Annotated in this window: 49 protein-coding genes, 9 pseudogenes and 2 riboswitches (2 of these 60 running past the window's edge); of the genes and pseudogenes, 38 read left to right on the top strand and 20 right to left on the bottom strand. The window is 60.6% G+C overall.

The genetic code is table 11. From position 1 onward, the window contains the following. The 5 genes and pseudogenes from ACFXS9_RS04515 to ACFXS9_RS04495 form a co-directional block, all read left to right on the top strand. On the top strand, nt 1–754 hold the 3' portion of the coding sequence (locus tag ACFXS9_RS04515) for a CaiB/BaiF CoA-transferase family protein (protein ID WP_057841627.1). 506 nt of this gene lie to the left of the window's left edge; 754 of the gene's 1260 nt are visible here — the last part of the coding sequence; its start codon lies beyond the left edge, outside the window; it ends in the stop codon at nt 752–754. A gap of 64 nt (nt 755–818) precedes the next feature. Continuing rightward, nucleotides 819–1646 carry a citryl-CoA lyase gene (locus tag ACFXS9_RS04510; RefSeq protein WP_392687272.1) on the top strand — a complete coding sequence of 276 codons (828 nt, stop codon included), beginning with the start codon at nt 819–821 and terminating at the stop codon, nt 1644–1646. Nucleotides 1647–2297: 651 nt separating this feature from the next. Next, the gene (locus ACFXS9_RS04505) at nt 2298–2456 is read left to right on the top strand and encodes a hypothetical protein (RefSeq protein WP_392685457.1); all 159 of its coding nucleotides are present in this window, start codon (nt 2298–2300) and stop codon (nt 2454–2456) included. A 184-nt stretch (nt 2457–2640) separates the two neighbouring features. Further along, a pseudogene (locus ACFXS9_RS04500) lies at nt 2641–3360 on the top strand (DDE-type integrase/transposase/recombinase); the annotation flags it as partial. Between the two features lie 4 nt (nt 3361–3364). After that, nucleotides 3365–3911 (top strand): annotated as a pseudogene (locus tag ACFXS9_RS04495) (IS66 family transposase zinc-finger binding domain-containing protein); the annotation flags it as partial. A gap of 128 nt (nt 3912–4039) precedes the next feature. Here ACFXS9_RS04495 and ACFXS9_RS04490 read toward each other — a convergent pair. Further along, complete coding sequence (locus tag ACFXS9_RS04490) at nt 4040–4351, bottom strand: recombinase family protein (protein ID WP_392687269.1); 312 nt, start codon at nt 4349–4351, stop codon at nt 4040–4042. A gap of 207 nt (nt 4352–4558) precedes the next feature. Here ACFXS9_RS04490 and ACFXS9_RS04485 point away from each other — a divergent pair, with 207 nt between their 5' ends. Together ACFXS9_RS04485 and ACFXS9_RS04480 are read left to right on the top strand one after the other, a co-directional pair. After that, entirely contained in the window at nt 4559–6799 is a 2241-nt protein-coding gene (locus ACFXS9_RS04485; RefSeq protein ID WP_392685454.1) for a hypothetical protein, read from the top strand. A 1422-nt stretch (nt 6800–8221) separates the two neighbouring features. Beyond that, nucleotides 8222–8917 (top strand): annotated as a pseudogene (locus tag ACFXS9_RS04480) (IS5 family transposase); the annotation flags it as partial. A gap of 135 nt (nt 8918–9052) precedes the next feature. Here ACFXS9_RS04480 and ACFXS9_RS04475 read toward each other — a convergent pair. The 4 genes from ACFXS9_RS04475 to ACFXS9_RS04460 all read right to left on the bottom strand — a co-directional run bounded on the left by ACFXS9_RS04475 (nt 9053) and on the right by ACFXS9_RS04460 (nt 12309). Then, nucleotides 9053–9637 (bottom strand): aminodeoxychorismate/anthranilate synthase component II, encoded by a 585-nt coding sequence (locus ACFXS9_RS04475; protein ID WP_057846708.1) that lies wholly within the window; start codon nt 9635–9637, stop codon nt 9053–9055. Next, nucleotides 9634–11025, bottom strand: coding sequence for an aminodeoxychorismate synthase component I (gene pabB, locus ACFXS9_RS04470; RefSeq protein WP_392687266.1), 1392 nt, complete (start codon nt 11023–11025; stop codon nt 9634–9636). Before pabB ends, ACFXS9_RS04475 begins: the two co-directional genes overlap by 4 nt. A 117-nt stretch (nt 11026–11142) precedes the next feature. Next, entirely contained in the window at nt 11143–11502 is a 360-nt protein-coding gene (locus tag ACFXS9_RS04465) for a Dabb family protein (protein ID WP_057846710.1), read from the bottom strand. A gap of 171 nt (nt 11503–11673) precedes the next feature. Next, nucleotides 11674–12309 carry a GntR family transcriptional regulator gene (locus ACFXS9_RS04460; protein ID WP_057846711.1) on the bottom strand — a complete coding sequence of 212 codons (636 nt, stop codon included), beginning with the start codon at nt 12307–12309 and terminating at the stop codon, nt 11674–11676. Between the two features lie 232 nt (nt 12310–12541). Here ACFXS9_RS04460 and bioB point away from each other — a divergent pair, with 232 nt between their 5' ends. From bioB to ACFXS9_RS04420, 8 genes and pseudogenes are all read left to right on the top strand, one after another. Then, nucleotides 12542–13537 carry a biotin synthase BioB gene (bioB, locus tag ACFXS9_RS04455; protein WP_057846712.1) on the top strand — a complete coding sequence of 332 codons (996 nt, stop codon included), beginning with the start codon at nt 12542–12544 and terminating at the stop codon, nt 13535–13537. Between the two features lie 50 nt (nt 13538–13587). Next, nucleotides 13588–13941, top strand: a complete 354-nt coding sequence (gene panD, locus ACFXS9_RS04450) for an aspartate 1-decarboxylase (RefSeq protein ID WP_057846713.1) — start codon at nt 13588–13590, stop codon at nt 13939–13941. Between the two features lie 81 nt (nt 13942–14022). After that, the gene (locus tag ACFXS9_RS04445) at nt 14023–15174 is read left to right on the top strand and encodes an 8-amino-7-oxononanoate synthase (RefSeq protein ID WP_392685449.1); all 1152 of its coding nucleotides are present in this window, start codon (nt 14023–14025) and stop codon (nt 15172–15174) included. Further along, nucleotides 15171–15803 carry a dethiobiotin synthase gene (bioD, locus tag ACFXS9_RS04440; protein ID WP_057846715.1) on the top strand — a complete coding sequence of 211 codons (633 nt, stop codon included), beginning with the start codon at nt 15171–15173 and terminating at the stop codon, nt 15801–15803. Before ACFXS9_RS04445 ends, bioD begins: the two co-directional genes overlap by 4 nt. After that, nucleotides 15800–17065: an adenosylmethionine--8-amino-7-oxononanoate transaminase gene (locus tag ACFXS9_RS04435; protein WP_057846716.1), complete on the top strand. Its 1266-nt coding sequence runs from the start codon at nt 15800–15802 to the stop codon at nt 17063–17065. The genes bioD and ACFXS9_RS04435 overlap by 4 nt, the downstream gene beginning before the upstream one ends. A 92-nt stretch (nt 17066–17157) precedes the next feature. Then, nucleotides 17158–17430, top strand: a pseudogene (locus ACFXS9_RS04430) (hypothetical protein); the annotation flags it as partial. Nucleotides 17431–17890: 460 nt separating this feature from the next. After that, nucleotides 17891–18091, top strand: coding sequence for a hypothetical protein (locus ACFXS9_RS04425; RefSeq protein ID WP_145963732.1), 201 nt, complete (start codon nt 17891–17893; stop codon nt 18089–18091). A 189-nt stretch (nt 18092–18280) separates the two neighbouring features. After that, nucleotides 18281–18710, top strand: a pseudogene (locus tag ACFXS9_RS04420) (3-methyl-2-oxobutanoate hydroxymethyltransferase); the annotation flags it as partial. A gap of 1030 nt (nt 18711–19740) precedes the next feature. Here ACFXS9_RS04420 and ACFXS9_RS04415 read toward each other — a convergent pair. Both ACFXS9_RS04415 and ACFXS9_RS04410 read right to left on the bottom strand, forming a co-directional pair. Beyond that, entirely contained in the window at nt 19741–20004 is a 264-nt protein-coding gene (locus tag ACFXS9_RS04415; RefSeq protein WP_145963731.1) for a hypothetical protein, read from the bottom strand. Further along, nucleotides 20001–20198, bottom strand: a complete 198-nt coding sequence (locus ACFXS9_RS04410) for a DUF6925 family protein (RefSeq protein ID WP_374226579.1) — start codon at nt 20196–20198, stop codon at nt 20001–20003. Before ACFXS9_RS04410 ends, ACFXS9_RS04415 begins: the two co-directional genes overlap by 4 nt. A 14-nt stretch (nt 20199–20212) precedes the next feature. Here ACFXS9_RS04410 and ACFXS9_RS04405 point away from each other — a divergent pair, with 14 nt between their 5' ends. From ACFXS9_RS04405 to ACFXS9_RS04395, 3 genes and pseudogenes are all read left to right on the top strand, one after another. After that, a complete protein-coding gene (locus ACFXS9_RS04405) occupies nt 20213–20431 on the top strand; it encodes a hypothetical protein (RefSeq protein ID WP_197427507.1) in 219 nt (72 codons plus the stop codon). A 160-nt stretch (nt 20432–20591) separates the two neighbouring features. After that, nucleotides 20592–20787: riboswitch (cobalamin riboswitch) on the top strand. A gap of 101 nt (nt 20788–20888) precedes the next feature. Then, nucleotides 20889–23203 (top strand): annotated as a pseudogene (gene metE / locus ACFXS9_RS04400) (5-methyltetrahydropteroyltriglutamate--homocysteine S-methyltransferase). A 151-nt stretch (nt 23204–23354) separates the two neighbouring features. Then, complete coding sequence (locus ACFXS9_RS04395) at nt 23355–23558, top strand: cold-shock protein (RefSeq protein ID WP_057846719.1); 204 nt, start codon at nt 23355–23357, stop codon at nt 23556–23558. Between the two features lie 525 nt (nt 23559–24083). Here ACFXS9_RS04395 and ACFXS9_RS04390 read toward each other — a convergent pair. From ACFXS9_RS04390 to fixL, 4 genes are all read right to left on the bottom strand, one after another. After that, nucleotides 24084–24773 carry a helix-turn-helix domain-containing protein gene (locus tag ACFXS9_RS04390; RefSeq protein ID WP_057846720.1) on the bottom strand — a complete coding sequence of 230 codons (690 nt, stop codon included), beginning with the start codon at nt 24771–24773 and terminating at the stop codon, nt 24084–24086. Nucleotides 24774–24889: 116 nt separating this feature from the next. After that, nucleotides 24890–25285: a response regulator gene (locus ACFXS9_RS04385; RefSeq protein ID WP_057846736.1), complete on the bottom strand. Its 396-nt coding sequence runs from the start codon at nt 25283–25285 to the stop codon at nt 24890–24892. A gap of 79 nt (nt 25286–25364) precedes the next feature. Then, on the bottom strand, nt 25365–25982 hold the full coding sequence (gene fixJ, locus ACFXS9_RS04380) for a response regulator FixJ (RefSeq protein WP_057846721.1): 618 nt from the start codon (nt 25980–25982) through the stop codon (nt 25365–25367). After that, nucleotides 25972–27507 carry a sensor protein FixL gene (fixL, locus tag ACFXS9_RS04375; RefSeq protein WP_392685439.1) on the bottom strand — a complete coding sequence of 512 codons (1536 nt, stop codon included), beginning with the start codon at nt 27505–27507 and terminating at the stop codon, nt 25972–25974. The genes fixJ and fixL overlap by 11 nt, the downstream gene beginning before the upstream one ends. A 187-nt stretch (nt 27508–27694) precedes the next feature. Between fixL and ACFXS9_RS04370 the strand changes: the two genes are divergently transcribed. The 11 genes and pseudogenes from ACFXS9_RS04370 (at nt 27695) to ACFXS9_RS04320 (ending at nt 38956) form a co-directional block, all read left to right on the top strand. Further along, nucleotides 27695–28135, top strand: coding sequence for an HPP family protein (locus ACFXS9_RS04370; RefSeq protein WP_057846722.1), 441 nt, complete (start codon nt 27695–27697; stop codon nt 28133–28135). Nucleotides 28136–29402: 1267 nt separating this feature from the next. Next, on the top strand, nt 29403–30122 hold the full coding sequence (locus ACFXS9_RS04365) for a cyclic nucleotide-binding domain-containing protein (RefSeq protein ID WP_392685435.1): 720 nt from the start codon (nt 29403–29405) through the stop codon (nt 30120–30122). Between the two features lie 403 nt (nt 30123–30525). Next, nucleotides 30526–32148 carry a cytochrome-c oxidase, cbb3-type subunit I gene (gene ccoN / locus ACFXS9_RS04360; RefSeq protein ID WP_392687262.1) on the top strand — a complete coding sequence of 541 codons (1623 nt, stop codon included), beginning with the start codon at nt 30526–30528 and terminating at the stop codon, nt 32146–32148. 11 nt (nt 32149–32159) lie between these two features. Continuing rightward, nucleotides 32160–32894, top strand: coding sequence for a cytochrome-c oxidase, cbb3-type subunit II (ccoO, locus tag ACFXS9_RS04355; protein ID WP_057846727.1), 735 nt, complete (start codon nt 32160–32162; stop codon nt 32892–32894). A gap of 11 nt (nt 32895–32905) precedes the next feature. Continuing rightward, nucleotides 32906–33070, top strand: coding sequence for a cbb3-type cytochrome c oxidase subunit 3 (locus ACFXS9_RS04350; protein ID WP_057846728.1), 165 nt, complete (start codon nt 32906–32908; stop codon nt 33068–33070). Between the two features lie 6 nt (nt 33071–33076). Then, a pseudogene (gene ccoP, locus ACFXS9_RS04345) lies at nt 33077–33945 on the top strand (cytochrome-c oxidase, cbb3-type subunit III). 78 nt (nt 33946–34023) lie between these two features. Next, nucleotides 34024–35487 (top strand): cytochrome c oxidase accessory protein CcoG, encoded by a 1464-nt coding sequence (ccoG, locus tag ACFXS9_RS04340; protein WP_392685432.1) that lies wholly within the window; start codon nt 34024–34026, stop codon nt 35485–35487. Further along, complete coding sequence (locus ACFXS9_RS04335; RefSeq protein WP_392685429.1) at nt 35484–36005, top strand: FixH family protein; 522 nt, start codon at nt 35484–35486, stop codon at nt 36003–36005. The genes ccoG and ACFXS9_RS04335 overlap by 4 nt, the downstream gene beginning before the upstream one ends. Before the next feature lie 11 nt (nt 36006–36016). Further along, nucleotides 36017–38209 (top strand): heavy metal translocating P-type ATPase, encoded by a 2193-nt coding sequence (locus tag ACFXS9_RS04330; RefSeq protein ID WP_392685426.1) that lies wholly within the window; start codon nt 36017–36019, stop codon nt 38207–38209. Next, entirely contained in the window at nt 38209–38397 is a 189-nt protein-coding gene (ccoS, locus tag ACFXS9_RS04325; protein ID WP_057846733.1) for a cbb3-type cytochrome oxidase assembly protein CcoS, read from the top strand. The genes ACFXS9_RS04330 and ccoS overlap by 1 nt, the downstream gene beginning before the upstream one ends. A 151-nt stretch (nt 38398–38548) precedes the next feature. Further along, the gene (locus ACFXS9_RS04320; RefSeq protein ID WP_392685423.1) at nt 38549–38956 is read left to right on the top strand and encodes a DUF6455 family protein; all 408 of its coding nucleotides are present in this window, start codon (nt 38549–38551) and stop codon (nt 38954–38956) included. A 33-nt stretch (nt 38957–38989) separates the two neighbouring features. On the opposite strand, the pseudogene hemN reads toward ACFXS9_RS04320, so the two are convergent. Next, nucleotides 38990–40311 (bottom strand): annotated as a pseudogene (gene hemN / locus ACFXS9_RS04315) (oxygen-independent coproporphyrinogen III oxidase). A 476-nt stretch (nt 40312–40787) separates the two neighbouring features. Continuing rightward, nucleotides 40788–41003 carry a hypothetical protein gene (locus ACFXS9_RS04310; protein WP_063800170.1) on the bottom strand — a complete coding sequence of 72 codons (216 nt, stop codon included), beginning with the start codon at nt 41001–41003 and terminating at the stop codon, nt 40788–40790. 44 nt (nt 41004–41047) lie between these two features. Here ACFXS9_RS04310 and ACFXS9_RS04305 point away from each other — a divergent pair, with 44 nt between their 5' ends. Both ACFXS9_RS04305 and ACFXS9_RS04300 read left to right on the top strand, forming a co-directional pair. Then, the gene (locus tag ACFXS9_RS04305; RefSeq protein WP_063800169.1) at nt 41048–41269 is read left to right on the top strand and encodes a hypothetical protein; all 222 of its coding nucleotides are present in this window, start codon (nt 41048–41050) and stop codon (nt 41267–41269) included. Between the two features lie 417 nt (nt 41270–41686). Continuing rightward, complete coding sequence (locus ACFXS9_RS04300; protein WP_392685420.1) at nt 41687–41935, top strand: hypothetical protein; 249 nt, start codon at nt 41687–41689, stop codon at nt 41933–41935. A 9-nt stretch (nt 41936–41944) separates the two neighbouring features. Here the strand turns inward: ACFXS9_RS04300 and ACFXS9_RS04295 are convergent, their stop codons facing one another. Continuing rightward, nucleotides 41945–44674: a DUF5695 domain-containing protein gene (locus ACFXS9_RS04295; protein ID WP_392685417.1), complete on the bottom strand. Its 2730-nt coding sequence runs from the start codon at nt 44672–44674 to the stop codon at nt 41945–41947. A gap of 39 nt (nt 44675–44713) precedes the next feature. Here ACFXS9_RS04295 and ACFXS9_RS04290 point away from each other — a divergent pair, with 39 nt between their 5' ends. Then, the gene (locus ACFXS9_RS04290) at nt 44714–44980 is read left to right on the top strand and encodes an Arm DNA-binding domain-containing protein (RefSeq protein ID WP_245309378.1); all 267 of its coding nucleotides are present in this window, start codon (nt 44714–44716) and stop codon (nt 44978–44980) included. A gap of 228 nt (nt 44981–45208) precedes the next feature. Here ACFXS9_RS04290 and ACFXS9_RS04285 read toward each other — a convergent pair whose 3' ends face one another. Next, nucleotides 45209–45445 carry a hypothetical protein gene (locus ACFXS9_RS04285; RefSeq protein WP_392685414.1) on the bottom strand — a complete coding sequence of 79 codons (237 nt, stop codon included), beginning with the start codon at nt 45443–45445 and terminating at the stop codon, nt 45209–45211. A gap of 867 nt (nt 45446–46312) precedes the next feature. Between ACFXS9_RS04285 and ACFXS9_RS04280 the strand changes: the two are divergent. Together ACFXS9_RS04280 and ACFXS9_RS04275 are read left to right on the top strand one after the other, a co-directional pair. Further along, nucleotides 46313–46596 (top strand): annotated as a pseudogene (locus tag ACFXS9_RS04280) (helix-turn-helix domain-containing protein). A gap of 244 nt (nt 46597–46840) precedes the next feature. Next, nucleotides 46841–47263: a hypothetical protein gene (locus ACFXS9_RS04275; RefSeq protein WP_392685413.1), complete on the top strand. Its 423-nt coding sequence runs from the start codon at nt 46841–46843 to the stop codon at nt 47261–47263. A gap of 2138 nt (nt 47264–49401) precedes the next feature. Here ACFXS9_RS04275 and bluB read toward each other — a convergent pair. The 3 genes from bluB to cobU all read right to left on the bottom strand — a co-directional run bounded on the left by bluB (nt 49402) and on the right by cobU (nt 51399). After that, complete coding sequence (gene bluB / locus ACFXS9_RS04270; RefSeq protein ID WP_057846115.1) at nt 49402–50034, bottom strand: 5,6-dimethylbenzimidazole synthase; 633 nt, start codon at nt 50032–50034, stop codon at nt 49402–49404. Then, nucleotides 50034–50822, bottom strand: a complete 789-nt coding sequence (gene cobS / locus ACFXS9_RS04265; RefSeq protein ID WP_057846114.1) for an adenosylcobinamide-GDP ribazoletransferase — start codon at nt 50820–50822, stop codon at nt 50034–50036. Before cobS ends, bluB begins: the two co-directional genes overlap by 1 nt. 73 nt (nt 50823–50895) lie before the next feature. Further along, on the bottom strand, nt 50896–51399 hold the full coding sequence (gene cobU, locus ACFXS9_RS04260; protein ID WP_392685408.1) for a bifunctional adenosylcobinamide kinase/adenosylcobinamide-phosphate guanylyltransferase: 504 nt from the start codon (nt 51397–51399) through the stop codon (nt 50896–50898). Between the two features lie 130 nt (nt 51400–51529). On the opposite strand from cobU, the gene cbiB reads away from it, so the two are divergent. Both cbiB and cobD read left to right on the top strand, forming a co-directional pair. Further along, the gene (gene cbiB / locus ACFXS9_RS04255) at nt 51530–52471 is read left to right on the top strand and encodes an adenosylcobinamide-phosphate synthase CbiB (protein ID WP_392685406.1); all 942 of its coding nucleotides are present in this window, start codon (nt 51530–51532) and stop codon (nt 52469–52471) included. An 11-nt stretch (nt 52472–52482) separates the two neighbouring features. Next, nucleotides 52483–53451 carry a threonine-phosphate decarboxylase CobD gene (gene cobD, locus ACFXS9_RS04250; RefSeq protein WP_392685404.1) on the top strand — a complete coding sequence of 323 codons (969 nt, stop codon included), beginning with the start codon at nt 52483–52485 and terminating at the stop codon, nt 53449–53451. A 10-nt stretch (nt 53452–53461) separates the two neighbouring features. Here cobD and ACFXS9_RS04245 read toward each other — a convergent pair whose 3' ends face one another. Together ACFXS9_RS04245 and cobO are read right to left on the bottom strand one after the other, a co-directional pair. Next, on the bottom strand, nt 53462–54910 hold the full coding sequence (locus tag ACFXS9_RS04245) for a cobyric acid synthase (protein WP_392685401.1): 1449 nt from the start codon (nt 54908–54910) through the stop codon (nt 53462–53464). 25 nt (nt 54911–54935) lie between these two features. Next, on the bottom strand, nt 54936–55589 hold the full coding sequence (cobO, locus tag ACFXS9_RS04240; protein WP_392685398.1) for a cob(I)yrinic acid a,c-diamide adenosyltransferase: 654 nt from the start codon (nt 55587–55589) through the stop codon (nt 54936–54938). 39 nt (nt 55590–55628) lie between these two features. Further along, nucleotides 55629–55845, top strand: a riboswitch (cobalamin riboswitch). Between the two features lie 91 nt (nt 55846–55936). Between cobO and ACFXS9_RS04235 the strand changes: the two genes are divergently transcribed. Both ACFXS9_RS04235 and cobW read left to right on the top strand, forming a co-directional pair. Beyond that, on the top strand, nt 55937–56311 hold the full coding sequence (locus tag ACFXS9_RS04235) for a DUF1636 domain-containing protein (protein WP_057846109.1): 375 nt from the start codon (nt 55937–55939) through the stop codon (nt 56309–56311). Continuing rightward, nucleotides 56308–57013: the 5' portion of a cobalamin biosynthesis protein CobW gene (gene cobW, locus ACFXS9_RS04230; protein WP_057846108.1), read on the top strand. It continues 329 nt past the right edge of the window; only the first 706 of its 1035 coding nucleotides appear in the window; the start codon lies at nt 56308–56310; its stop codon lies beyond the right edge, outside the window. Before ACFXS9_RS04235 ends, cobW begins: the two co-directional genes overlap by 4 nt.

Here is a 57013-nt window from a genome sequence, read left to right as displayed (position 1 = left end):
GATCTCCGACACCATCGCCGGGCTAACGGCCGCCTTTGCCATCGCCGCCGCGCTCGTCGAGCAGCAGCAAACGGGCAGGGGCCGCTTCATCGACGTGTCGCTGCTCGAGGCGACAATCGCGGCCATGGGATGGGTGGTTTCCAATCACCTGAACGGCGGAGTCGACCCGCAGCCGATGGGGAACGAGAATTTCACGGCCGCACCCTCCGGCACGTTCCGCACCGCGACCGGCCCGCTGAATATAGCCGCAAACGAGCAGAAGCAGTACCGGACCCTTTGCGATCTGATCGGCCGGCCGGATCTGAAGACAGATCCGCGCTTCGCAAAGCGCGAAGCACGTAAATTGAACCGCGGGGTGCTTAGCGATGAGTTGAACGCAGCCTTGAGCTGCAGGCCTGCAGAGGAGTGGGAGGCGCTGTTGAACGCCGCCGGCGTTCCTGCCGGCTGCGTGCTGACCGTTCCGCAAGTTTTGCGCGAGCCGCAGTTGCTGGAGCGCGGCTTTGTCGAGATGCTGCCGCTCGATAGGGCTGGCGAACTGCCATTACGCGTTACGCGCCCTGGTTTTCGGCTGGACGAGGTGTTTCCTGTCCCGGCGCCTCCCCCGTCGCTCGGTGCGGACACGGAGCGATGGCTGGCTCGGCTCGGTTATACCTATCCGGAAATTAAGCACCTTATCGCCAGCGGTGCCGCCGGAACGCCACATCAAGGAGGAGCGCATTTTCCACGGGTCCGCCCGGCGACGGATGGAGCGTGACGGGCAGGGAGTTGCGCGCAAGCAAGCCTCGGCCGGACATAGGCTGACGAGATTGGAAAACAGAATGAGCGAAACGGAGCTGCGAGAGCAGGCCGCCTATTGGTGGCGGACCTCCATATGCGACATTGCCCCCGGGCGGATCACCTACCGCGGATACATGATCGACGAATTGATTGGTCATATCTCCTTCCCCGCGATGATCTGGTTGATGCTGCGCGGCGAGCTACCCACACCGGCGCAGGAGCGGCTGTTACAGGCTGCGCTGGTTGCATCGGTGGATCACGGCCCGCATGCACCTTCCATCGCCATCGCGCAGATGGCTGTCAGTTGTGGGCTGCCGCTCAACGGCGCGATGGCATCGGCGATCAACACGCTCGACGACGTGCATGGCGGAGCGGGGGAGCAGGCGATCGAACTCTATGACGAGGTCCTGCGACGCAGCGAGACCAAGGACCTCGATGAGGCTGCCGCTGAGGCGATTGACCATTTCACCGCCACGCGCAGCAAATATCTGCCGGGCTTCGGTCACCGGTTTCACCCCGTCGACCCGCGCGCTGAACCGCTGCTCGCACTGGTCGATGCCGCGATCAGTGATGGTGCCGTCACGGGTCGCTATGCCAGCGCTGCGCGCGCGATCGAGCGCGTCATGTGCGAGCGCAACGGCAAGCTCATCCCTATGAACATCGATGGAGCCACTGCAGTCATCTATGGGGAGCTGGGCTTTGCTGCACCCCTAGCCCGCGGCATCTTCTGCTTGTCACGCGCGGTAGGCATCCTGGCGCATGCATGGGAGCAGACCGGACGCAAGGACCGCAATAAAGGACCGATGCCCAAGCAGTTCGCCTACAAATACCAGGGGCAGCCAAGGCGCAGCCTAAAGGAAGCGCCATGATGTACCTTGAGGGACCGCCGCAGTTCATCGAAACGCGCGTCTTTTCGGCCATGCCCGCCAAATTGCGTCGGCCCGGAGTCCGCTCGGATTGGGCGGACGTCAACCGTGGAGGCAAGCCGGCTGACTGCTTCATCGAGGGCCGTCGTTCGACGCGTAGGGAAATCTCTATCTGATCGACATTTCCTTGGCCGCATCTTCAGGCTTGCACCCGGTGGCTCCTGGTCCTTGATCGTCAATAACGGTTGGCGGAATGGCCTGGCCGCATTCTCGCGTCCGACAACGTCTGGGGTGTGCCGTAAGATCGGCAGGTTTAGCTCATTCTTCGGGACGAGCGGTCCGGACGTGCTGGCAATGGACGCCGGACGCTGTTCGTAGCTCATGCATAGCTGGGCCACGTCTTCGTCCTGGCATCGAATGGCGAGTGCATCGCTCCGCATCAGTCCTGCGCTGGCTCGACGTGTACGAGCGTTGCCTTGGGTCAAGATGGCGCTTTGTTTATCACAGAATTAGCAACCGGTTTGGTACGTTCGGTATTGATCGCAGAGTTGGTGCCTTGTAAAGCCACGCTCAAAAAAGCGGCAGCTTCGGCAAGCTGCATCTTATCGTCATTTCGATCAGTTGTTTTTATCGAAGGAGAGCACGGGGCGACGCGTGATCAACCGCTGTATCGACCCGCCGATGCCGGGCTTTTTGCCGGACTCCCCGGCGCTCGGTTATCGGCAACACAGATACATGGCGCGAGATGATGCTGATACGCCTTGGCAGACCGCCATCGCCGCGCAACTGGCCACTGGTCACCAATATCCGTAACACCTCGTGGTCGCACTGACGCATCTGGCTCAAGCCGGAGAGCCGCTGCTTGCTGCCCGCCAAAGGTTCAGTGGGTGATCGCGGCACAGACGTCGCGTTGATGTAACTTGCTGCCATTCCGGCCAAGGTGTTTAGTCCCGAGCTTTGATGGTGCATTCTTATCGCACGATTCGAAGGATGCGCTATGGGACAAGTTTTACACGGCTGCGCCACCACGACGGAGGCAATCCGTCGAGCAATACAGAATAGTCAAGAGAGCCTGAGGGCGCTCGCCAGGCGCTATGGGATCAACCAAAAGACCGTCGCGAAGTGGAAGGAGCGCGAGACCGTCGCCGATCTCCCGACAGGCCCGAAGGAAGCCAAATCGACCGTGCTTTCCATCGAGGAGGAGGCGATCATCGTCGCTTTCCGGCGGCATACGCTATTGCCGCTCGATGATTGCCTCTATGCGCTCCAGCCGACCATCCCGCATCTGACGCGATCATGCCTGCATCGCTGTCTCCAGCGCCACGGCATCAGCCGATTGCCGGAGGTCGAAGGCAGCAAGCCTCCGAAGAAAAAGTTCAAGGCTTACCCGATCGGTTATTTCCACATCGACATTGCTGAGCTCCAGACCGCTGAAGGCAAGCTCTACCTCTACGTCGCCATCGATCGCACCAGCAAGTTCGCCTTCGTGCAACTGGTCAGGAAGACGGGAAGGACCTCCGCCGCGGCCTTCCTCGAAGCTCTGATTGCGGCTGTCCCCTACAAGATCCACACGGTTATCACCGACAATGGGATCCAGTTCACTTTCCCGCCGCGCTACGCAGACGGCCCGACGGCAAGATACGTGACACATATGTTCGATATGCGCTGCCAAGAGAATGGCATCGAACATCGGCTAACCAAGATCAAGCATCCCTGGCTTCATGAATTTGAAGTCGGATGATCTTCCTTCGGACCTCGCGAGAGCCCAGGCGGCGCTGCTGGTCGAGCGTGAAGCGCGGCAAAAGGGTCGAGGCTGAGCGTGATGCGGCCGTGGCTGAAGCCGCCAGCGCGAAGGCAAAGCTGTCCGACACCGAAGCGCTGATCGCTCATCTGCAGCTCAGGATCGAAAAGCTGAAACGCGAGTTGCATGGGTCGCGCTCCGAACGCACGGCGCGGCTGATCGAGCAGTTGAAAGATCTGGTGATGTCGGCGACCGAGGATGAGCTTGCAGCTCGGGCCGCGGCGGCGAAAACCCAAACCGTGCGCGCGTTCACGCGCAAGCGGCCGGTACGCAAGGCCTGGCCGGATGACATCGAACGCGAGCGCGTCGTCATCGATCCCCCCGGGCCGCGCGGCAAACAGTGTGGAAGTGCGTCAATCGGATTGCGCTCTATACCCCCGACCACCTGCGCCTGCTGTGGCGGGGCGCGGTTGTCGAAGCTGGGCGAGGATGTAACCAGGACATTGGAGGCGATCCCGCGCCGCTTCTGACTGGGCTGGGATGGGCGGCAGCTTCGGCAAGATTGTACTTTGGAAAAGAGCTGCGCAACATCGGTTCTGCTCGAATTCGGACGTGGGGCAAGAAAATGTTGTTTTGACCGACGTTCTGCGTCTGGTCAGGATTGGTGCATCACCGCTGGATCAGTAAGCTCTTCGGACTCGCATCTCCTTCCCGGAGAACAGGACGTGCGGCAGCCGAAGGTCTGCCAATCGATATTCGCCGGGTATTTTTGCCTCACCACAATCCACCAGTCCGTTTCAGGACGCGAGCATTCTCGTGGCGGCGCTCCGGTATTCGGGATGGTCTTTGCCAAGTCCCTATAGACAAAGCAGCCGGCATAGGGCGGAGTCTCAAGAATCGCCGTCACGGCCGATTCTGTCGCAGCCTGACAGCGCGGATCCTTATGGCGGTCACGGCGAGGCAGCACCAGGTCGCGGCGATGCACTGCAGCTGACTATCCTACATGACGCGGTCATCCCCGCTGCCTCCAGCAGCACGCCAGACCCCATGGAATTGCAACCGACGGTACCTGGGTTTTCTTGTGCATCCGGAAAAACGCCCTTCGTCAGCTACTCGTCAGCCAGCCTGTCTATCCAGACAGGCTGCGCATTCTCGCCCATATCGGAGATGGAATATGACGGGCATTGACCGACCTGGCAAATCGCACGTTGGGGCTGCAGGAGCCGACAGCACGTGGGGATCGAGCAGTTTGAGCCCGGAGCCCGGTCCCGCCCCCGGGCAAGGCAGGCAATCATTCGACTCCGTCGTGGAGCGGATGCGCTCCGGGCCCCAAGATAGAACGGCGCCGCTCGTGAGCCAGCCACCAACTTCGGGTGTGGCAGCCCCAAGAGGCGACGAGAACAAGGCAGCAAAGCGAAAAATGCGCAGCCTGCTTGAGGACCTTGATGCTTGTCGTAATGTGGCCACGCAAGCCCGGAACCCGTCGGAGGCGCAAGAGCTGATCGATCAAGTCGTCAAGGCAGGCTCAGCAGTTCTGGACTACTACGCGGGCCTGCCCCGAGATATGGCGCGTAGCATTCTGTCCGACAAGCAGGCTCGCCGACTCCGCGACGAGACGCTCGATGCGGCGGACGAATGCAACGCCGTGGCCACCTGGATTATCCACGACTTGGAGGCGAGCAGGAAGAAAGCAGCAGCCGTGCTCGACCAGATGCGCCAATCCAACGCGCCGCCCGGCCAACTGAGCCGAGCGGTTTCCGGCGTGGCGAAGCACTACCTGGCCTGCATGGAGTGGTGGGGAAAGAAGGCATTGCGCTCGGAACGGATGCAGTCCGTCTGCGCGGCCACTGCCAACTTGCCAAGCACCACGCCCGAGATGCGGAAGCCCGAAGAGGCCGCACTACGGCTGCATACCGGCTGGGCACTTTATACGAAGTGCATGTATCTGCAATCGCGGATCGCTCTCGCGCAGCTCATGATTGAGCCGCAGGCGAGCACGTTCGGACCAGCCGTGAGGGAAATCCTCATGGGTGAGAACGGGCGGGTGCGTCTGCTCGGAACCTTCATCGAGGATGTTTTTCCGGCATTCCTCTCGACGGCCGACGCGGTTCTAAACAGCAACGGAGCGGCACTCGACGCAGAGCACTGCACCGTTCTGGAAGGAGTCATGGAGCGGCTTTCGGAATTTGCGTTAGGGGTGAACGGCATCGTTGCCCGGCTAAGGGATGCCGGAACAGGTGCCGACCTTCCATTGGAACTGTTGGACCAGATCGTGGAAGGTGCATGGGTCACCGCGCACGAAGTCACGCGGCTTTTGGCAGTGCAGCCAAAGAGGCCAGTCCTGATTGAACCGCCTGCCCAGGCTGCGATACCGGAAAATACCGTCTTATTGGCTGAGGGCCACGCGGCGCGCAGGAAGGGGAAAGGCAAGCGCGCACCGGCCGCAGGCGAGAGGAGTTCAACTGCCGGGCTGCGCGAGCCGCAGCTCGCCAGGCCCGACGCTGCCACGGCCCCGACAGCCAAGGTTATCGTACTCTCGGATCTGGGTACGAAGAAACTCGCGAGTGCAGAGGAGGCACGCACGAGGGCGTCATCATCGGCGACCGGGCACCTGGAGATGTGGCAGGCTCCGCCCTCCAGGAACGCACTGACGGGATTACTCAAGCGATTGGACGAGCTGCTGCAGTTCGATCTGCCGGCTCAGCAAAGCGCCGTCTCGCAAGCGCGCCAGATGAAGCCCGAGGACGCCGACCACGTCGTGGATCTCGTCGTTAAGCGCCTGCAGACGCAGGCCGCCGAGATTGAGGCCTGTGTAGCCGCGCTGGAGGAGCCTCGCCGACGTGGCCTACTCACGCCTGCGCAAGTGCCCGAAGTGCACGAAAAAATAGTCCGGCTTAAGGCGATGTTGTCCGAGGTTCAGGGACAGACAAACTCATTGAACGCGCGAAAGGCGGCGATCACGATCGATTGCATGAAGACCTACGCGTTTCCGTCGCAGAAGTACCTTGAACAGTTGCGGGCGGCCGAGGAACTGGCGTCTGTGGATCCACCGCGCGCCTTGAAGGGCGAGCCAGGGACGCTGTTCGAGATCAAGCTGCAGCCCAAGGCGCTGCGTAGTGGTGCGATGCCAAGCCCGATGTGGGTGCACATCCATACGAAGCGGCCGGTACATGCGTGGCAGTTGGCGTCGCTGGGTGACGCCGACTTCGCCGCTTGCCACGTGAAGTCCAATGAACAGCGTGGCTACAATCGGCATTGGCAGAGCGCTCGAGCTGCGACGGGGCACGAGAACGTTGTGATTCACCGTGGCAAGCTTACGCCTGCGTTCTGTAAGTCGTTGTTGAGCATTGCCCCGTGGCACCCCCTTCCCGAGGCGGAGCACGCGTCGATGCAGTTCGCGCGCCTCGGGATGTAGTTACCTGAGTGTCTCGCGCCAGAGCGTCGCTGTGGTGACGCCATCAAGCAGACCGTTATCACCGAGAGGAAATCCTCGATGAGCTCGAAGCCGGCGCGGGCTCCCTCGAACAGATCGACAACGGGGGCCGACTGAAATTCGATCGGGAGCGTCATGACCCCGACTTCCTTCCGCTTGGCAGCTGAACTGTCAAATGCCGGCGATCGGCGGCACACCGCTCGGGGATTGGGACGCCCGGAGATAATTTAGCGCGGTAAGGACTCTCCTCCTGTCGTCGCTGTCGCCTATGAACTGCCGGACATCATCGTTGAGCGAAGCGTCATTGAGTCGACCGGCGATGGCCTGCTTGTTGTTATCAAAGAGCCAGCGGCCCAAGCCGAGAAGATAATCTACATGGCCCTTGGCGGTGCGCTCAGTGGCCGTCTTCTTGAGTGCGTCTCAAGCCCCAAATGAGGGGCGCATCCTCGGCATAAAGAGGCTGCCTTCTGCGACGGACGAAAACCCCACTTGATTGGAGCGGCTGCGGCACCGAAATGCCCGGCATCGCCTTACCGCCGCTACCTTGCGACTACTCGGGAGTAGTCCTCCCAGCGGCGGTTGCGTCATGGACATAGGTTCCGGTGGTGGCGCGCCGACTGGATCAGTGGGGGCTGCCTGCGAGGGTCTGAATTGGCAAATTCGCCCAGCTGGCGCCTAAAGGCCGCCGCATCTGCGGACGAGAACTCCGGTGTCCTCTCCTGCGGGTCCGCGTTGCCCGATTGTTGATGTAGTCGGTTAGTTAAAGGGAAATCCATCCGTTCTCACTTTCGAAAATTTAGGCCGATCCGAAGCTAGGCTCGGATCTGATGTGGAATTTCAGCCGGCAGACCGAGAACGATCAAGGCTTCAACTGCGAATCTGCTTCTGGACGTCGGACCTCAACAACAAACCACCGTACGTTCCCAAGGGGCCGCTTCCAAGCAGCTGAGCATCGGGCACTCCAATGTTCTTCCGGTGTCATCAGCCGTCTTTCGGGCGTCCGGAGACCACACTTTGCTATGGGGGAGCTGTCGAGAACCTGACGACCCAGCGCTCTTCAGCCGTCCGGCGTCAGGGCAGCATCATGCGCGCGCCTACGATCAAGCGGAGACCTTAGCGTGCCGCATTGACTACAACCGAGCGCGCAGTTGTAAGTCCGCAAAACACCTCAAAGGATCATGGTGCAGCTTTCTCGCGAGGAGCGCCACAAAACGGCTCGCCCGATCGATGGCCTTGCGGTCTCATTTGTTGATTCCGGGGGAGCGCACGGGATGATGCCTTTAGCTCGGCCGCTAATCGGACGCGGCGAGGGGCTCTCTAGGATTAGGTGCTGTGGACTTTTGGGGATTCCCTTGAGGCGGTAATCAGATTCAAGGCTGCTTTTTGGGGGACAGTCTTGGTGTGATGGACGGCTTGGTCTTGAGCGACGCGGCGTGGGATCGGATAGGGCCACTGATCATCGGCCGGCCCGATCAAAGGGGATCGACGAGACGCGACCACCGGATGTCGTGGAGGGCGTCCTTTGGATTGTGCGCACGGTGCTCCCTGGCGTGATCTTCCAGAGCTGTTTGGCGATTGGAACAGCGTTTTCCAGCCCTTCAGTCGCTGAACACCCAGGTTGTTTGGTGGCGCATCTTCGAGGCGATGTCCGCTAATCCGGACTTCGAATACCTGATCGTTGATTCCACCATCGTCCGAGCCCATCAGCACGCTGCCGCGGCTAAAAAAAGGGCCTGAAGATCGAGCCATCGGCCGTTCTCGCGATGGCCTGAGCACCAAGATCCACATGGTCGTTCGAGGCTTGGGATGCCCGCGCGGTTCACACTAACTGCGGGTCAGAACGATGATACACCGCAAGCCGCAGCCTTGATAGAGGGATTATCCGCCGAAGTCGTCATGGCTGACACGGCCTATGACGCGGACCACTTACGCCTAGCCAACGCCCGCCAAGAGCGGACTGTCATTCCCAACAACCGGTCACGGGGGCTCAAATATCCGCTCGACAAGCATCTCTACGCCCAGAAACATCGTGTGGAATGCGGCTTCAGCAAGCTCAAGCAGTTCCGACGCGTAGCAACCCGCCTCGAAAAACCGCCCGAAGCGATTGCGCCGTCGTCACTCTCCAGCCAAGTGTCCACACGACCCATCTGCTTAGTACCTATCAGACCCGCAGAAGCTGACGAATTCGCTTCCGTGCGTCCAGCTGGCAATTGTGCGACACGCTCTCCGATATCCTTACGATCTACGAGTCTCTGCGAGTCGCAAGAAGTTCATCAGTAGCAGCTGCCCTTGTTGAGTGAGTATCGATTCCGGGTGGAACTGCACGCCATAGGTCGGGTGAGAGCGATGTGCGAGGGCCATGATCTCGCCTTCGTCCGAACGCGCTGTCACTGCGAGTTGAGGTGCGCATGACCCGTCGAGCTCAACAACAAGCGAATGGTAGCGTCCAACGCAAAGTGGGGACGAAAGGTCCTTGAACAGTCCGCGACCGTCATGAGCTACGTATGAGGACCGGCCGTGCATGGGACGACGTGCACGCGCCACGCGTCCGCCGAACGCGCTCCCAATGCACTGGTGTCCGAGACAGATGCCCAGAATTGGGACGCGACCTGACAGTTCGCGGATGACGGCGGTCGAGATTCCGGCCTGAAGTGGTGTGCAGGGACCAGGGGAGAGGACCACGGCGCGCGGCTTGAGGCCGGCAAGGTCGCTGACGCTGACGGCGTCGTTCCGTATCACTGCCGTTGCTGCACCTAGCTTGCGGAAATAGCGGGCAATGTTGAAGACAAAAGAGTCGTAGTTGTCGATGATGACAATCAAAATGCACCACAGCTCCCAGCACGAAATGCGTCAAAGATTCGCTGCGCCTTGGCGAGCGTCTCCTCGTATTCGGCCTCTGGATCCGACATCGCCGTGATCCCGCTCCCTGCACAAAACACAGCCAAGTCATCGTCGAATGTGACCGTGCGGATCGCAATGTTCGTATCCATGTGCCCGTTGAAGCCGATAAAGCCGATCGCCCCGCAATAGACCTCTCGCGCCACCCGCTCGATCTCCGCAATAATTTCCATCGATCGCACCTTGGGCGCCCCGGTGATGGAGCCGCCGGGAAAGCACGCTCGCAGTAAGGTGACGGCGTCTTCATCTCCGGCAAGTTCACCCGTCACGGTCGACACGAGGTGGTGCACTGAGGCATAGGATTCCAGGGCACACAGCGCTGGAACCTCGACCGACTGCGGCGTGCAAACGCGTGACAGATCGTTGCGCAGGAGGTCGACGATCATCGTGTTCTCGGCACGGTCCTTTTCGGACGCGAGGAGGAGTTCAGCGCGGCGCCGGTCGTCCTTGGAATCAGCGGAGCGCGCGATCGTGCCCTTGATCGGGCGCGTTTCGACCTGCCGTCCATTAAGTTTGAGGAATCGTTCTGGCGAGCTCGAGGCAATAGTCAGCCTGCCATAGCGCAGGAGGGCCGCAAAGGGGGCCGGGTTCAACGACCGCAGCCGACAATAGAAAGCCAGCGGATCAAATGAGCTCGACAGGCGGGCGCTGAAGCGCTGCGCAATGTTCGCTTGGAAGATGTCGCCAGCCAGAATCAAGTCGATGACGCGCTGCACCGCCGCAATGTAGCCCTCACGGCTGAAGTTCGAATGCCATGCGCCCGCTGTGGCGAGGAGGTCATTCCGCGGCGCCCTTGGGCCGGCGAGCCGCGCTGCAAACTCATCGGCCCGACGGCGCGCACGCTCGCGCCGTCGTGCGAGATCCTGCTCCGGCCATCCGGTCGAGACGAGCCAGCATTTTTCGTCACGGCGGTCGAAGCTGATGACCACATCATAGAAATGCAGGATGGATTGCGGCAACCTCTGACCGGAAATTGCCGGCGCGGGCAGTCGCTCCAGTGTCCTGTTCAGATCATAAGCAAAGAAGCCAGCCGCACCACCCTGGAACGGCGGCAGATCGGGACGATGCTCTTCGCGGTACCTGGCGAGCAGGGTGCGAAGAGCTCGCCACGGATTGCCCGCAAGAGTCTCTCCGTTGCAACTCGCCTGTCCGTCCGCGACCATATAGGTGCTGAAGGGGTCGCAGGCCATATAGGAGTAGCGCCCGAGCAGCTGCGGTGCAGCGCTATCGAGGAACGTCAGGTGCGGTCGATGCGCGAGACAGCGCATCGCGGTGACAGGCTCAATCCACTGCAGTTCGCGGACGTGCATCGCCTTGTCACTCACCGACGATTGGCGTGCTGGTGAGACGCGCTCCGATTACGAATCCCCACCCCGACGAGAGCGATGCTCGTCTGGCCCGGCAAGGTCTTGAGATCGATTGCCAGGTTAACCCCCGCCGGTGGACCCGAAGCGCCCACTACCTTGGCTTACCGCTGCCGTCGAGGCGAACCGCGCATCTGTGGCTACATTATAGTCGGCCGCGAACCGCAGCTCCCGGAGGGATCGTACCCGCCTGACCGATTCCTGGTAGAGATCGTGCGCTTTGTATGCTGCGAGCTCCGTCTCGTTGTCGAACTCACCATAAACCACCACGTCGATCTCGTTGCCAAGCTGGTCGGTCTTGCGGTTGCGCGCAACCTCGAGCCGGCGTGCATGCGGGATTGTGGTGAGAAGCGAAAGGCCTTCGATGATTTGGTCGATATGGGCCTGATCTTTGGCGCTGAACAAGACGATGTGACGAATCATGGATGGCCTTAAGGAGTGATGTCGCAAGGAGGTCGCATAACTAGCTTAGGAACGAGCCCGCTGCAACGGCGGGCGGCCGCAAGCCGCCTCGCGCGGCAAGACGGTCGAAGGTTTGACGCTCTTACGCTTCGCCCGCGGTCGGCAACGCAACTCGCCAAATCTCATTCCTGGTCAGGACGCGGGAAGGGCCAGGCGCTCAATCGTTTGAATGTGGCGCGCGAGCAGACTACAGGCCTGGTCGGTGTTGCGCACTCGCAGGGCTTGCAGAATCAGGCGGTGATCCTGATTGGACCGCGGTCGCCAGCCGCTACTGCGCGCCACCGCGAACACGACTCGTGAATTGGCAAGCTGTAGTCCGTCGAGGCTCGCGAGCAGGCGCGGCATCGCGCAGGGCGCCACCAGCGCGTGGTGAAAGGCGCGGTTGGCCATTTCAAAGTCCTGAATCGTTTGGGCATTGTCTCCTTCAATCAGGGCAAGCTCGATCCGTGCCAAATGTCTAGAGGTGAGCTTTGGCGCCGCATTGCGCAGCGCGACCACTTCGAGCGCGGCACGCATCTCGGCGATCTCCTTCACCGAATTGGTATCGAGCGGAGCAACCCGCACACCGCGACGGGGCACGCCGACGACAAGCTGTTGGGCCTGAAGTTGCCGAAACGCCTCGCGCACCGGGACGTGGCTGGAGTTGAATTCTCGCGCGAAATGATCCTGCCGGAGTGGGGCGTCTGGTTGCAGCGCGCCGCTGATAATGCGCGCAGCGATTGCCGCTGCAATGCGACCCGCCATCGTCGTGTTCTCGCCGTCCTTCATAGATTATCTATCAAATTATGCGCCGGCCGTGCGCGACGACTCGGCCGTAGCAATCGGGAATGGCCTCTTTTTGCAGATTTTCTGCAATCCGGGCAGATTTCCGGGGCCTTTGAGCGTTGACACATCTTTATGTTCGTCCTGGAGAACGCATAGAAAGGGTCCAACGGACGGACGGGCACGCATAATAAATAATCGACGTCCTTATCTATTAAAAATTGGGAAGGCAAGTTATATGGTTGCTGTCGTGGGAGTAGAAGGGAATGACAGGGGCAACGGCGTGCCGGTCCGAAGTGACTGGGAGCGAGCCGAGGCCGGCGCGCTTTATGGCCTGCCGTTTGCCGACCTGATGTTTCAGGCGCAGAGCGTTCATCGCGATAACTTCGATCCAAACCGCGTCGAAACAGCAAGCCTGCTCAGCATCAAGACCGGCGGTTGTCCGGAAGACTGCGGCTACTGCGCGCAGAGCGCGCACTACGACACCAGCCTGAAAGCCACCCGCCTGATGGATCGCGCCGATGTGGTCGCCACTGCGCAGCGCGCCAAGGATGCCGGCGCGACTCGCTTCTGCATGGCCGCCGCCTGGCGCGGTCCAAAAGATCGCGATCTCGATCAGGTCTGCGACATGGTCACCGCGGTCAAAGGGCTTGGCATGGAAACCTGCGTCACGCTCGGCATGCTGACGCCTAAGCAGGCCGCACGGCTCTCTGAGGCCGGTCTCGACTTCTACAATCACAACGTTGACACCTCGCCGGAGTTCTACGACAAAATCATCACCACCCGCACCCTGCAGGACCGCGTCGACACACTTGCGCACGTCCGCGATGCCGGCATCAAGGTGTGCAGTGGCGGCATTATCGGCATGGGCGAGCGCCTCGAGGACCGGCTCGGCATGCTCGTCCTGCTCGCCAATCTGCCGAGCCATCCGCAAAGCGTGCCAATCAATCTATGGAACGAGGTCACGGGCGTACCGGTCTATGACACCGCGGAGCGCCCCAATCCGATCGCGCTGGTGCGCCTGATAGCGACGGCCCGAATCATGATGCCGAAGAGCGTGGTGCGGTTATCCGCCGGACGGCAGTACATGACCGACGAATTGCAGGCGCTGTGCTTTTTGGCCGGCGCAAATTCGATCTTTATCGGCGATGTACTGTTGACCACCAAGAACCCGCAGCGCGACCGCGACGCGAGTTTGTTGCGCCGGCTCGGCATCACGTCCGGGCTTGCCTGATTGAAAACAGCTAAACGGGCGCTGTGCGCAAACTCCGGCTTAGGTGAGAAATGCAGATTACGTTGATGAAAGGCAAAATCCATCGCGCCTCGGTAACCGAAGCCGATCTGTACCTTGAAGGTTCGATTTCGATTGATCGGGCGCTGCTGGACGCGGCGGGATTCCTGATCAACGAGCGCGTCGAAATCTACAACATCGAAACCGGAGCGAGTTTCGCCACCGAGGTGATGGAAGCGCCCCGCGGGTCTGGCGCCATAGATTTGAACGGTGCGGCTGCGCGGCTCGCGATGCCCGGAGACAAAATTATTATCGTTGCATATGCCTCCTTTGATGAGGCGGAAGCAAAAATCTTCAGGCCGCGTGTTGTGCTGGTTGACGGAGAAAATCGCATCTTGTCACGTTGAAAGCTAAGGTCGCTGCTGAAGCAGTTGTTCTTAGCGGCTAATGGAATTCTTGCGCGATGGATCGTGACCCTGGAGTGAAGAATGAACGCGAACCACGCGGCCAAAGTTGCCGATTATGTCGCGGCCTTGCATGTCCTGAAACACGACAATCGCCTGCGGAGTCTCAGGCGGCGCGCGGGAATTGATTTCGCATCGAACGATTATCTGGCGCTCGCGAGCGCGCCGCGTATGAAAAAGGCTCTCATGGCCGCGCTCGAGGCCGGCACACCAATCGGCGCTGGCGGGTCGCGGCTTCTCCGCGGCAATTGCGAGGAGCACGAAGTTCTCGAAGCAGAAGCTGCCAGGTTCTTTGGGGCAGAGACGGCGCTTTTCTTTAGCGGCGGTTATGTCGCAAACTTTGCTATCCTAACAACGCTGCCGCAGCGGGGCGATTTGCTTGTTCTCGATTCGCTCGTGCACGCGAGTATTCATGAAGGGGCGCGAGCTGGCCGGGCCGAGTTTCGGATAAGCGCCCATAACGACCTCCAGTCGATCGAAAATATAATTCGTGACTGGCGGGAAGGCGGAACGGGCCGCGTCTGGATCGTGGTCGAAAGTCTCTACAGCATGGATGGCGATTTCGCGCCGCTCGAAGAGCTGGTCGCGATTGCGGACCGGCACGATGCATTCCTGATGGTGGATGAGGCTCATGCCACAGGCGTTTACGGCGAGCAGGGACGAGGACTCACCGCGCCCCATGAAAGGCGCGAAAATCTCTTGGTCGTTCATACCTGCGGCAAGGCGCTGGGTACGGCCGGCGCGCTTGTCACTGCCTCCGGCGTGCTGCGCGACTTTATGATCAATCGCTGCCGTCCGTTTATCTACGCCACGGCGCCATCACCCTTGACGGCTGTCGCCGTGCGCGAGGCAATCTTGATCCTGCAGCAGGAACCCGAGCGTCAGCAACGTTTGGCCAACCTGGTCGCATTCACGCATCGGGAGATCGGCGTGCGCGGTTTGCGAAATACTTCGGACTCGCAGATCGTGCCCTATATTGTTGGCGACAACTCGCGTGCGATGCGGCTTGCATCGAGGCTGCAGGCTCGCGGCTTCGATATCCGCGGAATCCGGCCGCCAACTGTGCCGGCGGGCACAGCCCGTTTACGAATTTCACTGACACTCAACGTTGTGGAGGATGACGTGCGCGCGATGCTCGATGCTCTCATAGAGGAGACGAGAGGTGAATCTCGATGAGTCAGCGGATCGTAGTAATAGGCACAGATACCGGGATCGGAAAAACGGTTTTTTCTGCGGGACTCGCCGATCTCCTCGGCGCGAACTATTGGAAACCGATTCAGGCCGGCCTCGAAGGGGAGACCGACACGGAGCTCGTCGCACGGCTGGGCAGCCTCTCAGCCGATCGCATCGTGCCGGAGCTTTACCGCCTTCGAACGCCCGCTTCGCCCTATCATTCCGCCGAAATTGATGGAGTTCGCATTGACGCGGATTCGCTGGATGTGCCGGATACCGGGGAACGACCGCTAGTGATCGAGGGTGCCGGCGGGCTGATGGTGCCGCTGAGTCTCGGCGCAGTTTATGCTGACGTCTTTGAGCGATGGCGGCTTCCAGTCGTGCTTTGCGCAAGAACAGCGCTGGGCACCATTAATCACTCGCTGCTGTCGATAGAGGCTCTGCGAAAGCGCCAGATCGAGCTTCTTGGGATTGCGTTCATTGGCGAGAGAAATTCTGAGACTGAGAGCGCAATTTGCGAGATCGGGCGAGTGCGTTGGTTAGGGCGATTGCCCTGGCTTTCTCCTCTCACGGCAGACACGCTGCAGGCCGCGTTCAAAACCTCATTCCGCGGTGATGATTTCAAGCCATGATGCCAAAGACGAAGTCGCCGATCTGGCATCCGTTCACGCAACACGCGCTTCAAAACGAGATGACAAAGGTTGTGCGTGGTGAAGGGGCCTATCTCCACACCGCCGATGGTCGCCGCATCATCGATGCAATCTCATCCTGGTGGGTCGTGACGCATGGTCATTGCCATCCACATATCGTGAGCGCCATCCGGGAACAGGCAGGCAAGCTCAACCAGATCATCTTCGCCGGCTATACCCACGATCCGGCCGAGGAGGTTGCGGCGCTACTCTTGAAACTGGCACCCCGCGGCCTCGACCATGTCTTCTTCTCCGACAGTGGCTCAGCCAGTGTGGAAGTGGCCTTAAAAATGGCACTCGGCTACTGGCATAATATCGGCAAACAGCGAATACGCATCATCGTGATGCAAGATTCCTACCACGGCGATACGGTTGGGGCGATGTCGGTCGGTGCCCGAGGCGTGTTCAACGCTGCGTATGGGCCGCTGCTGTTCGACGTCACCTCAATCCCATTCCCCGCGGGAGGTCGTGAGCAGGCGACGCTCGACGCGCTCGAGTCCGCATGTCGAAACGAAATGCCGGCCGCCTTTATTGTGGAGCCTCTGATATTGGGGGCAGGCGGGATGCTGATGTACCCAGCCTGGGTGCTAAGAGAGATGAAGCGGATCTGCGAGGCCTCGGATGTCCTGTTCATTGCCGACGAGGTCATGACGGGCTGGGGCCGCACCGGAACGTTATTTGCCTGTGAGCAGGCCAATGTCACGCCCGATATTGCCTGCTATTCGAAGGGACTTACGGGAGGGGCGCTTCCGCTCGCCGTGACACTCTGCCGCGCAGATATTTTCGACGCACACTATTCGAAAGATCGTACGCGTACGTTCTTTCATTCGAGTTCATATACCGCGAATCCTGTAGCCTGCGCCGCCGCAAAGGCCAACTTGGATCTCTGGCAAGATCAGGAAACTCGCCAACGTGTTGCATCGGTCGCCACGATGCAAGAGCAGGCAATTGAGCCATTCCGCGCCGACCCTCGCTTTGCAAACATCCGTCAAACTGGTACCATTACAGCACTCGATCTGAAAACGAATGATGCGGGCTATCTCGCGGGCATCGGTCCGAAGCTTCAGGCTTTCTTTAAAGCCCGTAATCTGCTGCTGCGGCCGCTCGGCAACACGATCTATGTGATGCCGCCTTATTGCGTCACGGCGATAGATCTTGACCAAATCTATGCCGCCATCAGGGATTCTGCCGATGCGCAGGCTTGAGGACGCGCTTGGTGCGTGTAGCCACCATTAAACGTCTCCGCACGTTCTCTAAGGAACGCGAACACCTCGGATTCGCCTAGGCAGCCGCAAAAAATCTACATCTCACCCAGCCCACAGTGACCATGCATTTCGAGCAGCTGGAGATAAAAATCGGATTGCCGCCCTTTGACACCGCAAAGCACGAGGTGGCAGCGACGAGATCGGGGCGAGTGCTAGCACACGCACCCCATCAGCAAGGCCAGTTGAAATCGGTCGAAGAAACGCGTGCGAGCGCAGGATTTAACCGTCAACGCGCCGCTCATTGCATCAATCAAGACGAAAATATTCGTTACAGATTGGAAATCTCAGCGAAGGACTCCGATTGAGCCGTCGCTTCACCAGGGAAGCGCACATCAGGGTCAAACTCTTGCCCCCAGCGCCCGTACCTACCGCGAGACCTGGCATCGCCGACGCGGCATTTCACGTGCGGGCGTGGCGCTGAGGCGAAGAAAGTGCAGGGGCTATCCACCTAACGCCGATAGGAGGCGAAAATGCGCAACAGCTCCCATATTCCCTACTACGGTCCAGTGAGGTGCTGTGCGATATGCGGCGGAAAGTTCGGGCTGATCCGCTACTACTGCTGGCGAACGGCCCTTTGTTCGAACAAATGCGTCGACCACTTCAAGGCGCGGCGGGAGGCCGACCACAAATGGCTTCGCTGGTTGCGAGCGGCTTAAATGTGGCACCGAGTCGCGGGAGACAGGCGCGCGGCAGAAGCGCATTAGCGGAGTTGACAAACTTCTCATTAGAATTCGGTGTGACGCTAGAGTAGCATGGAAGCATCAAGTGACAGACACGTCGGCAACAATCATCGACTTCACTGCTTACAGGATGAACAAGCGTGCTGCGGCTGAGCTGTCGCGCGACGAAGTTTACTCGACCGCGCCCTATCGAGCGGTCGCATCCTTCTATTTCTTCTGGCCTTTTCTGGCCTGGATCCCGTTTGGTTTGCTGGATCTGCCCGCGTCGGACCAGGAGCCTTCGTGAGCAATCCCCGGACGCTGCGATGGGCATTGGCGACAGAGATGGTTGCGCGACGACTAACGTTTGTGCGTAGTTCTCCAATTTTGGAGAGGCAAGATCCTTCCTTCCCTCTACCATTGACGGTTTTCTCTCGACTTCCCTAGGAATCACTGGCTGCAGGGATACGGGGCGAGCGATCGACCGGGATCTAAAATGAGCCACAGTTCGGAGCAGCCTCTTGAACGTGTCGCTATCCAATGCTGCAGCGGCGGACAGTGGAGGGACGTCGTGTCGCCTGGGCACAGCGTACGAGGCTATTACGACACGCATCGTCGACGTCATCCTGGCCGGAGATAGCGTTGGCAACGTCCGCCTCGGATTCGGCAAACACAGTGCCGGTCAGTGGCCATGGGAATTATTACTTAGATGCGGTTGCGCGCACACAGGCCAGACCTATGCCTTGCTTCTGGCGGAACGCCGGAGGCTTCCTTCAGCGTGGCAGCGACGCCGTGAAGCTCAAGGGTGGTGCCAAGCGTGTCGAAATGGCGCGTGCCTGGTCGATTCCGAAATTCCTATGACGAACCGTCTCGGCCTCACCCCTCAGAGCGTTAATGTCATGGGTGGATCAAAAGTGCAGGGAAGGAAAGCCGATGAGAACCAAACGACTGAGTGCTAAAAAAACGGAAACTTGCACTGGATAGGTGTTTTCGTGGATGAGCAGTTTTTAAAGGACCGGGCCCAGATCATTCGCGATCTAGCGGACAAGGCAGACCCTTTCACCAGAAAAAGGCTGCTGGACCTAGCGGAACGGTATGACAGACGGAGGAGACCGACGGTCTCAGATGACAAAGCACGGCGCAACTAATTGGTCGTCTGGAAGTATTCCGACGGATCTGGCGGCTCACGGTTCGATGTGGCCGATTTCGTGAACTCGATATACATGAGCGACGCTCTGGAGTCCGCTTGAAGATACCCGACCGCAACCTTTCTTGCAGAGCCGCTCGCCCGAAGACGCGGAGGCGGCTTATTACATTACGAGGACGTCAATCGCCGGCCTTGCGGAGGCGTCCTATTCTTGAAATCAAATCGAAAATTGGATGGGTGACCGTACGCCGGCATTTACGAACAACTCTTCCAAGGGGCTAATGACCCTGGATCTGCGCGGGAACCTACTCGCACCATGCGTTTTTGCGTTCAAAGCCCATTGAATCCTGCAAGTCAATCTCTTGCTGGAGGCAGAAAAAAGGCCGCGCGAATGTTACGCGCGGCCAAGTCAGGGAGGAAACGCCCCAAGGGGCCGCTGAAGGAGCATCGAGATGAGTAGATCGATCACTCACCGAGAGCTCCAAGCTTGTGAGAACATCAGTGTTAAGAGATGCCCTTTTAGTCGTCTCTAGTCGCGCGAACAAATGATCGAATACTCGAGTTCTTGCGCCGTTTGGCGGTGATTTTTGCGCATGTGTCGCATCTTTTGTGCAAAGATGATCAACTGGACGCAGCGTGCAGCTCAACGCATCGGTCGGTCTACCGCGATAAGCCCGGATGCCTAGGGAGGTCACCGTTTCCCTTCGTTGTTCAGGGGGGATGGTCATCTCGGCGACACTCGTCACGGGTTTCGGTGATCTATTATAGTCTGTATGTAAAGTACACTGCGAATTCAGAATCTTGAGCAGCTACAGGCCGATAGGAATGTCAATGTAGCGCATCGATGGGTCGTCGGCGTCCACCGGACCGAGCTCGTCCCAGGCCGACAGCCAAGCCGCAAGCACTGCCGATGTCTGCTCCAAGGCCTGCACCTGGCGAAGCGTCACGCGGAATATGGCGCAGGCAAAATGGTCGTTTCGGAGTGCGACGGTGGATGGTTCAAGTCCGCAGACGACGGAATGGATGACATGCCGCTCGAAGGCCACGAGATCGGGGTTGCCCGTAACTTTCAAGCAAGGGCCTGAAAGGTGATGCGGCAGTCATGCCTGAACGGGCGTTTTTGGCCAAGGTGGTCGCGGAGCGGATGCAGGGGATAGAGATGCGCGCAGGTGGGCAACCCTCGGGCAATGGCTACGTCACTGCATGGGTACGGCGATGCGACGGTACTTTCGGCAAAGATATGGGTGTGCCTCGCGATACAGCACATAAGCGCGTGCAGAGTTGGAGGCGGGCGCCTACCGATTTTCCCGGCGCGCTCAACACCGCGGAAATGTTCCTGCCTTTGCCGAGCGGATGCCGGGCGTGCCGCTGCTCGCCAACATGACCGCCTTCGGCAAGACGCCGTTGCTTTGCGGTGGCAGAATTCGAGGTAACTATTCAATGGTGATCTGGCCGGTGTCTGCGCTGCGGGTGGCTAACAAGGCGCAGGAAGATCTGTAAGCTGCGATCGCGCGACCGCGGCACCCACAAGATTGTCGATCGAATCCAGACGCGCGCCGAACTCTATGCGACGATCGGGCCGCACGACGACGAGGCGCTAGATGCCTCCGTTGTCCAGACGATCGCTCCCGAGAACCGAACGGAACGGCCCCTCTTGCAGGTAATCGGAGATGTCGAGGCTCTCCGGATTGATCCGGAGCTAAGAGGGAAGCCGGTGCGATGCCGGCGCTGCCCCCGCAACTGTAAGCGGCGAGCCGCTGTCCAATAGAAGTCACTGAAGCGACGCGGCTTCGGGAAGGCCGGATAGCAGCGACGACCCGCGAGCCGGGAGACCTGGCCCGACAACATATTCGTCCACGGGCGGGGTGTCCCGGTGGTGCGCCAAGCAGTTGCCGCTTCGGCGGCTTTTTCTGCACGCGTCCGCCATGGCCTTTGCTCCCAACATAGGGTTGAAGCTATGTCTCTTCTCTCGATTCCTGTCGCTACCCTCGGCACGCCGCGCATCGGTCCGCGCCGCGAACTCAAACTCGCGCTCGAGAGCTATTGGGCCGGAAAGTCTGACGAAACGCAGCTTCTTGAGGCTGCGGCTGCGCTTCGCGCGCGGCAGAAATCGCTCGGCGTAACCGTAATTCCTTCAAACGACTTCTCGCTTTATGACCATGTGCTCGATGTCAGCGTGATGGTCGGTGCCATTCCGGAAATTTACGGTTGGAGCGCAGGCCCTGTTTCGCTCAAGACCTACTTTGCGATGGCACGGGGCGCACAGCGCGATGACCATGATGCGAATTGCGGTCACGCCGAGCACGGCGCCGCAGCGCAGGAGATGACCAAATGGTTCGACACCAATTATCACTACATGGTGCCGGAATTTCACAAGGACCAGACCTTCACGCTTTCCTCTCGCAAGCCGATCGAGGAGTATGAAGAGGCGAAAAGCCTGGGTTGTCAGACGCGCCCGGTGCTGGTTGGTCCGGTCACCTTTCTGAAGCTCGGCAAGAGCGCAGATCCTGCATTCGATCCGCTGTTGCTCCTTGATAGGCTGCTGCCGGTCTATGTAGATGTTCTCCGCGAACTCACCCTAAGGGGCGCCGAGTGGGTGTAGCTGGACGAGCCATGTCTGGTCCTGGACCTCGACGACGCTACACGCGACGCGCTGCGCCGGACCTACGCCCACTTGGCCAAGAAGGTTCCCGACCTCAAGATCATGCTCGCTACCCATTTTGGAACGATCGGCCACAACCTGGAAACCGCTTTGACGTTGCCGGTTGCGGGCCTTCACATCGACCTGGTCCGCGCCCCAGAGCAGTTGAGCCCGATTGTCGCCGACGCTCGAAGGGATATTGTCCTCTCTCTCGGCGTCGTCGATGGCCGCAATGTCTGGCGTTCGAACCTTCCAGCGGTGCTCGACCGGTTCGAACCTGCCGTCGCAAGCTTGGCGAGGACCGCGTGCAGATTGCACCCTCATGCTCGCTGCTTCATGTCCCGATCGACCTCGATCTCGAGACCGATCTCGATCCCGACGTGAAAAGCTGGCTTGCTTTCTCCGTCCAGAAGATCGGAGAACTCGCAACGTTGGGAGGCGTGCTGGCTAAAGGCTGGGAGGAAGCGGCGGATGTACTTGCGGCCTCAGCAGGCGCGGCCGTCGCGTGCGAAACGTCGCCCAACGTTCACAATGCGAACGTCGCCAAGCGAATGGCTGCAATCGATGATAGCATGCGGCGCCGTCGCAGTTCTTTCGCCCGGCGCGCCGAGGTTCAGCGCGCGCGGTTCGGATTGCCGACATTTCCCTCGACGACGATCGGATCGTTCCCGCAGATGGCGGAAGTTCGCAACGCCCGCGCGGCCCATGCGCGGGGAACGATGAGCGACGCACAATACGAGCAGTTTCTCAAAGAGGAGACGGCACGCGCGGTGCGCTGGCAGGAAGACATCGGTCTCGACGTTCTCGTGCATGGCGAGTTCGAGCGCAATGACATGGTGCAGTATTTCGGCGAGCAGCTGTCCGGCTTCGCATTCACCAAGCATGGTTGGGTTCAGTCCTACGGCTCGCGTTGTGTCCGGCCGCCCATCCTGTTTGGCGATATCTCCCGGCCGAAGCCGATGGCGGTGGAGTGGTGGCGCTACGCGCAATCGCTGACCAAGAAGCCACTGAAGGCGATGCTGACAGGACCGGTGACGATCCTGAACTGGTCGTTCGTCCGTGATGATATTCCACGGAGCGAAGCATGCCGTCAGATCGCGCTAGCGATCCGTGACGAGGTGATCGACCTCGAGAGGTCCGGCGCGATGATGATCCAGATTGACGAGGCTGCGCTCCGAGAAGGATTGCCGCTGCGCAAGTCACAATGGAAGACCTACCTCGGCTGGGCCGTAGACAGCTTCCGCATTTGCTCGTCGGGCGTGGCCGACGAGACCCAGATCCACACCGATATGTGTTATTCCGAGTTCAACGACATCATCGATGCGATCGCGGCAATGGATGCCGACGTCATCTCGATCGAGACGTTGCGGTCAAAGATGCAACTGCTTGACGCCTTCAAGAGCTACAAATATCCGAACGAGATCGGACCCGGCGTTTACGACATCCATTCGCCGCGCGTGCCGGACGCGGCCGAGATGAAGAACCTCATTGCGCTGGCGCGGCAGCGGCTTTCCGATGCGCAGCTCTGGATCAATCCCGATTGCGGCCTGAGAACGCGCCGATGGGATGAGGTGCGTCCCGCGCTCATCAATATGGTCGCCGCTGCCCGTGAATTGCGGGCGGCGTCGTGAGAAATTGCCGGCTGCATTGCTATCACGGCTCAACGCGGCGGAGCTGGCGCACTAAAGCTAATCCTAATTCCGCAAATCACTTGAGGCGAGCAGGTCTGTCAAGTTTAATGATCTGATACACTGTTAATTTATGTGATTCGGAGAGAAGAACATGCCCCAAGGCAAGGTGAAGCTGTTTAAGGACGATAAGGGTTTCGGCTTTATAGCGCCTGATACCGGCGGTGAAGACCTATTCTTCCACGTGAGCAGCTTGTTGCCCGGTGTAACGCCCAAGCAAGGAGACCGCGTCAGCTATGAAATCGGTGTAGACCGCAGGACCGGACGTAGTCGAGCCGAAAAGGTCGTGATTGGTTGATCATAGAGACTTGGGCAGATTCATTCCCGGCCGCCATACGAAGGCTTTCTTATCATCGCGGGCGTTCCAAAGCGCCTCTAGCTTCTCCCACTCCATGAACCCGCAATCCCAGTCGCCCCGCAATCACGCCTTTTCATCAGGACCGAGCATAGTCCTTATATTTTCTGACAGGCATTAGCGGTTACCTCGCAAGGTAGGTGGCCAGGTCTCGGCAGGCGGTGCAACATCAAGCTCCTGCTCGCGGACCAGGCGGGCGGAGGCGAGGCGGCGATCGCTTAATTGCGATCTCCCGTCGGCTGCGCTCCCGTTACCTCGAGCCGGTCGGATGCAACGTCTAATTGCGAACGACATGCATCTCGCAAAAACTTTCGTTTGGCGACATCTATAGCCTGCGCATTGTTTTGGCCTCACGACCGGCATGCCTTGATCTTCGTCAACACGCCGGAACGTTTCAGGTTGGAGCGACTGCTTATTTACATCGGCCAACCTGAATTCGCTCGACTTGGCTTGGCCATATGAGGCCGATCAGACATCCATGTTGCGCAGGCGCTGGCGGTTGCGCAGGACGATCTGGCGGGCACCGGAAAAGCCCAGCACGCCTTCGTCGTTCAATTGCGACAGGGCACGTGATACCGTTTCCAGCGTAAGCCCGAGATAATCGCCGATGTCGCGGCGGCACATCGGGAGCGCCATCGTGCCGGCCACCGTAAGGCGGCGATCCATCTCCAGGAGGAAATTGGCGACTCGTTCCATCGCGCTTTTGCGACCAAGCAGCAGGATGTGCTCCTCGGCGCGCTTGAGGTCATCAGCCGTCATGGTCCAGAGCTTGTGGGCGACCCGGACGTCGGTGCCGGCCGCCTGTTCGAGGCTGCGGCGCTTCACCAGGCGCACGGTGCTGTCGATGATGGCTTCGGCGGCCAGGCGGTGCTTGGTGCTGGACTCCAGCCCGAACACGTCGCCAGGCAAATGGAACGCGCCGATTTGACGACGTCCGTCGGACAGCAGCTTGTAGGTGCGCCCCGCGCCGCGAACGACCTGGTAAACATACCCCGCCGGCTCGTCCTCACCGTAGATTTCCTCGTCCTTGCGGTAGGTGAACTCCGTGCCGATCAGGCCAGCATGGCCTGTGAGGCCGAAAAACGGTTCGACAGGCCCAAACGCGCCGGGAGCGGCTCGGTTTACGTTGAGGGACTGGGCGATCGATCGGGTGAGCATGAGCCATCTCCTGTGCAGCGGATGGCGAATTGGTAAGTGGAACAAAACGGCTGGGAAATTTCGCTTCATGCCTTAGGGGCAATGCCTTACGTAGAATCCCGGAGCCGTGCCGGTTTTCAGGACGCAGAGGGCCGCTCCGTGTTGATCGCGTCCCAGATATGGGAGGAAAGGCTGTCCTCGACATGCGGCTTGACCAGCACATGGCGAATACCGGCGACTGCTGCTTTGGCCGGAATGGACGCGTCTGGGTGACCGGTGATCAGGATGATCGGCGTATCGATATCGCGCCGGCGCAAGAGACTGGCAAGGTCGATGCCGCTCATGCCCGGCATCTTGTAGTCGATCACGAAGCAATCGGCGCCGCCCATAGTCATGGCGTTCAGGAGCGCCTCGCCGCTGCGGAAAGTGCGTACACAAAAACCGTCGGTTTCCAGGAGAAAACGCAGCGATCCGAGCACGTCGGTGTCATCATCGACGACGTAGACAAGGGGCGTTCTGTTAGGTGAGGGCATCACAGGTTTATGCGGCTTTCAGCCATGCGGTCGATCAGAGCATCCATAAGGCCTTCCAGCGGGGCCGACTTGATTCAGCTCAATCTTTAAGCGCCCGGGCTCGCATGGCGAGGCGGACGAGTTCCGAAAGACTCGAAGCCTGCATCTTGGTCATCACGTTGGCTCGGTAGACCTCGATGGTGCGCGGGCTGATATTGTAGTCGCTTGCGATCATCTTATTGGACAGGCCAGCCACCAATCCCTCCATCACCTGCCGCTCGCGCGGGCTCAGCGAGGCGACCCGCGCGGCGATGTCCTGCGTCATTGCCTCGTCGCGGGCGCCGGCTTCAGCCTGCCGGAGCGCGGCGTCGATCATCGCGACCAGGCGATCATCCTCGAACGGCTTCTCCAGGAAATCAACCGCACCGAGTTTCATCGCCTCGACGGCGAGGGGGATGTCGCCATGGCCGGTCATGATGATGACGGCCAAGGAGGCGCGGCTCACCTTGAGGCGCTTAAGCAACTCGACGCCATCGATGCCGGGCATGCGGACATCCGAGACCACACAGCCGAATTCGATGGTGGAAAGGTGATCGAGGAATTTCTGCGCCGTCTCGAACAGACTGACCTCAAAATCCGCGGAATCGAGCAAGAAGTGCAGCGAGTCACGCATCGCCTCATCATCGTCGATGACGTAGACATTTCCTCTAGTTGCCATCTGTCAAACTCTCGTTGGGTGCCGCCGGCAGGGTGAAGCGAAACGTCGTGCCGCCTGCGTGATCAGATTCGGCCCACATCCTGCCGCCATGGGCCTCGATGATGGAGCGGCTGATCGACAGCCCGACCCCCATGCCGGTTTCTTTGGTCGTAAAGAAGGTCTGGAACAGGTGCTTCTCCACATCTTCGGGGAATCCGTGACCGGTGTCGAACACCGAGACTTCGGTCATGTCCCCGTCGATCGGCCGGTTAGAGACGATGAGCTCGCGCCGTGCGGACTGGGCCATGGCTTCCAGCGCGTTGCGGAACAGATTGACCAGCACCTGCTGGATCTGGACACGGTCGACCAGGACATGGTCATGCTGCGGGTCCAGGCTGAAGCGGATCCGCACGTCCTGTTCGCGCGCACCGGCTAGGCCAAGCGCGCCGGCTTCTTCGATCATCTTCGAAAGGCTCTCGACGCGCTTTTCGGATTCGCCGCGGGCGACGAAATCGCGCAGCCGCCGGATGATCTGCCCGGCGCGGATCGCCTGTTCCGCGGCGCGATCCATCGCGTTCTCGATTCTAGCGCGGTTCGGATCGGGGCTCGCGGCAAGCAGCCGGCGCGAGCCCTTCACGTAGTTGCTGATGGCAGCAAGCGGCTGGTTAAGCTCATGTGCCAATGCAGAACCCATCTCTCCCATCGCGCTCAGCCGTGACATGTGGACGAGCTCCGACTGCAATTCCTGCAGCCGCGCCTGGGTCTGCTGATGCTCGGTGAGGTCGCGGACGAAGCCGGTAAAATAGGGCATGCCGCCGGATTGCATCTCACCGATCGACAGGTGCATCGGGAAGGTGGTGCCGTCCTTGCGCTGACCGGTGACGATGCGGCCGATGCCGATGATGTGCCGTTCGCCGGTGGCGACGTATCGCGCCATATAGCCGTCATGGCGTGAACGGTCGGGCTCGGGCATCAGGATGCTGACATTCTGCCCGATTGCCTCGCTCTGGACGTAGCCGAACTGCCGCTCCGCCGCGCTCGAGAAGAACTGCATGATGCCCCTGCCGTCGATGACGATCATCGCGTCCGGGATGGTCTCCAGTATCAACTGCAGGTGCCGTTCGCGCGTGCGCAGGTCCTCCTCGAGCCGCTTCTCCTCGTCGAGGTCGAGCACGACGCCGGAAAGGTGGGACGGAATGCCATCCTTGTCCCTGATGACGCTGCCGCGGGCGCGAACCCAATGGCTGCCGCCGTCCTCGCGTCTTAGCCGGTAGGAGAGGTCAAACGAGGCGCCGGTCTCGCGTGAACGGGAGATCGCCTGGTCGGTTCGCTCGCGGTCCTCAGGCTCGAGCAGCGAAAGGAACAGGTCGTAACTGACCGCAGCGGCATTGGAAACGCCGAACAGTTTTCGCGCGATATTCGACCAGGACAACTCCCTGGTGGACAGATCGATATCCCAGCCGCCGACGCCAGCGCCCTCGGCACCCAGCCGAAAGCGCTGATCGTGGCTGCCGTCGTCACACGGGAAGGGGGCTATGCCGCTCAATTGTCCTTTTCCAATTCCGGAGCGCGGATCTCGGTTGAGATTTTCCCGATTATGGGCCGAATGCCCGGCCCCACTCAAGGGCTAGAAAATATGTACGATCGCGCTGATTTCATCCGTTTGACCTCGCTCAATATGCGCGGCCGCGCCGCGTGCTTGAAGTGGCGCCATCGACAGCGAGGATTTCGCCTTGTACAAGTTTCTCGAGCAGACGGTTGCCGATTACATGACGCGCGAGCCTAGGACGGTTGCGCGCGATATGACGATGTGCGAACTCGGCGATCTCTTCGAGAAGCAAGATTTCAACGCCTATCCGGTCATGGACGCATCGCAGGTGGTCGGCGTCATCTCCAAGTTTGACTACCTGTCCTGCTTCGTTTTCACGCCGGTGCGCATCATCCCGCGCTACCGCGACCTGATGCAGCGGACCGCCGTTGATCTGATGATAGCGGAATTCATTTATGTCGCTCCCGAAACCAGGCTGACCCGCGTGCTGGAGCTGATGGTCAACCACCGACTCCGCAGCATGCCAGTGCTCGACAGCGAGCAGCGGCTTGCCGGCATTATTTCGCGGAACGACGTGATGCGGGCGCTGCAGGATTGCGCCGCGGCGGACGCTGACCGAGTCTGATCGCAGCAGTGCCGCGTATGACCGGCAGTCGCTTGAGGTCAATGAGTTGAGCAGCTCGTTCGGATCGGGCGCGCCATCCTCCGAAGTGTCCCGGCGGCGAATGTGGGCATCCGGATTGTCGTGTTGAACTGCGATGTCTGGTAGAGCATTGGTTCGTGTGGGTTCTATAGCGGCCTTCCCTCTCCGGGGGCCAGAGTTCAGTCGATTCCGAGCAACGCAGCCAAACATTCGCGCACTTCGATGAGCACGAATCGGGTGCTCGCCAGGCATGCTTGATCGGTCGTTTCTCCCAAGAGGTGCTGCGCGGTCGATCAGCCAGTACAACGCCAGGGTGACTGGGCACCATCGGTAGCATGGCCTCGAAAGGATAGTCGCGCACGCGGCTGGTGACTCCAACACGAAATCCGAGATTGGATTGATCCGGACGAGGTCCAAACTAACACAATATTCCAAAATTCGGATTGGTGAGGTGGAACAGCACTTCCGCCTTCCTTGCTCCCTCGCGGACCCCGCAGGGCGGCGACCCGATCAGACCGCCGATCGAGACATATTCGCCGGGAGCGAACGCTCGTCCTTGAAATGAATCGGACTTCGTGGGGCCGGCGGAGTGAGGAATCATAGTGTAAACACCCAGCCATCTCCTTGGCGAACGAGATAGCCGAGGGCGTTTTCCTTATAGGGCCGCAGTTTTGCGAAGCGGCACGCTTCGCGGCGGGCCCGCCAGAGTTTGGCGTCGATCCTGAAGTCATCGTCCAGCGGCGCAACGATTACATGGCCGGTGCCCGCGCCGCCTTCGTGGGTGACCCGGCTGTTGCGCAGGCTCCAGCCGGATCTTGCGAAAAATGCGATGGGAGGGAGGGTTAAGAATCGGCTTCAGGGAGGGTTTCTTCGTGGCGATCTTGCTCTGTTCAACAGGCAGCTTAAGTGGGAGCTGGCTTGCTGCGGGCTTGGTCAGACCTTGATAATGATGCTGACCAGCGGCACGAGCAGGCTGACCGTCCGTTCACGGGATGGTGCAGCAGGCCCGAGACCTGCGATAGCGGGGCGCCTCGATCTGGAGCGCGTCAAGCGAGGTGCCGTGGATCTCATTGGCAAGCTCGAGCTCGTGCCCTCAACGACCTCCGCGGGGCGCGGAACGACGCAGCCTCAGGGTGTCTCCGGCGATTGATCTGCATCAACAACATCTCATCCCTACAAACGCTACACTGCATCGACCCGCAGGGAAACGCGCCCATGAGGCGACTGCAGGCGGCAATCGGAGGGACATGTGAAGATTTCGGTTTTGAGGGAAGGAACGCATTGTCAATCGTGTCACGATTGCACGGCGAGGGGCTTTGCCATCTGCGCAGCGCTCGACAAGACCAAATTGCGCGAATTGGCGCAGCTGTCGCGGCATGTTCGTTTCGAATCAGGCGCCACCGTGTTCGCACAGGCAAACATAGCAACGTCGTTCTTCAGCGTGCATGCGGGTACCCTGCGCCTCTACAAGCTGTTGCCGGACAGCCGGCGGCAGATCGTCGGTTTTGCATTGCCAGGCGATTTCCTTGGGCTCCCCGGCTTGCCGCAGCACGAATTCTCCGCTGACGCGATCGGCCGGGTCACGCTGTGTCAGTTCCCCAAGGAGTCGTTCGCGACATTCGCCGAGAACCGGCCGCAGTTGCTGCGCCGCATGATCGAATTGGCGGGCCGCGAGCTGGCCCGGGCACAGGAACATATGGTCTTGCTCGGACGGCGCTCCGCCGAAGAGAAGATAGCGAGCTTCCTGATCGGCTGGCGCGACCGACTGAGTGGAATTGGACGTGGTGGAGAAATTATGCCGCTGCCGATGAAAAGGCTGGACATCGCGGATCATCTGGGGCTCACCATCGAGACGGTGAGCCGTACCTTCTCGAAGCTCGAACGTGATGGTGTGATCCAAACCTTGGCGAGTGGCGTCGTCCTGTTGGATACCCCGCGCGCCGAAGCCTTGTCTGCGGGCATAAGTTGAAGCGCGTCGCGTTAGGTTCTTTTGTCTTAGTTTGATCAAGGTCAAAGACGCCTCTGTTGAAACGGCGATATATTCGACTCAGCTTCAATGGAGGTCGACATGCCCGCCGATGCGCTCTTGGTTTCCGCAGCCGTCATTTCGGTCTTCGTGATTTTCGCCGCTGCTCTTGCTTGGGCCAGTGTCCAATCACCAAGGTCGCATCAGGCAAAACCGGGAGCGCGCAAGCGTCGTCCATTCTGATTCCTTCAGGCAGACGCCGGAGCGGGTGCAAAACGCCCGCCGGTCGTGGGGGTAGCTGATCGGGTTGATCTCAATCAAGGACAACACAGCGAGACCCGGGCTGACGGGGCAGGCGCCCATGCAAAGAGAATCACACATGCAGCAAACTCAATCCACGAAATGGATGACCCACGGCGAAGCCGGGCTGATGCTATTCTTCGCGATGGCAGCCTTCGTCTGCGCGTTCGCAGCCGCCAAGGCGCTGGACGCGCCGTTCGCGTTTCATGCTTCGCTCGCTGCAGTGGCGAGCGGCGTCGCCTCCTTCGCCATCATGAATCGGTATCTCGACCGCCCCGCGTCGCTGCCGCCGGAGGAGATCAGCGGGAAGCCGAACTATAATCTCGGTCCGATCAAGTTTGCCTCCTTCATGGCGATGTTCTGGGGCATCGCCGGCTTCGCCGTCGGGCTCTTGATCGCATCCCAGCTCGCATGGCCCTTGCTCAATCTCGATCTGCCCTGGACCAGTTTTGGCCGGCTCCGGCCGCTGCACACCTCGGCGGTGATCTTCGCCTTCGGCGGCAACGTGCTGATCGCGACCTCGTTCTATGTGGTGCAGCGGACCTGCCGGACGCGGCTCGTGGGCGATCTCGCGCCTTGGTTCGTCGTGCTCGGCTACAACTTCTTCATTGTGATCGCAGGCACCGGCTATCTACTTGGCGTGACGCAATCCAAGGAATATGCCGAGCCCGAATGGTACGCCGATCTGTGGCTGACGATCGTCTGGGTCGTATATCTCGTCGTGTTCGTGATGACGCTGGTGAAGCGCAAGGAGCCGCACATCTTCGTCGCCAACTGGTTCTATCTCGCCTTCATCGTCACCATCGCCGTGCTGCATCTCGGCAACAACCCGGCGCTGCCGGTGTCACTGCTCGGCTCGAAATCCTACATCGCCTGGGCCGGTGTGCAGGATGCGATGTTCCAGTGGTGGTACGGCCACAACGCGGTCGGCTTCTTCCTGACCGCCGGCTTCCTCGCCATCATGTACTACTTCATCCCGAAGCGCGCGGAGCGCCCGGTCTATTCCTATCGGCTCTCGATCATCCACTTTTGGTCGCTGATTTTTCTCTACATCTGGGCCGGCCCACACCATCTGCACTACACGGCGCTACCGGACTGGACGCAGACGCTCGGCATGACTTTTTCTGTGATGCTCTGGATGCCATCCTGGGGCGGCATGATCAACGGCCTGATGACGCTGTCGGGTGCCTGGGACAAGCTGCGCACCGATCCGGTGCTGCGCATGCTGGTGGTTTCCGTGGCCTTCTACGGCATGTCCACCTTTGAAGGTCCGATGATGTCGATCAAGGTGGTGAACTCGCTGAGTCACTATACGGACTGGACCATCGGCCACGTTCACTCCGGTGCGTTGGGGTGGGTCGGCTTCGTCTCCTTTGGTGCGCTGTATTGCCTGGTGCCCTGGCTGTGGGGCCGCAAGGAACTGTACAGCCTGAAGCTCGTCAACTGGCACTTCTGGATCTCGACCATCGGCATCGTGCTCTACATCTCGGCGATGTGGGTCTCCGGAATCCTGCAGGGCCTGATGTGGCGCGCCTACACCTCGCTCGGCTTCCTCGAATATTCCTTCATCGAAACGGTGGAAGCGATGCACCCGTTCTACGTCATCCGTGCCGCCGGCGGCGCGCTGTTCCTGATCGGCGCGCTGATCATGGCCTACAATCTCTGGATGACGGTGCGGGCAAGCGAGGCGGACGTCGGCACAGAGCTCGCGTTGCAGGCGGCGGAATAAGGAGCGATCGGATGTCCTTCTGGACCCGCCATCAAATCTTCGAGAAGAATTCCATCATCCTGATCGCGGGCATTCTGGTTGTGATTGCGATCGGCGGCCTGGTCGAGATCACGCCGCTGTTCTACCTGAAAAGCACGATCGAGGTGGTCGATGGCGTCAGGCCCTACACACCGCTCGAACTGGCAGGCCGCAATATCTATGTCCGCGAGGGCTGCTATCTCTGCCACTCGCAGATGGTCCGGCCGCTCCGCGATGAGATTGAGCGCTATGGCCACTTCTCGCTCGCTGCCGAGAGCATGTACGACCATCCATTCCAGTGGGGCTCGAAGCGCACTGGGCCGGATCTCGCGCGGGTCGGCGCAAAGTATTCAGATGAGTGGCACGTCACTCACCTGACCAATCCGCGCGCGATTGTGCCGCAGTCGGTGATGCCGGGCTATCCGTTCCTCGCCCAGACCGAGGTCGACACCGCTGTTGTCGCCGACAACCTGAAGGCCAGCCGCATCGTTGGGGTGCCCTATTCGGACGAGCAAATCAAGAACGCGGTCGCCGACCTGAAGGCGCAGGCCGATCCGGACAATGTCGGCACCGACGCGTTCGGGAAACGGTATCCAAAAGCTGTGATCCGCAATTTCGACAGCAAGGCCGGTGCGCCGACCGAGATGGATGCGCTGGTCGCCTATTTGCAGATGCTCGGCACGCTGGTCGACTTCAAGCTCTACAACGAAAAAGCCAATCTTCGCTGAGAGGCAGGACGATGAAAGCAATCTTGATCGTTCACAACATCGCGTCGGACCTCGTCACCAGTGTGTGGACGCCGATCTTCGTAGGCCTGTTCATTGCGATCGTGATCTACGCGCTTTGGCCGCGGAACCAGGCGGTTTTCGACCAGGCATCTCGGATGCCGTTGCGGGAGGACTGAGAGGTCATGGCGGAAAGCGAACTTGACGGGGTTTCCGGCAAGACCACCACCGGTCACGAGTGGGACGGCATCAAGGAACTCAATACACCGCTGCCGCGCTGGTGGCTGATCACCTTCTACGCCTCCATCCTGTGGGCGATCGGTTATTGGGTCGTGTACCCGGCCTGGCCGCTTCTGTGGAGCTACACCAGGGGCGCGCTCAACTATTCGACGCGCGCCGCGGTCGGCGTCGAGCTTGCAATTCTGGAAAAGATCCGCGGCGACAAGATGATTGCGCTGGGTGCGGCTTCGCTCGCCGATATCGAAAAGGATCCGGCGCTGCTGACGCTGGCGCGCGCCCGCGGCAAGGCCGCGTTCGGCGACAACTGCGCGCCGTGCCACGGCTCGGGCGGCGCCGGCGCAAAAGGCTATCCCAACCTGAACGACGACGACTGGTTGTGGGGCGGCTCGCTCGACCAGATCGTGCAGACCATCCACTCGGCGCGCGCTCGGGTCACACCAAGACCCATGAGGGCGCGATGCTCGCCTTCGGCAAGGATGGCATCTTGAAGCGGGACGAGATTGGCACGGTCGCCAACTATGTGCGCTCGCTCTCGGGCTTGTCGACGCGTCAGGGTTACGATGTCGCCGCCGGCGCAAAAATTTTCGCCGAGAATTGCACGAGCTGCCATGGTGAGGCGGGCAAGGGCAACCAGGAGCTCGGCGCGCCCAATCTCACTGACAAGATCTGGCTCTACGGATCGGACGAGGCGACCCTGAGTGAGACCATCACGAATGGTCGGGCCGGCGTGATGCCGGCGTGGGTGGGCCGGCTTGATCCGTCCACCATCAAGGCGCTGGCGGTCTACGTCCACACGCTCGGCGGCGGCAAGTAGCGGAGCAAAGGGAAGCGGCGTTGGGTTTGCGCTGGATCAACCCGGCAGAGAGGGAGGAGACTAAGAGAGCGCGGGCCCATGAACAAAATCATCCAAACAGACCCCGACCAAGTCGAAGATGTTGGGCCGCTTTACGCGGCCCGCAAGAACGTCTACCCGCAGAGTGTTTTCGGCACCTTCCGTCGGATCAAATGGGGCCTGATGGCGTTCTGCCTGGACGTCTACTACTTGCTGCCCTTCGTGCGCTGGAATCGCGGCCTTGGCGCCCCAGATCAGGCGGTGCTGATCGATCTGCCGAACAGTCGCTTCTATTTCTTTTTCATCGAGCTGTGGCCGCAGGAGGTCTATTACTTCACCGGCCTCCTGATCATCGCCGCGCTCACACTATTCCTGATGAATTCGGTCGGCGGCCGCATCTGGTGCGGCTATCTGTGCCCGCAAACGGTCTGGACCGACCTGTTCTATGCGGTCGAGCGCCTGATCGAGGGCGACCGGCGCGAGCGCATGAGGAAGGCGGCTTCCGCCGATCCCCTAAAACTCGGGCGCGTCTCCGAAATCGTGCTCAAGCATTCGATCTGGCTCTTGATCGCCTGGTGGACGGGCGGCGCCTGGGTGCTCTATTTCACCGACGCGCCGACGCTGGTGAAGGAGCTCGTCACCTTCCAGGCGCCGGCGATCGCCTATATCTGGATCGCGATCCTCACCGCCACGACCTATCTGCTCGCCGGCTTCATGCGCGAGCAGGTCTGCGTCTACATGTGCCCCTGGCCGCGTATCCAGGCGGCGCTGACCGACGAATGGGCGCTGAACGTCACCTATCGCTACGACCGCGGCGAAAAGCGCATGTCGGTAAAGAAGGCGAACGAGCTGCGGGCGCTCGGCCTGCCTGCCGGCGACTGCGTCGATTGCTATCAATGCGTGGCGGCCTGCCCGACCGGCATCGATATCCGCAATGGCCCGCAGATCGATTGCATCCAGTGCGGCCTGTGCATCGACGCATGCGACAACGTGATGAAGAAGATCGGCGGGCCGACTCGGCTGATCGGCTACGACAATGACATTAACATCCAGCGCCGGATGGCCGGCAAGCCGCCGATCTACCGCATCGTGCGGCCGCGCACGATCATCTACACCGCGCTGATCGCACTCGTCGGTGGGGTCATGTTGTATGCGCTGCTCACCCGTTCGCTGCTCGACATCAACGTGCTGCACGATCGCAACCCTGTCGCGGTGAAGCTTAGCGACGGCTCGATCCGCAACGCCTACACGGTCCGTTTGCTCAACAAGCGCGGTTTTGACCGCGTGGTGACGATCGACGTCGATGGTCCGCAGGATGCCGTTCTCCACGTCGTGGGCGACGATTCGATCACGCCCGACCGGCCAATGGTCGTGCTCGGGCGCGACGGCACCACAGAATTGCGTGTGCTGGTGACTGCTCCGTCGGAGAAGAATACCGAAAAATCGATCCCGACTAAGTTCCGGATCACCGATATCGGTCTCGGCGAGATCGCTTCCGCGATCGACAATTTCGTCTTGCCATGAGAACAAGTGGAGCTGTCGTGAACAGAACCAGTGCATCGCCAAAGCCGCTCACCGGCCGCAAGGTGCTTTTCATGCTGCTTGCGTTCTTTGGCGTCGTCATCGGCGTCAACCTCACCATGATAAGGCTTGCTTCCATGACGCTGCCCGGCACCGAGGTCGATAGCGCCTATGCGGCGAGCCTTGCCTATGAGAAGGAGATCGCCGCCGCACGCGAGCAAGGTGCACGCAGCTGGAAGGTGGACGCGCATCTTGCGCGCAGTGCGGACGGCGACACGGCGCTGGAAGTCAAGGCACGCGACGGGAGCGGAAAGGCGCTGACCGGACTGAAATTCACCGGTCGCCTGGAGCGGCCGACCGACCGGCGGGCGGACCGGGTGATCGCGCTGTCGGAGGTGACGGGCGGCATTTATCGGGGCAGCGGCCGCGCCGTTGGACCTGGGCAATGGAATCTGGTGCTGGAAAGCGAAGCCGACGGCCGGCGTCTGTTCGTGTCTAGGAACCGCGTGGTACTGAACTAGGGGAACGCGTCATGCGGGCGACACGGGACTTTTCGCATTATGTTAAGCATCTCGGCTTCGGACTGGCGCATATCGATCTCGCGGTCGAAGGCATCAGCTGCGCCGGCTGCATCTCAAAGATAGAGCGTGGCCTTTCAGCCATCCCGGACGTGACGCTGGCGCGCGTCAATCTGACCGACCGCCGTGTCGCGCTGGAGTGGAAGGAGGGCGCGCTCGATCCGGCGCGCTTCATCGATTGCCTGGTCGAGCTCGGCTACAAGGCCTATCCGTTCGAGGCTGTCACCGCTGAAGCGGCAGAGGCCGAGAACTCCCGCTTCCTGCTGCGCTGCCTGGGCGTTGCGGCGTTCGCGACCACGAACGTCATGATGCTGTCGATCCCGGTGTGGTCCGGTAATGTCAGCGACATGCTACCAGAGCAGCGCGATTTCTTCCATTGGATATCGGCGCTGATCGCGCTGCCGGCCGCGGCCTATGCCGGCCAGCCCTTCTTCCGCTCCGCCTTCAACGCGCTGCGCAGCGGCAACGTCAACATGGATGTGCCGATCAGCATCGGCGTCATCCTGGCGCTCGCGACCTCGATCGTCGAGACCATCGGCCATGCCGAGCACGCCTATTTCGACGCGGCGATCATGCTGCTCACCTTCCTCCTGATCGGGCGCTATCTCGAACAGAACATGCAGCGGCGAACCCGCGCGGTGGCCGGCAATCTCGCCGCTCTGAAGGCCGAGACGGCGACCAAGTTCGTCGGTCCAGACGAGATCTCCGTGGTGCCGGCCGCAGCGGTCAAGGCCGGCGACATCGTTCTGCTGCGGCCCGGCGAACGTTCGGCGATCGATGGCACGGTCATCGACGGCAGGTCGGAGATCGACCAGAGCCTGATCACGGGGGAGACGTCGCATGCGGCGGTCAAGCCGGGCAGTGCGGTCTACGCCGGCTCGCTCAACATCTCCGGCTCCTTGCGCATGCGCGTTTCCGCCGCCTCCGAAGGCACGCTGCTTGCGGACATCCAGCGGCTGCTTGATCACGCCGTGCAGGGCCGCTCGCGCTATGTGCAACTTGCCGACCGTGCCTCGCGCCTCTACGCACCGGTGGTGCACGCGACGGCCTTCCTGACCATGATCGGCTGGTTGATCGCCGGCGCCAGCGTCCATGACGCCATTATCACCGCGATCGCCGTTCTGATCATCACCTGTCCCTGTGCGCTGGGGCTTGCGATCCCGACGGTGCAGACAGTGGCGTCGGGCGCGATGTTCCGCGCTGGCGTGCTGCTCAATTCGGGTGATGCCATCGAGCGCGTCGCCGAGATCGACCGTATCATCTTCGACAAGACGGGAACGCTGACGTTACCTGAGCTCGATGTGGTGAACTCGGCGGCCGTGCCCGCCGATGTGTTGGAGCTTGCGGGCCGGCTTGCGCTGGCGAGCCATCACCCCGTCGCCTCTGCGCTGGCGCGCGCGGCCGGCGCGAAATCGCCGCTGCCCGGGATCACGGAACAGCCGGGGCAGGGCGTTCGCGGCATTCTTAAAGGTGAAGAGGTGAGGCTTGGAAGTCCAACTTTCTGCAAGGCCGATAATCTCGCGAACGAAGTCCTGAGCCGCGATCCCGAGGTTTCCGTCGTTGCCTTCGCGCGTGGTGAAAAACGTTATGTGTTCGCGGTCTGCCAGAGCCTGCGGCCGGACGCGCGCGCGGTCATCGCGGCGCTGCAGAAGCGTGGCGTGGCGGTAGAAATTGTTTCCGGTGACCGCGAGCCGGCGGTGCGCGCCGCGGCTGAGATGCTTCAAATCCCCGAATGGCGCGCCGGCGTCACGCCCGCCGACAAGATCGCTCGGATCGGGGAACTGAAGCGGCAGGGTTTTAAAGTCATGATGGTCGGCGATGGGCTCAACGATGCGCCGTCGCTGGCCGCGGCGCATGTCTCGATGTCGCCGATCTCGGCGGCGCATTTGAGCCAGGCGACGGCCGATCTCGTCTTCCTCGGCAACCGCCTCGCGCCGGTGATTGCCGCGGTAGACCATTCGCGGAAAGCATTGCGCCTGATGCGGCAGAACCTCTATCTCGCGGTCGGCTACAATTGCCTCGCCGTGCCAATCGCCATTCTGGGCTTCGTGACGCCTCTGATCGCGGCCGCCGCGATGTCGGGCTCCTCGATCCTGGTGATGCTGAATGCGCTGCGTGCGCGACCTCTCCCGCAGGAGAATCTGTGATGGAGGTGATCGTGTTCCTGGTGCCGCTGGCGCTCTTGCTCGGCCTGTTCGGGCTGCTCGGATTTCTGTGGTCCCTCAAGAACGGCCAATATGATGATCTCGAGGGAGCCGCCTGGCGCGCGATTTCTGACGACGACGAAACGCAGGCTCCGCGCTGCGTCGAGCTGATGTCGGAATCGCGACCGTAACGTCTCGTCGTTGCGCGTCCCGGGATGCTTCCAATTTTGATCTGACGCAATACGGTCGGCTATTTCGCCCCGCATACTTGACGTGCTCAAACCGTACCGGGAGGGTACTATGGCATCGGCTATAAGAAAGGAATCGATCGGAGGTAGGCTCATGGGCAGGTTTTCGGAGTGGCTCGGCCGGCTCCGTGATACCGCCGATCTCCGCGCCCTTGGAGCCGCCGAGCTCGATTGCATCGCGCGCGACCTTCGCGTCTCACCGACCGAGCTCGAAACCCTCACTTACCGTAGGCGGCGCGGCGCTGATGAGCTGTCGGGACTACTCAAGGCGCTCGGCATCGACGAGACGGCCATTGCGCGCAAGGAGCCGGGCGTGCTGCGCGACATGACGCTGGTGTGTGCACTGTGCGCCGAAAAGACCCGATGCAACCGCGAGATAGAGGCGGAAACAACGGCGCAGCACCTTCATGAATACTGCGCCAACAGCTACACGATCGATGCGCTGCGGACGAAGCCAAAGCCAGTTCCGATGGATCTCGTTCGTGGCCCGAGCTGCTGCTGACAAGCTACAAATGGTCTAAGGGCCTCTCGGTCTTTAAACCGCGCGGCTGTGCACGCCTGTTGACCGCGAAAGGTGAGCATCAAACGCTGAGGCGACGCTACGCACCAGGAATTCCGATCCTTCGCTGACGGTTAGCCGACCTTGAGACATTGTCGCGACAGCCGGTCGATGCGGGCGCGATCGACGACTGCTGTCCGTGGATCCCGACGATGGATGCGGGGTATCTGCTCCAGGTCAACGGTCAAATCGCACATGATCCGCTCGATGATATCAGCGCGGAAAAGATCATCCTCGGTGAAAGCATAACCCTTCACCGTGGCTAGCCGGCCCTCCGCGATGCGGTTCAGGTAGTCGCGGATGGCCACCACGTTCTGAACAAAGCCGTGTGGCATCCTACCGATCGCGCTCGCCCCGAGGCCGATGAGTGTGTCAGCGCCGTCATCGGTGTAGCCCTGGAAATTGCGCCGCAATCGGCCATCGCGCTGCGCCGTCGCGAGCGCATCGTCTGGGAACCAACCCGATGCGCACATACCCCGAAGGGCCTCTGCGATGGTCTCGGACTGAACGTGGCGCACGACACTGTCAGGTAAGCTCTCCTCCGCGATCTTGCGCTGATGCTTCTTGAATGAGGGGACGTGCGCGTAGCCGAACACCGAAAGCCGGTCGGTGCGCAATTCGACGCACTTGACTTTGCTGTCTAGACAAGAGCTTACCGTCTGAAAAGGGAGACCATAGAGAAAGTCGAAGTTGATCCCCCGCACACCTGCCCGGCGAAGCCTTTCGACTGCAGCTGCCGTCTGCTCGAAGCTTTGCAATCGATTTATTGTGCGCTGCACTCTTGGGTCGAAGCTCTGAACTCCGAGGCTCGCGCGGGTGACCCCGCAGTATTCTAAAGCCTGCGTCAGGTCGTTGGTCAGAGTTCGCGGATCGACCTCAACGACAATCTCGGCATCCGGAAGCACGAAAAAGATATAACGCAAGGCGTCAGCGAGATCGACGAGCAGTTGCGGAGCCATGATGGTCGGAGTGCCCCCGCCGAAGTGCAGATGCGCGACCGGCAGGCTTTTCTCTATCGTGTCCGCGACTAGTTGCGCCTCCCGACGCAAAGCTGCGACGAACGCGGCGATCGGCTCCTCGTGCTCGGCCACCGATGTATGCCATCCGCAGCACCAGCACATTGAGCGACAGAAAGGTATGTGAAAATAGAGCGAGACGGGTCGGTGGGCCGAAACCGATCTGAGCCAATGCCGATACACCTTCTCGCCGATTGCAGAAGAGAAGTGCGGGGCTGTTGGATAGCTGGTGTACCGTGGGAGCTTGTCTTGCCCGTAGATGTCAGCCAAATCCAATCGCATATTCGAGTTCCCCCATTCCTAGCCACATAACGGCCTTGGCGCCGACTGGACTTTGCGCCGCATTAGCGGAGCGCCCTTCGGGCCCCGCTTGCGGCGGACTTCCACTGCACCCGACCTGCAAAGTCAATTCGTTATGATCGCTAAGCGTGCCGTCCTCATTCATCACCGCAGGCCTCTGATGTGACAGCGCAGCATGATATTGGCGGCGTCCATGATGGATGTATCATGAGATCCTCTCCGGTATGGGAGGCAACCAGTAGTAGAAGGTGAGTGGGACATCAGCGCGGCACGGTCATGGACTGAAGCATCGCTCGCGTGACACCGCCGAGCACGGTTTCCTTCAGGCGCGGAATGCCCGCAGCCGCCCATGACAAACAGATCGAGCGATTCGTCGGCGGCCAGGGAAAGAATGCCTGATTGGATCTGCGAGCGATCGGTGTCCAACGGGAACAGCCGGGCTGGCAAGCCGGCCTTTGCTAGGTTCGCGCGAAATGTGTTGGTGAGGGTACGTTTTCGGGCTCGTTGACGGTGATGATGATCAGTGCGTCGGCCGCCTCCAAGAGTGGCATGGTATCGTGCACCGCGCGAGCTGCAAGGCGGCTGCCATCCCAGATCCCGATCCGCTTCGCTGCGAAGGCGCCCCGGAAGGTGTACGGAATGAACAGCACGGGCCCGCCAGCCTGCAACAACATTTCTTGCGCTAGGACATTATCGAAACTGCCGCCTACAATCCGGGTTGCTGCACGACGATTATGTCGTGAAGCCTGGCGGCAGCTCCGACAAGAATAGCCGCTTCGCCCCAGGGTGCAGTGAGGGCCCGGCACCGGTAGCGGATGCCTGCCTTTTTGGCCTTCACCTCAAAAACTGCAAGCACAGTTTCCGCGCGTTCGAGCGCCTGGTGCCGGTCGATTTCGAGAACAAAGCAGCGCTGCCCTCAGGGACGATGGTGGTCTCATAACCCACGGCCGCGGCCTTCGAGCTCGGCTTTGCAAGCGATAGTCAATGAGATCGAGGCCCGTCGACGGCTGGACGCACCGGCCATTCCGTTGGAAGCAACGCCAGAATGCTCCTGTACATAGACTTCTCCGTAGTGAATACGAAAACTCTCATGGACGGATTCAATATGGCAGCGCGATCCCCATTGTTGACCCACATCAAAGCCGCCGGCCTTCCTTGCGTTATTTGGCAAAGACGCAGGTCACGAAGGCAGGAGATGGAATGGCATGGCACGCATTGTGTTGGATACGGGCAGCATCCGGGGCATCGGCGCCGTAGTTGCGCGGACACTTCAATCCGTGGCCGTCACCTGTGCCGGCAACACCAAAGGCGCCGACGCCTTTCACTCTGAAACGGCGATTCCGCTTTCGATCGTGAGGTGGCACATCTGTCGCCGTCCTCGTTCGATGAGATCGCCAATGCGAAGCTCGATATGGTGAGGCTGCAGCGGACGCTGAGCTTCATCGTCTTCATGGTTACCCACGACCTCAAGAACCTCCATGCGGTCTGCGACCGTGTCGCGTCGCTGGCGGACGGCAGGATTGCCGCGCTCGGCCCGCTGCGGTCAGTGCTGGGCCTCGGAAGCCGCGTGGAACAGCAGGCCATAAGTGCCGATCGCACCCGATAATCGGCAACACTAGCGAACCTGAACCCGCGGTAAGCGCGCCGCAGGCAAGCGGACGACGATCTGGCTGTCCGTGATGTCGACGACTTCCTTGCGCTTCCTCCCGTCATCGTACCGCAATTCGAACGTCACTCCCGATGCAGATGGGGCAAAGGGCTCAGGCGTAAGGCTGATCCACCCCTCCCCCAAATTCAGAATGATCGGTCCATCCGCCCGGAATCGGGCGTCAAGCAGCACCAGGTCCAATCGGAGAGACTGGAGCCGCACGTTGAGCCGTCGCCGCACGCCATCACGTGGCCAGATACGCAGGGTGTGAGCGAACGTCTCCACGATGCCACCGTGACAAACCTGCCCAAAGATGGGATCGTCGGCAACGATCGTCGCAGCAGCGCGGACCGCCCCACAAAATCCCAGGTCGATCTCGCACGAGTAATACCAGGTTCCACGGTGATGCGGCTGACCGAGCCATGTGGTCCCGCTCGGCGCCGGCTCGAAGCCGCCACCGGCCGCGCCGTCATTCTCCTCGCCCGGATACCAATAGCCATGACCGGCCGACGCAGGGCCGCTGTTCAGCAAGGCCCACGCGCTGAGTTGTGACGCATAGCCCAGACGAAGGAGCGGATGCGGGTCGTCTGCATCGTTCAGCGCATGATCAAGCAGCGCCCAGCCGCCCATCTGCGCCATGTAGGTCAGCGTATAGGCGTCGCCCGCACTCCCGCGATAATCGCTGCCCAGGTAGTAATAAGCAGGTTCCAGCCAGCCACGGCAGAACAGGTTTGCAGCGATCTGACGCTCCGCGAAGGCACGGGCTGCCGCCTTCGAAACCCCCATGGCGACAGGGTCGTCAAGGGCCGAGCGCGCCAGTGCCTGCGTTGATTCGAAGCCTGTGGAATCGAACGGATATTCCGACCCGAACAGGTCCGCCTTCGGATCGACGAAGGCGCGCACCTTACGCGCCCAGTGCGCCTCCAGCGTCGCCGCCTCGCGCATCAAGCCCGCCGTCGTGAGCGCCGAAACCAGTTCGGGGATCACACATTCGTTGTAGAAGCCGGTGCGGTAGGCAGACCACATCACCACGCGCATCGGCACCGTGAACATGGCCAGCGCCGTACCGTAGGCGCGTACCAAATAATCTCGTGCGCTCTGGCGGGTGGGTATCGCGGGGTGGTCACGCGCGATGCGGTGCATGGCCAAATACATCGCGAAGATGTGCGGATAGTCATAAGGCCGCCAGATATGCAGGCGGCCCTTTGGGCCGGGATCGCTGCTTTCCCGGTTCTGCTTCCAATCGGGTATGCCGTAGAGGCCGTAGGCGTATGCCTCCTGTGTGGTACGTTGCAGCCCGCCCCAGACGAACGTATCGATATACCGGTCCAGCGCCGCCACTTCCGCCGCATCAGGATGCTCGGCATTCTTGGTCGCGAGGTAAGCGGGCTTGCTCAGCCCGGGATCGTCGCACGTCACCTCGTAGATGCGCCAGCCCTTGATCCGGTCGTAATTGTCCGGGCCAAGCAGGACGTGCGTCTCCATGTTCCACTCGCCGAACAAACCGTCGTACCATTTGGACGGGTCACGATGCTGCCGCTTCACGATGAAGGCTGCGCGCTTCTTCATCATCGTCTCGACGGGTTCGGTAGCGAAGAATTCAAGAAAGGTCTGGCGCGCACCCGGCTGGTGCAGGGTCAGCCGGTTCTCGCCCAATCGCGAAAACCGGACCCGCCATAGTCGCCTGCCAGCCCGATCCGGCAACCGTTGCGCCACCGTGTCGCCGGTAAATTCCGCTTCGATTCGCTCCACCGGAATGGAGGACGCGAGCGCGATGTCGACATGCAGGTCGTTGGGAACCGTCATGCCCGGCATTACCTCCACGTCCACCAGACCGGCGTCCGCGATAGCCCTGCGCGCCGCCTCATAATCGGCAACCCACTGGAAGCGGAGACGGTAACGCCGTTCCTCGGCCGGCGACAGGGACAGGGAATGGGTCGGCTGTCGCCAGCGAGTCCCGCCCGCCACTGCCTCGCCGGCGGCCGCCCCGCCCAAGATGTAGGCGCACCACGTCCCACTGGCTTCGGCCGAATCCTTGTGGACATCCCAATATTCCAGTGACGTGTCCGCTTCCGGTAAGAGCAAGAGGAAGGGACCGGTGCTGTTGCCGCGAATCCAGAAGATGTGCGATCCATGCCCCGAGACGAAGCTGTGCTTCAAAACAGCCATCGACACCGGTTGCCCTGCCGAAAATTCGGTGTTCATCGGCATGGGCAAATAGAGGTCGCCAACCTCCACGCTCGCCATGCCGTCGTTCCGCAGCATGATCTCCCACGTCAATCCAGCCTCGTCGACTGCGAGGCGGGTCGTGAGAAGGACGCCGGCATCGCGGGCTGCTAGTTCAAGGGCCGCGCTATGCATCGGCTTCGTTGCATCAACGCCGGTTCGAAGCGTATGCCACTCGGATCCGGCACGCCGAACTCTAGCGTGAGCCGTCCCCAGCACGGCTCCAGGCAGGACATAATCCGTGTCATACGTATCGTTACGATAACGCAACGAGGTAATGCCGTCTTGTGTGCACCCAACGACGAAGGAAGAGTCGGCCGCCTTCAACACCATGGCAACCTTGCGCTGCGGCCGATTGGGTGTAGGCAGCGTAACGCCCCCGAACAACGCGCTACCCAAGAAGCTACTGCCCAACAGCATCATACGACGCGTATACGTCCAGACTTTAGACATGCCTTTGGTCTTCGTCATCAACCGTATCCGGTATTGCCCCATGCGGATGATCAAGGCGTGCCGTTTCCCGCCGTAAACGTCAACGCGACAAAAGCGACATACGTTCTCAAGTACCGAGTGTTCGGTCGGCAGCGCTTCGTCACCATCGGTCCTCACGGCGCCCCTTGGACACCAGAGCTTGCACGCAAGGAGGCCAAGCGGCTTTTGGGCCTGGTTGCCAATGGCAAAGACCCGGTCGACGAGAAAGCCAAGGCGCGCCTGCAGGCGGCCGACCCACTCCGGCAATCGCGGATCAATATCTCCGGAACGCTAAACAAAGGCTGAAGCCCCGACCAATTCGGAAATAGAACGCTACTTGTTGGCCAGTTGGAGACCCCTGCATCCCGTCTCAGTTTTCCAGATCACCCGCCGCCATATCTCGGCTCGTATCGCTGACCTCGCATCAGCTCATGGAGCGGTCTCAGCAGCCCGCTGCCCGTACAGCCCTATCCTCAATGCTCAAGTGGGCAATGCGGGAGAGCCTCGACATTGCTGCGAATCCGGTTCTCAGCGCTAATTAGGCAGGTGACCGGTGAGGAAGCGATCTATCCGTGCCTCGTCTATGTCACCTGCTTCAGCGCCTTCACTGCGCAGCCAGTCGCCGAAGTGAAGAGCGCAAGCGGCATATTGACGGCGAAAGTCAGCTTTGTAGCGACTGCGCACAAGGTAGTCGGTGTAGAGGCCCATGATGGGCCAGAGAACATTGTCTGGATCTTCGGTCCTGAGTTTAGAGCGTCGAAATGTGGGCATGCTCAATCTCCGTTGTTGGGAGTTCGAGCAGGGCTCTGAATTATGCGCAGGGCCAACCAGAGATATGCCGAGAGTTAGGCTCGGCATATCTGAAAACGAAATCGCAAGGCTCCGACGCCCGAAGCATCAAAACCCTGCAATCCCAAAACAGTCCACAAAGACAAATGCGATTCTGGCTCAGTCGCTTAGCCACTCTTCACGGACGACACCTTAGTGGCCCGTTCGAGGCCTGTAGACTAATCAGAACGCACGCGCGCTGATATCCAAGGTGGCCCGGAGCACAAACGATCCAATCAGAGGCCGAATACGTTGATGCAAGACCGCTGTCGCCAATTCGATGAATCTTCTCGCAATGCACGGCCGGACCATACAAGGTCAAATCCTCGGGCCGCCACTCAAACTAAACAAGGCGGTCGCCGCCCGAGGGATGCAATGCTTGAGCAGAAACGCCCCAATTTCGTCAGCGAGTCTCGACTTCCGAATCGCCGGTTGCGGCTGGCAGGTTCGTAATCTGCCTGACACGGATGCGAGCGCCCTATGATCGAACTAGCCAGAGGATTGAACGGTAGGGAGTGACACTTCGACGATGCCGACCATACTCTCCATGGGGTGGCGGTGGATGGCCCCGGTTGTCCTCAAACCACTTCTCGTCATCGTCAGCATCACGAGGCCGCCAATACGTCACCAGATGCGGCTCTTTTTAGGTGGTCAGCACCAGCTCATTCGCGCGACATCCGGATCATCTTGTTGAATGCCGTCTATTCCATGTAAGCTTATGCGTCGCATCTGCATCCCGCATGAATTTGCTGCAATAGTATGGATATAGCCAGTGGTTTGAAGGCCATGCCAAATGGCACGCTTTGGCGCATGAAAGCTCGTGTGCTCGTGGCCTGCAATGTACGCCGGATCCGCGTAGATCGCGGTATTCCGCAAGAGAAATTGGCTCGCGATACCGGGATTGACCGCTCCTATGTGGGTGGTCTTGAGCGGCAATCAAAGAACCCGACAATTGATCTTCTTGACCGGATCGCCGAATCGCTAGGTGTTCATTTATCTGAATTCTTTGTTCAGCCTTCCAAAGGAGCGACGACACCCTGGATACCTTGCCTAAAGACGACAAGCCGGCGCTCCCACGTCGTAAGACGAGATAGCACTGCTCGGATGAGGGGTCACTAAAGGCGATGCAGACAGGCAAGGTGGAGGCAACATTGCTGCTCGACATGAATATGATGCAGCCTCAATTTGCGGAGCGCACAAGACGTTCCTGCGAAGGTTTACGCGGGCGGTCACTCCGACATACTTCTCGGCCCCTATCTCGATGTCCTTGTTGCATCAGAGCAATCTCAAGTCAAAGTAGCCATCGAATTTTATGACGCAGTAAGACCAGGAGTTGGATTGGACGGACGCACACTTCGGTCGCTGACCCGCGTAATCATTAGGGTGCGGAACGACGGCAATACGGCTATCGAGAAATTCTCATTTCAGATCGAAATCCCGGGTGAGCATCACAATTGCTTAACATATATTGCAGCGCGCAGTCGCAAGCTGGATCGAGTGGCTTCCATCAGCTTCACTGGGAGCGTGACCGGCGAGATCAGCGATTCCAAGCCAATGGGCTTGATCGTCAAGGTTGTGGTTGGTAGTGCTCTAAATCGCCGGGAAACTATCAATTTTGGAATGTTTTTCGTTGGCTCCCCGACAGGTTGTCTGCTGCATCCCGGATACGAAAATCCGGATACGGAGCAGCGTGCCCTTCTAATCGGATTGGACGCGCTACCGCAAGAACTATTGAAGGTGATCACTCTTTTCAGCGAGTAGGGAACTGCACTTTTCAGCGTCGCTGCGCTCTGGCGCAAGCGCTTCCTGCTCACCGTGAACGTTACCTGCGTCTGTGCAGAAGGAAGTGGACTAAATCTCGGCGACCGCAATGCCGCTGGTCGCCGAGAACATCGCCACGCATCCGATGATTGGCGCCGACATGGCGTTCGGCGTCTCCGAAAATGCGCACGTATAGTTCATCGGCGTTCCAATTTGCATTCACGCGGAGGATAGGCAGATGCGTGGAAACTTGACGACCGAAAAGCCCGACGCACTTTGCAGGGGGAAGCAAGAGGTGCGTCGGGCTGCAACCTGGAGGTTGCGGGCATCGGCACGGGTGAACGTCCGTGTCCACGCCCAACATCATCTTTGCAAATGACGTGCCGCTCGAAGGCTGTCGATGATGTGCGTCTAGTCGGCCCGGGGCACGGCCGCGCGATATTCTTGGATTGAGAATAGTGTCGCAATTACCACGTTGCCGAGTGAGACTTTGTCGGCCATCAAACAATCATGCACCATGATGAGCCCGGTGCCTCGCAGTTTGCGAGCCGTGTCCGTGCAAGCCTCGATGATACCTTCGCACCAGCCGTCGGCCAACGCGCCCCCTCAGTGGTCTTTCGCGATTGAAGCCCTAAACGCGCAATTGTGAGATTTCCGCGGCGTGCCCTGGCTGATCCGTAAAAGCAGCGCAAGCCCGCAGCGGGCCTTGCAGGTGGGAAAAGGGCCGAGGCCGCGCAAAAAAGTCGGCCACCCCGAGGTCTTGATAGAATAGATTGCTATGAGGCCAGAGCTTACGCTGGGTCATCAGAGCGTCCGGCGCGAACGACGCGATTTAGATCAAGGCCGCTGAACGCATGTCTTTATGTATCAACAGTATAGATGCATCCCATCAAAACAATCGATTTCACCAATTTTACGGAATGCTGCATAGAAAAAGCGCATAGTCTGGTGCAAATGGCCGCACACACTCGGCGTCATTTCCGTCGCGGATGACGATCAGTCGGTGGGTGAAGCATTGACGGACAGCCTCTTTTCCGTGGGGTCCATCTCAGAAGCATGATCTTGCGACCGTCCTAAGATTACGTGAGGGAAGAACTGACGCCGTTGCCGACCTTCCCCCGCAGCGTTGGGCCGAATTCCCTGAATAGAGAAGGAAGCGAAACCAGATTTCGTTTGGAACGGATATCGGCCCCCCCGTGAAAAGTTAACGGCGAATGCCCTCGCCGTAAATGAACCGCCGGCACCCTCCCTCTGCCGACGGAAGCTGGTGCGATGTGTAGCAGCGTCGCTCCTCCCAGACTGACTTCCGCCCGGCCGCCGAAAGGGGGCCGGGCATTTTTTACTATGGCGAGTACGAGCGCCAGCTTGCAGATCTTGCATTTGATCTCACTCACACCCATGAATTCAGGGGTTGGCGCCGCGTCCTCGCACCAGTCCATCGCTAAATCAGAACGGCCCATCGGATTAGTTGATGTCTGTCACCGGCCTATTACTTCGCAACAATACTGGGCCAACAGAAAAGCGTTTTGTCCTAAGGACAGGCATGGCATTTACCACTAAGTGCGTTGATTCAAATCGTTGTGGCCTCGTACAGCTGAACTGGCGACCGGGTATTATTCTTTCCCGTCGAATTGCGAGCGCACTGATTGATCGTCGTGCGAGCGTACTCTGTAGATGGCTGCGGGTGGCTTCTCACGCGCTCTACCCATCATTGCGGGGCGATCGATGTCGGTTAGCGCTTAGCTTTAAGCGCGAGGCCCACCGATTTCGACTGCAGCCAGCAACAGGCGCCGCATCGGTCGCGCCGATCCGGGGCCTCAACCCGAAACGAGTTTCTCGCTTCTTAGCTAGGCACGGGGTATTGCGAGCGAACACAGACGTCTGGACTGGAAATTCTCTCTCTCTCTCTCTCTCTCTCTCTCTCTCTCTCTCTCTGGAAAAACATCGCGGCCCGGGTCTGCAGTGCCAGACAAACCAGTGTGGGGCCAATATCTGGCCGAGAGGAATCTAACGTTGCCCTTCGGCCAATCCCCTGGTCGTTCGCATCATGATGCATCGCGACCAGCATCCTGGTTGGTTGACCTACACGATGTTGACACGCGACGAAGGCTCCGGGTGGAAACTTGAAATTCTGGGCGCTAGCGTCGAGTGGTAAATTCCTTCGCCGATCGCCGATATTCCCAGTTGGCGCGCTCAAGTTCGGGTCGATCAAACTCTTTCTGGGGATAGCCGACGCAGAGATAGCCGATGAACTTCCAGGACTCCGGCACTTCAAGAACCTCGTGGATGCGAACCGGGTTAAGGATCGACACCCAGCCAAATCCGATGCCGTCTGCACGTGCGGCGAGCCACATGCAGCAGATGGCGGCGGCGACGGAGTATTCGACCGTATCCGGCATGGTTGCACGCCCGAGGCGATGTCCCATATCGTTCGTCTTGTCCGCGAACACGGCCAAGTGACCCGGGGCCTCTTCGAGACCGGCGAGCTTGAGGCTCGCGTATCGCGCCGCGCGCTCGCCTGAATAAGAATACAACGCATCGGCGTTGCAGGCCCTGAAATCCTCGACCACGGCACTGCGCCTTGCGTTGTCTTCGACGATCACAAACCGCCAAGGCTGGCTCAGGCCGACCGACGGGGAAAGGCAGGCGATCTCAATCAGCCGCTCCATGGCGCCGCTCGGCAGAGGATCGGGACGAAAGCGCCGCACGTCGCGGCGCCACACGAAGAGCTCGCGCAGTTGCCGGCGAAAGGCTTCATCGAAAGCGGCCATCAGGGTCCTGGTTCCGTGTGGAGGAGGGCGGCTGTCATCAGCAAAACCACGATCTCGCCAATCTGTTCGAACGCACCCAATATATCACCTGTCTGTCCGCCGACCTGCCTCGTGGCAAGCCACGCCAGTATCAACCCGGCCAGTGAGAGCAAAATCACTCCGATCATCGCCTTGCTCGGCCCGGAACCGAAAACGAGGCAAAGACCCCCGAGAGCAAATGCAATGGCGGCGCTTCGCCCCGGCGGCCGTCCGGCTCGGGCCGAAAGCCCATCCGATCGCGCCGGCGGAATCAGCCACATGAAGGCGGGCATGCCGGCGCGCGCCGCCGCATTTGCAACCGAAAGCGCCGCCGCGATCGACATTGGCTCGGCGATCGTTTCGAGCGCGCTCCATCGCAAGATGAGCGATGCGACAAGCGCGCACGCGCCGTAAGTACCGATCCGGCTGTCGCGCATGATCTCGAGCTTCCGCTCGCGCGTCCGGCCGCCGCCGAGCCCGTCGGCGGTATCGGCAAGGCCGTCCTCGTGCATCGCGCCGGTGACGAGAACCGTGGCCGCCAGCGCCAGCATGGCTGCAGGGCTTGGCATCAAGCCCACCTCGCGTGCGATCCAGTAGACCGCCCCACCGGCAAAGCCAACCAGCAATCCTGCCACTGGCAACGCCCAGCTCGCGCGGGCAACATCGCCATCGCTGACCGGCGTCGCCGGCCCGAGAGGCAGAAGCGTGGAGAGCGAAATGGCGATTCTCAGGTCAGTGACGATGCCCCTGAGAAGCTCGAAATGATGCATGTGTCTTCAGCCCTCGAACCGTCAACTCGCTCGCCTCACCCGACGACGCGTCGCAATTGCGCCAAGCGCGGCATTACTTCAGCTTCATCGGCAATCCTGCCACGACGAATTCGACCTCGTCCGCAACGGAGGCAATCGTCTGGTTCAGGATACCCGCCGCGTCCCGAAATGCGCGCGCCAGCGCATTATCCGGCACGATACCGAACCCGACCTCGTTCGTGACCATGATGACCGGGCTGCGCTGGCGGGCAAGCGCGTCAGCGAGCAGCGAAGCCTCATGCGACCAGTTGCGTTCCGCGTGGAGCAGGTTCGACAGCCACAGTGTGAGGCAATCGACCAGCCTTGCGCCACCGCCATCGGTTTCGACCAGGGCCTGCACGAGATCGAGCGGCACCTCGCGCTCGATCCAGTCCTTTCCTCGCCGCGCGCGATGCTTTGCGATTCGCTCGCCCATTTCCTCATCGAGCCCCTCTGCCGTGGCGATATACACGGGTTGCCCCGGAAAGGCGCGCGCGCGGGCTTCTGCGCGCCGGCTTTTGCCCGATCGGGCGCCGCCCGTGATGAGTATGATGGCCATGACGTCCTCCGCTCAGGCCTGCAGTAATCACCAATCTCCGATAAAGACAAAGGCGGAAATCGGGCGAGGTGGGGCTTGCCTTGGTGCGGAATTCTTGTGCATCAGGATCAGGCATGACAGGAGACGATGCGTGGACTTTGCGGGGGCGATGGCATTGGCGATGACGGTGGACGCCCTGTTGGGCTGGCCCGATGCATTGTTCGCCCGCGTGGGCCATCCCGTCACATGGCTCGGCAGGCTGGTCAACATCCTCGATATCAGCTTCAACAGGTCCATCGACCCGCCCGGAATCCGGAGGATTGCTGGCGCAGCCGTGGCGCTTTTCGTGATTGGGCTTTCGGCCGGAATTGGATGGGCGGTTCAGGCGGCGCTTGCCTTTGAATGGAGCCGCATCGTCCTCCTGGGAATTCTGGCCTGGCCCTTGGTCGCACTGCGTTCGCTCTATGATCATGTCGCCGCCGTTGCGCATCCCTTGCAATCCGGTGATATCGCAGCCGCACGTGCAGCGGTCGCGCACATCGTGGGACGCGATCCCGCAGCTCTCGATGAGGCAGGAATTGCACGTGCGGCCATCGAGAGCATGGCCGAGAACGCCTCCGACGGCATCGTCGCGCCGGTGTTCTGGGGGGCGTTGTTCGGGCTTCCGGGTATCGTCGGCTACAAGGCGATCAATACGCTCGATTCCATGATCGGCCATCGCACCGAGCGGCACGGATCTTTCGGTTGGGCCGCCGCGCGCATCGACGATCTCGCAAATTTCATTCCGGCGCGTCTCACCGGTTGTCTGTTCACGCTGGTCGCCGGGCGGCCTTCGGATGCGATGTCCTGCATGGTGCGTGATGCGAACCGCCACCGCTCGATCAATGCCGGTTGGCCGGAAGCAGCCATGGCCGGTGCGCTCGGCGTGCGGCTCAGCGGTCCCCGGATCTATCATGGAAGCACCGCGAACGAGCCCTGGCTGAACGAGGGAGCGCGCGATCCGCTTGCCGCCGACATCCGCCGGGGACTGCAGCTCTACCGCCGCGCCATGATACTGTTGGGTGGAGTGCTTGCGATCCTGGCCTTCGCATGAAGGAGCAGCAAATGCTTGAGCATGGTGGAAATCTCGATCTTGCGCTGCAGCGCTTTGGCGGGCGGGTGCAAGACTGGATCGATCTTTCGACGGGCATCAATCGGCAGCCATATCCTGTGGGCGAGGTAGCGCCGAGACACTGGAGCGCTTTGCCCTCACAATCCGATATTGAATCGCTCCATCGGGCGGCGCAGCAAGCCTGTACCACCAAGGCGCCGATCGTAGCTATAGGTGGCGCGCAGGCGGCCATTCAGTTGCTGCCACATCTCTTCTCATTTCGCGGCCGGGCGCGGATCCTCGCGCCGACCTATAACGAGTACGCAGCGATTCTTTCGGCCGCGGGCTGGGATGTGGCCGAAGTCTCTGATCTCGAAGGGCTGGCGGGTGCGGATCTCGCCGTGGTCGTCAATCCCAACAATCCAGACGGTCGGCGCCATGATCCGAACGAATTGCTCGCGCTTTTGCCGCGTGTCGGTCGGCTCTTAATCGACGAGAGCTTCGGCGACGCGGTCCCCGACCTGTCGCTGGCACCGGAGGCGGGACGGCCGGGGCTGTTGATCCTGCGCTCGTTCGGAAAGTTTTACGGGCTTGCGGGACTGCGGCTCGGTTTCGCGCTCGGCAGCGAGGCTGATGTCGCGGCGCTGGCGGCGATGGCGGGTCCATGGCCGATTTCGGGTGCAGCGATTGCGATCGGACGGCGCGCTTTGCTCGATCGCGATTGGGCAAAGGCGACCTCGAGGCGTCTGGCACACGACTGTCTCCGGCTGGACGCCGAAGTGAAATCGCAGGGCTGGCAACTGGTTGGCGGCACGCCGCTGTTCCGGCTCTATGAAACCGGCGATGCGCGCGCCGCGCAGGAGCGACTCGCACGCAGCCAGATCTGGTCGCGTGTATTTGGGCAAAGGCCGGGATGGCTGCGGCTGGGCTTGCCGGGTAACGAGACGGAATGGGCGCGGTTTGCTGCCGCGCTCTCGCGTTGAGGATCACGCTTCAGCGGGCAAGCGCGAGCAGACCTTCAAGATCGAGATGGGTATCCATGTGCTCGGCGAGCGCGTCGAGCGCGCTCTCGACCCTGGCGCGATACTGCTGGTCTGCAGCCGGGATGCCGAGTTGCGCGAGAAATGCCTTGCGGAAATGGTCGGACGCGAACAGGCCGTGCAGATAGCTGCCGTGCACGCGTCCGTCGCTGGAAACCGCGCCTTCCGGCGCGCCGCCGAGACTGGCAAATGGCCTTGCGCGATCCGGCCCGTCGGTCTGCCCGATGTGAATCTCATAGGCTTCGATCGGTTGGTTCGTCGCGGCGTGGGACGCTGTAACGTGCGTGAGCGTCTTCTGCTCTGTCATCAGTGTTGTCACATCCAGGAGTCCGAGGCCTGGCGTTTCTCCCGCGGGTCCCTCGATTCCTTCTGGATCCGCCACATTGCGTCCGAGCATCTGGTAACCGCCGCAGACGCCGAGGACATGGCCGCCGCGGCGATGGTGGGCAAGAAGATCAATGTCCCAACCCTGAGCGCGCAGGAAGGCGAGGTCGCCGCGTGTCGACTTGGAGCCGGGAACGATCACGAGCTTTGCATCGCCAGGGATCGCCTCTCCCGGCCGGACCATCACAAGGTCCACGCCGGGTTCGAGCTTCAGCGGATCGAGATCGTCAAAATTCGCGATCCGCGACAACGCGAGAAAGGCGATCTTGCATTGCCCCTCCTTGCGCGCGCCGACAAGCCCCAACGCATCTTCGGCCGGAAGCTCGTTGGCGCGAGCGAAGTAGGGCAGGACCCCAAAGCCCCGCCAGGATGTGTGGGTTTCGATCAGCCGGTAACCGTCGTCAAACAGGGATGGATCGCCGCGGAATTTGTTGATGACGAAACCGCGGATCATCGCGGCATCCGCGGGATCGAGCACGGTCTTGATTCCGACGAGCTGCGCGATGACGCCGCCGCGGTCGATGTCGCCGATCAGCACCACCGGGACGTCCGCCCGGCGTGCAAAGCCCATATTGGCGATATCGGCGCTCCGCAAATTGATTTCAGCGGGGCTGCCGGCGCCCTCGACCAGGACAAGATCGGCGCGATCCTTCAGGCGGGCGAAGCTCTCGAGAACCGGACCCATCAGCGAGGGCTTCATGGCCGCGTATTCACGCGCGCGCAACGTCGCCACACGACGTCCCTGAACGATGATCTGCGCGCCGACATCCGTCTCCGGTTTCAGCAAGACGGGATTCATATCGGTGTGAGGCTCGACGCCTGCGGCTTGCGCCTGCAATGCCTGCGCGCGTCCGATCTCGCCGCCGTCGATGGTCACGGCCGCATTGTTCGACATGTTCTGCGGCTTGAAGGGAAGCACGCGATAGCCGCGGCGCGTCGCGGCGCGTGCAAGGCCCGCGACAATGAGCGACTTGCCCACATCCGAGCCCGCTCCCTGGATCATCAATGCGCGCGCCATGGATTCGGATTTCTCGGCTACTTTGTCAGAACTCGACGCCGGGCTGCGCCTTGATGCCGGATCGGAACGGATGCTTCACCAGCGTCATCTCGGTGACGAGGTCGGCGGCATCGATCAATTCCTGCTTGGCGTTGCGTCCGGTGAGGACGACGTGCGTCATGGGCGGCTTTGCATTCTTTAGAAACTCGACCACTTCGCCAACCTCGAGATAGTCATAGCGAAGCGCAATGTTGATCTCGTCGAGGACAACCATGCGCAGGGCTGGATCGGCGATCAACTGCATGGCCTTCTCCCATGCCGCGCGTGCGGCGGCGATGTCGCGGGCACGGTCCTGTGTTTCCCACGTAAAGCCTTCACCCATCGCGTGGAATTGGCACAGTTCACCAAAATGCCCGGTCAGAAGACGGCGCTCGCCGGTGTCCCACGCCCCCTTGATGAATTGCACGACGGCGCAGGGAAAGCCATGCGCCACGCACCGCATGATCATACCGAAGGCCGAGGAAGATTTTCCCTTGCCCGCCCCGGTGTGGACGATGAGAAGTCCCTTCTCGTTGCTCTTGGCGGCCATCATCCGGTCACGGGCGGCCTTCTTCTTCGCCATTTTGGCCGCATGGCGGGTCTCGAGCGAAGTCTCGGAGACGATGGTTTCCTCCTCAACGGCATCTGGTTCGGAAATCATGTGCACGTTCCTTTGGCTTGACAAGTTGCACGCTAGGGCAAATGGTGAGGGAGCGTTGGTTCCTGTCCTACGACAGGCGAAGAGGGAATGCGATAGGGCTTAAAGTTTCGAAGCTTGAGCCTGAAGCGCAGCCGCCCCCGCGACCGTGACCGGAGAGATTCCAAAAGCCACTGATCCCTCTTGGGGTTGGGAAGGCGGGATCGAAGGGAAACCTACTCCGCAAGCCGGGAGACCTGCCAGCGCACCGATTGAACCGGCGGACGGGGTGATCCGCGACGGGGAACGAACCCTCACGTCACCGGTTCGTGTGCCTCATCGCCCCCGCCAAATTTTTTGAGGAAGGGGCGATGACCGTCACGCTTCATGTTTGTGTCACCTGCCGTGCCGGCCAATCGCCAAGGGAAGGCGAAACCGCGCTAGGCGCGCGTCTGCACAGCGCCATCCTCGAGGCTGGCGTGCCGGAAAGCGTCAACGTCGTTCCGGTCGAGTGCCTGTCCGCTTGCAGCCAAGGCTGCTCGATCGCGCTCAGCGCCCCCGGACGCTGGTCCTATGTGTACGGCCGCTTGTCCGATGTAAACGCGCCGGATGTTGTTGCCGGCGCTGCGGCCTATGCGGCGGCGTCCGACGGCATCGTGCCATGGCGCAGCCGGCCGGAGATCTTCCGCAAACAATCGCTTGCCCGCATTCCATCCATCGCCGTCGTGCCGGAGACCGCAGAATGAACACGCTCGCCAAGGTCCCGGTCACCATCGTCACCGGCTTTCTCGGGTCGGGTAAGACGACACTGATCCAGCACCTGATCGCCAACGCGAACGGCAAGAAGCTTGCGGTGCTCGTCAACGAGTTCGGCAGCGAAGGCGTGGACGGAGAGATCCTTAAATCCTGCGCGGACGCCAGCTGTCCTGCCGAGAACATCGTCGAGCTTGCCAATGGCTGCATCTGCTGCACGGTCGCCGACGATTTCATTCCCGCCATGGAGCAGCTGCTCTCGCGCCGGGTGAAGCCCGACCATATCCTGATCGAGACATCGGGACTGGCCTTGCCGAAGCCACTGCTCAAGGCGTTCGATTGGCCAGAGATCCGCTCACGGATCACGGTCGACGGCGTGGTCGCGCTGGCGGATGCTGAGGCGGTGGCGGCCGGTCGCTTCGCGCCGGACCTTGCCGCAGTGGAGGCGCAACGCGCGGCCGATGAAAATCTCGATCACGAGACGCCGCTGTCGGAAGTGTTCGAGGACCAGATCGCTTGCGCGGATATCGTGCTGCTGACCAAGGCGGACCTTGCCGGCGCTGACGGGCTGGAAGCGGCCAAGGCGGCGATTGCCGCCGAGATGCCGCGTCGCGTGCTGATGCTGCCGGTCATCGACGGCGCAGTCGATGCGCGTTTGATCCTTGGTCTCGAAGTGGCGGCCGAAGACGATCTCG

The sequence above is a fragment of the Bradyrhizobium sp. RDI18 genome, from assembly GCF_043203335.1.
Classification (GTDB): domain Bacteria; phylum Pseudomonadota; class Alphaproteobacteria; order Rhizobiales; family Xanthobacteraceae; genus Bradyrhizobium; species Bradyrhizobium retamae.
This window is presented reverse-complemented; position numbering and strand designations above follow the sequence as displayed.

What these genes read in the sequence shown, in the direction of transcription:
- ACFXS9_RS04510 (WP_392687272.1), top strand. Translation starts at nt 819, where the DNA reads ATGAGCGAAACGGAGCTGCGAGAGCAGGCCGCCTATTGGTGGCGGACC.
- ACFXS9_RS04485 (WP_392685454.1), top strand. Translation starts at nt 4,559, where the DNA reads ATGACGGGCATTGACCGACCTGGCAAATCGCACGTTGGGGCTGCAGGA.
- pabB (WP_392687266.1), bottom strand. Translation starts at nt 11,025, where the DNA reads ATGCACGTCCGCGAACTGCAGTGGATTGAGCCTGTCACCGCGATGCGC.
- ACFXS9_RS04465 (WP_057846710.1), bottom strand. Translation starts at nt 11,502, where the DNA reads ATGATTCGTCACATCGTCTTGTTCAGCGCCAAAGATCAGGCCCATATC.
- ACFXS9_RS04460 (WP_057846711.1), bottom strand. Translation starts at nt 12,309, where the DNA reads ATGAAGGACGGCGAGAACACGACGATGGCGGGTCGCATTGCAGCGGCA.
- bioB (WP_057846712.1), top strand. Translation starts at nt 12,542, where the DNA reads ATGGTTGCTGTCGTGGGAGTAGAAGGGAATGACAGGGGCAACGGCGTG.
- panD (WP_057846713.1), top strand. Translation starts at nt 13,588, where the DNA reads ATGCAGATTACGTTGATGAAAGGCAAAATCCATCGCGCCTCGGTAACC.
- ACFXS9_RS04445 (WP_392685449.1), top strand. Translation starts at nt 14,023, where the DNA reads ATGAACGCGAACCACGCGGCCAAAGTTGCCGATTATGTCGCGGCCTTG.
- bioD (WP_057846715.1), top strand. Translation starts at nt 15,171, where the DNA reads ATGAGTCAGCGGATCGTAGTAATAGGCACAGATACCGGGATCGGAAAA.
- ACFXS9_RS04435 (WP_057846716.1), top strand. Translation starts at nt 15,800, where the DNA reads ATGATGCCAAAGACGAAGTCGCCGATCTGGCATCCGTTCACGCAACAC.
- ACFXS9_RS04410 (WP_374226579.1), bottom strand. Translation starts at nt 20,198, where the DNA reads ATGTGCTGTATCGCGAGGCACACCCATATCTTTGCCGAAAGTACCGTC.
- ACFXS9_RS04395 (WP_057846719.1), top strand. Translation starts at nt 23,355, where the DNA reads ATGCCCCAAGGCAAGGTGAAGCTGTTTAAGGACGATAAGGGTTTCGGC.
- ACFXS9_RS04390 (WP_057846720.1), bottom strand. Translation starts at nt 24,773, where the DNA reads ATGCTCACCCGATCGATCGCCCAGTCCCTCAACGTAAACCGAGCCGCT.
- ACFXS9_RS04385 (WP_057846736.1), bottom strand. Translation starts at nt 25,285, where the DNA reads ATGCCCTCACCTAACAGAACGCCCCTTGTCTACGTCGTCGATGATGAC.
- fixJ (WP_057846721.1), bottom strand. Translation starts at nt 25,982, where the DNA reads ATGGCAACTAGAGGAAATGTCTACGTCATCGACGATGATGAGGCGATG.
- ccoN (WP_392687262.1), top strand. Translation starts at nt 30,526, where the DNA reads ATGACCCACGGCGAAGCCGGGCTGATGCTATTCTTCGCGATGGCAGCC.
- ccoO (WP_057846727.1), top strand. Translation starts at nt 32,160, where the DNA reads ATGTCCTTCTGGACCCGCCATCAAATCTTCGAGAAGAATTCCATCATC.
- ACFXS9_RS04350 (WP_057846728.1), top strand. Translation starts at nt 32,906, where the DNA reads ATGAAAGCAATCTTGATCGTTCACAACATCGCGTCGGACCTCGTCACC.
- ccoG (WP_392685432.1), top strand. Translation starts at nt 34,024, where the DNA reads ATGAACAAAATCATCCAAACAGACCCCGACCAAGTCGAAGATGTTGGG.
- ACFXS9_RS04335 (WP_392685429.1), top strand. Translation starts at nt 35,484, where the DNA reads ATGAGAACAAGTGGAGCTGTCGTGAACAGAACCAGTGCATCGCCAAAG.
- ACFXS9_RS04330 (WP_392685426.1), top strand. Translation starts at nt 36,017, where the DNA reads ATGCGGGCGACACGGGACTTTTCGCATTATGTTAAGCATCTCGGCTTC.
- ccoS (WP_057846733.1), top strand. Translation starts at nt 38,209, where the DNA reads ATGGAGGTGATCGTGTTCCTGGTGCCGCTGGCGCTCTTGCTCGGCCTG.
- ACFXS9_RS04320 (WP_392685423.1), top strand. Translation starts at nt 38,549, where the DNA reads ATGGGCAGGTTTTCGGAGTGGCTCGGCCGGCTCCGTGATACCGCCGAT.
- ACFXS9_RS04310 (WP_063800170.1), bottom strand. Translation starts at nt 41,003, where the DNA reads ATGTTGTTGCAGGCTGGCGGGCCCGTGCTGTTCATTCCGTACACCTTC.
- ACFXS9_RS04295 (WP_392685417.1), bottom strand. Translation starts at nt 44,674, where the DNA reads ATGACGAAGACCAAAGGCATGTCTAAAGTCTGGACGTATACGCGTCGT.
- ACFXS9_RS04285 (WP_392685414.1), bottom strand. Translation starts at nt 45,445, where the DNA reads ATGCCCACATTTCGACGCTCTAAACTCAGGACCGAAGATCCAGACAAT.
- bluB (WP_057846115.1), bottom strand. Translation starts at nt 50,034, where the DNA reads ATGGCCGCTTTCGATGAAGCCTTTCGCCGGCAACTGCGCGAGCTCTTC.
- cobS (WP_057846114.1), bottom strand. Translation starts at nt 50,822, where the DNA reads ATGCATCATTTCGAGCTTCTCAGGGGCATCGTCACTGACCTGAGAATC.
- cobU (WP_392685408.1), bottom strand. Translation starts at nt 51,399, where the DNA reads ATGGCCATCATACTCATCACGGGCGGCGCCCGATCGGGCAAAAGCCGG.
- cobD (WP_392685404.1), top strand. Translation starts at nt 52,483, where the DNA reads ATGCTTGAGCATGGTGGAAATCTCGATCTTGCGCTGCAGCGCTTTGGC.
- ACFXS9_RS04245 (WP_392685401.1), bottom strand. Translation starts at nt 54,910, where the DNA reads ATGGCGCGCGCATTGATGATCCAGGGAGCGGGCTCGGATGTGGGCAAG.
- cobO (WP_392685398.1), bottom strand. Translation starts at nt 55,589, where the DNA reads ATGATTTCCGAACCAGATGCCGTTGAGGAGGAAACCATCGTCTCCGAG.
- ACFXS9_RS04235 (WP_057846109.1), top strand. Translation starts at nt 55,937, where the DNA reads ATGACCGTCACGCTTCATGTTTGTGTCACCTGCCGTGCCGGCCAATCG.